Here is a 44,113-nt window from a genome sequence, read left to right as displayed (position 1 = left end):
AGCTTATCTATGTTTGGCATGGTTCCTAAAAAGTTATGAGCGTCTTCTTATTTTAATTCCCTTTGCTACTTTTGCAAGAGGTCTATTATCTATGCTTTACCAAGTCATGCTTAGCCGAAAAATTTATTATGCTTGGCTACCGTGAGTTGGCTCAAAGTCAGATAAATCTAAAATAGCATTTATCTGGTTTCAATAATGAAACCTAGTAATACCAGCCTACCTTTAGTAAATACGCTTCATACTGTATGGGCCATTGACACCAAACAGTTCGGTATAATTGTACTGTATTGTACGTAGATAACCTACCAAACATTTGCTTTAATCAACGTATCAAAAATACAGTGGTAGGTTTATGAAAAACACAACTCAAGGTTGGATGAATGGGTTTATCGGCGTCGTTATCTTTGCAGGCTCTTTACCAGCTACCCGCTTAGCAGTAATGGGTTTTGACCCTCTATTTTTGACTGGAACGCGTGCGACGTTAGCCGCGTTGCTCGCTATTACCGTCTTAGCAATATTCAAACAGCACCCACCAACCAAGGCTGACCTACCCGCTCTAAGTGTTGTCGCTCTAGGTGTGGTCATTGGCTTTCCTTTGTTAAGCGCGTTGGCTTTACAGCATGTCACCTCGGCACACGCCATTGTATTTTTAGGAATATTACCGCTATTCACTGCTATATTTGCCGTTTGGCGCGGTGATGAACGCCCACCCGCTTTATTTTGGTTATTTGCCTTGTTAGGTAGCACCTTTGTCGCTGGTTACGCGGCTATGAGCAGTAGTCATACGCCTTTGTTGGGAGGCTTACTAATGCTAGGCGCTGTCATCGCTTGTGCTCTAGGTTATGCAGAAGGCGCACGGTTATCACGCACTCTTGGCAGCTGGCAGGTGATTAGTTGGGCTTTGGTTTTATCATTACCAATGCTACTTCCCGTCACGTGGCTAACGTGGCCAAAGACATTCACAGACATCAACATTACCGCTTGGGCAGGATTATTCTATGTGTCTTTGTTCAGTATGTTTATCGGATTTTTGTTTTGGTATCGTGGATTGGCATTAGGAGGTATTGCTGCTGTTGGGCAATTACAGTTGCTACAGCCTTTTATGGGTCTTATGCTAGCGGCAGGATTACTACATGAGACCGTTAGTCTTGGCATGGTAATAAGTACATTGGGAGCATTAGCTTGTGTGCTTGGCGCGAAAAAATTTGCGGTGTAGATGACTTTTATTTATGAAAACCAATCGTTCACTGTTAAAAATCAGATAACATAGAGACCCCTATATGCTTAAGTTTGTATGCTCAATCACTTACTATTGCACCCACTTTTATAATGATATGTTTCAGCAACAAATAAGCTAAAAAACATATACTTAACAATAAGATACTCCTTATCAAAGCCTCTTTATTATTACTGATTAAGTTGGTATTATCGTTTTATCTTTTTATGAATGAGATAGAATCATATGATAAGCACTGACGATAAATTACTCTGCACACAAGGTAATGATTTTTATTTAGAAGGCGAAATCTATACCGTAGGTAGAATCGTTAACAATAAGTACTTTCAGTTGCTAACTGGTAGTAACGATGATCATTGGTATGCCACTTTAGATGAACAAGGAATTTATGTGAGCTTCGACTCTATGACTGCTCAAAGCACCAAGGCTTGGTTTGATAAAATAGCTTAGTAAAATCCTCATTTCCGTATCTGTATATTTTGCCTAAGAAAATTTGTATACGCCTGTCATACCTTTATAGCCATTTTTTTACTTCCTCAATGACTGTATGCACTCTATTAGAGAGCGCACGCTGTCGTCTTAGCGCAAGGTATAGCGTCTCGCTAACGGCAACCGGTAGATAGTGACTGTTAATAAGCTCAGGCTTTGGATAAGCAGCCACTGCGTGTGCAGGTAGCACGGTAAAGCCTATTCCTCTACTGACGGGCTCTAAGATTAAACCTATCTGATTAGAAAAGCCTTTTTTATCAAAGTCATTGATATGTTGGAATTGCTCATAATTAGCAGTTAGTAGCATGCCTGCATGATGGGCACCATCTGGATGATCAATAAATCCAAGCTCGATGAGCTGCTCCCAGCTTGGCTCTACCGTAGTCGCAGGTGTCACTAGTATCAATGCTTCTTGCGCCATGGGCTGGCAACTGACTGTCTCATCATCTGAGATATCCGTCATAAAACCAATATCGATCTCGTGATTGGCAAGCGCCCGCTCGATATCAGCATTGGGTGCAAAGCGATAATCAATCACCAATTTTGGATGCTGCTGCTGTAGCGTCAACAGCTTTGGATATAGCTTAAGTCCGACACTTCCCGGTGACATCAACCGCACCAGTCCTTCATAAGGTGGATCCTCACCTATTCGCTGCTCTAAATTTGATAAGCGCTGCAATATCTCGCCTGCCTCTTTATAAAGCTGCTCACCTGCATTGGTCAATGAGAACTGCTTTCCTTGACGAATCAACAAGTCCGTATCCAACTGCTCCTCTAACTTACGTATGTGCTGGCTCACACCAGACTGCGTCATATACAGACGTTCAGCCGTACGCGTAAAGTGCCCAACTTCCGCGAGCGTACAGAAAGTACGCAACCATGTGATATTAATCATTACATTTCATACTTATTTATATAATATTTGATAATTTTACATAATGACTGTGCGTTTGTATACTGGCCTCACGTTAAACAAGAGTACAGCAAACAGGAGCACAAGCTATGAACAACGTTTATCCAAGAAGCTTTTCGCACATCGGTCTGTCAGTCCCTGATTTGGACGCTGCCGTAAAATTCTATACTGAAGTGATGGGTTGGTACACCATCATGGAACCAACTGAGATTGTTGAAGATGACAGTCCGATTGGTGAAATGTGTACTGAAGTATTCGGTTCAGGTTGGGGCCGCTTCCGTATCGCTCACCTATCTACTGGTGACCGTATCGGTGTTGAGATTTTTGAATTTAAAAACCAAGAAGATCCTGAAAACAACTTTGAATACTGGAAAACAGGTATTTTTCACTTCTGTGTTCAAGATCCAAATGTTGAAGAGCTGGCTGAGCGTATGGTTGCAGCAGGTGGCAAAAAGCGTATGGAAAAACCACGCTACTACTACCCTGGCGAAAAACCTTACCGTATGATTTATATGGAAGATCCGTTCGGCAACATCGTCGAGATATACAGCCATAGCTACGAGCTTATCTATAGCGAAGGCGCATACTAAGTTCAGTATAAATTTGGCTCAGTATGGTTTTAGCTTAAATCTGACTGAAAAACCAATAGCGTACTCATGACCTGAGTGCGCTATTTTTATTTGCGTGCGTTGTCTATCAGTAATCTACTTGTGCTCAGTTGCCTTGTACTCACTTTAAACTATAGTCAAAATACCTCAAAAACACTACGATACTGCTGATATATCGATATTACTTTTCACTGAATATACTTTAACCGTGTAGCACTGAGGCAATCGTTTACGCAAAAGATGAATGCAGATGATGGCTTTCCACTTATTGAAAATATAAAAATACAGTGACATAAAAAATCCCAGCACAAGGCTGGGATTTTTAGCAAATATCTAGAGCGTGTTAATCATTAGAGTCTACGATTTTTGGTGGACCTGTAAGTAGGTCTTCATCACGGAATTCATTAGCAGAATTGTGCTCTGCTGACTCCTCAGTGGTGAACCATTGCTGATTGCGATACAGTATCAAACGATCTCGGCTCAATCCGCGTAGCAATGAATACATCATCACGACAATCACAATAGCAAAAGGAAAGCCCGAAACAATAGAGGCCGCTTGCAGTGCACTTAAACCACCTGCTGCCAATAATACAGCGGCGATAACGCCTTCAGCACCTGCCCAAAATAAACGTTGAATCTTTGGTGGATTGGTATCGCCACCTGAGGTCAGCATATCAATAACAAAACTGGCTGAATCTGATGAGGTCACAAACCACAGTACAATCATGACTACAATGAGTAGGTTGACCGCCTCTGTTAGTGGATAAGACTCCATTAACTTAAAGATAGCACTACCGGTATCTGCTTTAACGGCTTCGATAAGACCCGGACTGACAAGGTTAGGATCTGCCGCTGCCATCAGCTCCATATTCACCGCAGAACCACCAAAGGCGGTAAACCACAAGAATAGAATCGTGATAGGAATTAATAAAACCCCTAATATGAACTCACGGATGGTGCGACCTCGAGAGATACGGGCAACAAACACTCCAACAAATGGCGACCAACTAATCCACCATGCCCAATAAAAAATCGTCCATGAGGATTGCCAGTTTTCCTCTCCACTATAAGACTCTGTCCACAGACCTAATGGCACAATTTCATGCAAATAGTTGCCGATATTTTCTACAAAACTATTAAAGATGAATTGAGTAGGCCCAAAGATAATCACAAAACTGAGCAATATCACCGTGAAGAATATATTGGTATCACTGAGACGCTTAATGCCTTTATCTAGTCCCATGAACAAGGATAACCCTGCTAGCATAGTGATAAAGCCGATCAAAATAATCTGCACCGTAATATTGTTGGGCACACCAAACAGTGTCTCAAGACCAGAGTTAATCTGTAAAACACCAAGACCTAACGTGGTCACTACCCCAAACATCGTACCAAATACGGCAAGCGTATCGACCGTATGACCCCAACCGCCGTAGATTTTTTTACCCAATATTGGATACAAGGTGGAGCGGATAGCCAATGGCAACCCTACTCGATAATGAAAATAAGCCAAGGATAGCGCGACCATGCCATAGAGCGCCCATACATGTAGACCATAATGCAGGAACGAGATGTTCATCGCCTGCTTAGCAGCGGCGACTGTTTCCGCCTCTCCTAATGGTGGAGCCATGAAATGATACAGCGGCTCGGCTGTGCCCCAATAAAGCAGTCCAATACCGATACCTGCTGAAAACAGCATACCAATCCAAGAAACCAGATTGTACTCTGGTCTCTCATTCTGATGACCAAGCCTGATATCGCCATAGCGGCTAAATATCATATAAATACTCATGACCAACGTTAAATTGACCACCACAATAAAGAACCAGCCAAAGCGTAAAGAGACAAATGCTTTTGCTTGGTTAAATACCACTTCTGCTTGTTCGTTGAATAATGCCCCAAAGATAATGAAGGCAAGTATCAAAATCGCTGAAGTCAAAAATACAGGTTTACTTACCCGCGGAAAAGGGCCTAATCGGCCAACTTTTACATGATCCATAAGTATATCCCCAAAAAAAGTGCGTAACCATACCAAGGTATGAACGAATTATCAAATATAACGCTTTGTAAACACTGCCAAATGTATAGAAATGGTAGTAACACTTCGGTAATAATTTTCAACAATTCGAATTTATACTGAATAAATTTAAATATCTTTATCCAATAAAGAAGCCCCAATTTACGAATAAATTAGGGCTCCTATTAAAACAGCTTAAATGACTATTTTACTTATTAGTCACCTTTCACTATCTTGGGTGGCCCTTTTAGCAAATGCTCATCAACGAATTCGTTCGCTGAATTATGGTCTGCTGATTCATCCGTGATGAATTGCTGCTGCGCTCGATATAGAATCAAGCGATCGCGACTAAGACCACGTAACAATGCATACATCATGACGAATATCACTAAGGCAAATGGTAGTCCTGCTACGATAGCCGCCGCTTGTAAGGCAGACAGTCCACCAGCCGCCAGCAAGATAGCTGCGATAACGCCTTCTGTGGTTGCCCAAAACAAGCGCTGTATTTTTGGTGGATTGGTATCGCCACCAGCAGTCAACATGTCAATGACAAAACTGGCTGAGTCTGATGAGGTTACGAACCACAGCATAATCATCACTACAATCAGTAGCGTAATTGGTTTTGCCAATGGATAGTACTCAACCAATTTAAAGATCGCACTACCAGTATCTGCTTGTACCGCTTCAACCAATCCTGGACTGATACCAGACACAGCAGAGGCAAGCTCCATGTGAACAGCAACGCCACCAAAGGTCGTAAACCAGAAAAACAAAATCATCATAGGAATGAGTAGTACACCAAGTACAAACTCTCTAATCGTACGACCACGAGAGATACGGGCAATAAAGATACCAACAAATGGTGCCCAGCTAACCCACCATGCCCAATAAAATATCGTCCAACCACTCTGCCAATCCGTTCCACTATAAGACTCACCCCACGTACCTAAAGGAACAATCACTGTCAGATAGTTGCCGATGTTTTCAATAAAGCTATCAAAGATGAAAAGTGTCGGCCCTAAAATAACCATAAACGCTAATAAGACGATGGTGAAACCAATATTGATATCACTAAGTCGCTTAATACCTTTATCTAGACCCATCAAGACCGAAGCCGCTGCAAGCGCTGTAATGAAAGCGATCAAGCCAAACTGAACCGTAAGACTGTTAGGCGTACCAAACAGCTTTTCGAGTCCAGAATTGATCTGCATCACCCCAAGCCCAAGCGAGGTGACCACACCAAACATCGTACCAAACACGGCCAAGATATCGACAGTATGTCCCCATCGGCCATAGATTCTTTTGCCGAGCAAAGGATACAAGGTTGATCGAATCGATAATGGCAAGCCACGACGGAAATGGAAATAGGCTAAAGACAGCGCCACAATCGTATAAATGGCCCAAGCGTGTAACCCCCAATGCATAAATGAGATATTCATCGCTTGCTTTGCGGCTTCAACCGTTTCGGCCTCGCCCATTGGTGGTGCCATAAAGTGATACAACGGCTCCGCTGTACCCCAGTAGACTAGACCAATACCAATACCTGCAGAAAACAACATACCAATCCACGAAAACAGATTGTATTGTGGTCGCTCCGTTTGATTGCCTAGCCGAATATCACCATAGCGACTCATTGCTAAGTAAATACAGAGGGCAAGCGCTGTATTGACTAGGATAATAAATAGCCAACCGAATTTATCAGTAATAAAATTTTGTAAAAAACTAAAAAGCGCCCCTGCTGTTTCCGTAAACAAAGCGCCAAAAATAATAAATCCGACAATTAACAACGTCGATGTTATAAACACAGGTTTACTCACCCGTGGAAAAGGTCCTAATCTGCCTACTTTTACTTCTTCCATGTGCAAGTCTCAAAATTCAAGGAACATTACCTTAACAAAATAGGCCTTAACTATCAATCAATTACAAAATAAAACTTGATAAAACCTTTAATTTACTCTAAAAGACTTAACAATTTTTTTTAGAATAACTACATAAATATAAAATCAAAATTGGTTTTATTACGATATTACTTAGGCAGTAGTCTAAGTAATTGCCCCCCATTACCATCTTCCAATGCCCACACTTGCCCATCTACTGCCAGCACACTGCGGATACGTTCGCCCATATCGTAGCGATAGCGTTCAGCAGCGGTGTTGCCTTCATTGAAGCTGACTACGATAAGTGCTTTAGAAGATAAGCCACTAATCAGCGCATTGCCTTGCCAACTAGGAAAGTCATTATGACTACCCGCAGCGTATATGCTGATGGAAGATGGAGATATGACTGGCGTCCAAGTAACTTTGGGTGCAGCAAACTCAGGCTTTGTGTCATGATCAGGGATATCAATACCTGAGTAATTGCGTCCATTGGACACAACTGGCCAGCCATAATTATTACCTTTTTCGATGAGATTGAATTCATCGCCGCCTCTTGGCCCCATCTCATGTGCCCAAAGCTGTCCACTGTCATCAAATGTCATGCCAAGCACATTACGATGACCTATCGTCCAAAACTGCTTGGCAATGTCATTCGTATTGTCCAAAAATGGATTGTCTACTGGGATAGATCCGTTAGCATTTAGGCGTATAATTTTACCCAAGTTGACACTCATATCTTGTGCTGGGGTTTTTTCTTGACGCTCGCCTGAGCTGATATATAGATAGCGTCCATCAGGTGAAAACAGCAAGCGATGGCTATAGTGTCCTTGCCCTTTGACCTTAGGAAACTGCTGCCAAATGGGTGTGATGGTTTGCAACGTTGGCGTATCTGTCTCTAGTCCTGAGAGCGTTGCCTTGATGACTTTAGCACCAAATGTATTGCTGTCACCTCCCGTTCCTGCTTCCACATAGCTGAGATACACTGTATTAGACCTAGCAAAATCTGGCGCTACTATGATGTCTCCCAATCCACCTTGGCCACCATAAGCGACTTCGGGAACACCATCGACTCTCGTTTTGGCACCCGTCGCGGTATCTACAATGAACAGCTCGCCTGTTTTTTGGGTCACCAGTAGCTTCGGTGGTTGGTTATCTGCGCTGGGTAATGCAGCCATAGCCCAAGGCTCATCAAAGGTTGCAATCTCGGCAGTAGTAAAGTCAGGCTTGTCTACGCTGACTTGAGCATCACTAATTTTCACATCGGCTTTAGAGGTTTGCGTCTCTTTGGATTCTGCCGCATCGGGGCTGGTGTTTACCGACGAAGGATTGGAGCAAGCCGAGGTGCTGAACAATAGAGCCGCGATGATTAACGGCAATGTCAAAGGTTTGCCTAGACGTTCAATATGGGTTGTCATCATTTTTCCTCTTTATCCAATTTGCACTTATGTTATTAGGGTCTGTTGAACATTCAAACATGGAACTGGCAGTGGCTATTTTTTAGACAATACGCAGTGAAATTTTTGATGCCTAGTCGTTCTAGGTTAGACAATTTCGCCATGTATTGGCAAAAAATAGACCTGCCCTGAAAGGCTGATGCTAAAATCACCCCAAATGTTGTTGCAAACCTAGCTAAGGTCTCGACATTATCATCGGTTTACGCCTAGTTTGGGGCAATTTTAGCGATCAGCAGTCCTAATATTTGAATGTTCAACAGACCCTAGTCATTTATTTATAGCATAGTCCTGATATTTAAATAGTAAAAGAATAGTAGCGCAAAACGCGCGCCTAAACGTAAAAGCCCCTTATCTACGCTCGCAGATAAGGGGTTGATTTTAAGAGTATAGCTAGCTCATAAAAACTTCAATGCTAGATTGATTAGCTCATTCTTAGCTTATCAAAAGTCAGCTTGTCATCAGAGCCAACATCGACTTTGATAATATCGCCAGCGACAAAATCACCCGATAATAATTTCAATGACAATGGATTTTCAATCTCTTGCTGAATGGCACGTTTGAGCGGACGCGCACCATACACAGGATCATAACCCACGGCAACCAATTTATTCATCGCATCCGCTGATAGCTCGATATCCATCTCACGCTCATGCAAGCGTTGACGCAAACGATCCAGTTGAATAGTAGCAATACCTGCCATTTGCGACATACCAAGCGGATGAAAGACCACTATCTCATCGATACGGTTGACGAACTCTGGGCGGAAATGCTGACCAACAGAATCCATGACCTCCGCTTTGATATCCTCGTAGCTTTCACCAACCATTTCTTGGATTTTATGCGAACCCAAGTTGCTGGTCATGATAATCACGGTATTTTTGAAATCCACCACACGACCTTGTGAATCCGTCAAACGCCCATCGTCCAATACTTGTAATAATATATTGAATACATCAGGATGCGCTTTCTCAACTTCATCGAACAAAATTACACTATAAGGCTTACGGCGAACAGCTTCAGTCAACGCACCGCCTTCCTCATAACCCACATAGCCTGGAGGCGCACCAACCAATCGACTGACACTGTGTTTCTCCATGTATTCACTCATGTCGATACGCACTATCGAATCTTCACTGTCAAACAAGAAGTTCGCCAATGATTTGGTCAGCTCAGTCTTACCAACACCCGTAGGTCCAAGGAATAAGAACGAGCCAGAAGGACGATTCGGATCAGACAAGCCAGCTCGGCTACGGCGTACCGCATTTGCTACCGCTTCAACTGCTTCATCTTGACCGATGACGCGCTCATGGAGTTTTTCTTCCATTGCCAGCATTTTTTCACGCTCGCCTTGCATCATTTTATTGACTGGAATACCAGTCGCGGCCGCAACGACTTCCGCAATCTCGTTGTCTGTCACTTTATTACGTAGCAGTTTTACACCACTACCTTCGCCTGTTTGCTCTTTTTGTTCTGCCAAGTCAGACTCAGTGATACGGCGCTCTAGCTGCGGAATGGTTTCGTATTGCAGCTTGCTCATGGTCTCATAATCGCCTTCACGACTGGCTTTGTCATACGCAATACGGGCTTTATCCAGCTCGTCTTTTAGCTGCTGACTGCCTTTGACCAATGCTTTTTCTGCTTGCCAAATTTCATTCAGATCAGCGTACTCTTTTTCTAGCTCTTCAATTTGCGCATTGAGTGCTTTACGCTCTGCTTGCGCACCTGCATCTTCTTCGTTTTTGAGCACTTCACGCTGCATTTTTAGCTGAATCAAACGGCTATCAAGCTTACCTAACGATTCAGGCTTGCTGTCCATCTCCATCCGCAAGCGACTCGCGGCTTCGTCGATTAAGTCAATCGCCTTGTCTGGCAACTTACGATCAGTAATATAACGGTGACTCATCCGCGCAGCAGCAATAATGGCGCTGTCTTGAATATCGACCCCATGATGCAGCTCGTAACGTTCTTTAAGACCTCGCAAAATTGCAATGGTGTCTTCAACCGTTGGCTCATCGACCAACACTTTTTGGAAACGACGCTCAAGTGCCGCATCTTTTTCGATGTACTTGCGATACTCATCTAGTGTCGTCGCTCCGACACAGTGTAGCTCACCGCGTGCCAATGCAGGTTTTAGCATGTTGCCTGCGTCCATCGCCCCTTCAGACTTACCCGCACCAACCATCGTATGCAGCTCATCGATGAATAAGATGACGTTGCCTTCTTGCTTGGCCAAATCGCTCAATACGCTTTTGAGGCGTTCCTCAAATTCACCACGGAATTTTGCGCCAGCGATTAGCGCACCTAAGTCTAATGACAGCACTTCTTTGCGGCGTAAACCTTCTGGCACATCACCATTGATAATTTTTTGGGCTAAGCCTTCGACGATAGCCGTCTTACCCACACCCGGCTCACCGATAAGCACAGGGTTATTTTTAGTCCGACGTGACAGTACTTGAATGGTACGACGAATCTCTTCATCACGACCAATCACTGGGTCTAGCTTTCCAAGCTCCGCCTGCTCGGTCAAGTTGATGGTATATTTATTTAATGCATCACGTTGATCTTCCGCATTTTGATTATTCACGGTTTCATCACCACGTAATTGTTCAATCACGGCTTTTAATTTAGCCGCCGTCACGCCAGCACTCTCAAATATCTTTTTGGTTTCGCCCTGCTCAGCGAGCGCCAACATCACCCATTCAGTGGCGATGAAATCGTCGCCTTCTTTTTGCGCTTGCCGATCGGCCAAGTTCAAAATTTTGACCGAGTTTGGGTTTAGATTCACGTCACCTGTCGGCTCCGAAATGGTCGCTTGATTATCCAGTGCCTTTGCAATACCGTTCTTTAACGCTGGAATAGACGCACCTGCTTGTTGGCAGATAGACAAATTAGATTCATCTTGCAGCAATATGGCAAGCAGATGCACAGGATCGATACCTGTATGATCGCGACCTAAGGCTAGGCTTTGTGCTTCTTGAATGGCGGATTGCAGTTTTTGGGTAAATTTCTCAAATCTCATATTCACATCCTTTTATAATTAGTATTTTCAGTAGTCGCTCTAGACTCTAGTGCCCACTGTTATCTGTCATTTATATAAGGTATATATCTACTTATTTCAAGCCAATTATCAAATAAAACCTTACTATAAGCAATGATATTTAGCATTGCTTATTGATTAATATCATTTAAATGTATTTTTAAGAGGAATTAAAAGGTATGAAGGGGAAACAGTGCTATAAAAAAGCGAGCAGAAGGCGCATAAAAGTACGACAAAGAATAGAATAAGCGAGTCCGACACCCTATCTGATTTATGTAAAATTAGGACGTGTCATCGAAAACTCAATCGCTCTACTCTACGATTTCAATCGTGGTGCCTACTTTGACTGCAGCCATGATTTCATCCATCTCATCGTCGGTCACGGCGATACAACCATCCGTCCAGTCGCGTTTTTGATTGAGCCATGCTAAATGACCAAAGCCATTCATCTGACCATGAATCATAATATCACCGCCCGGATTGACATCAAGTGATTTGGCCTGCGCTTTATCAGCCACATTTGGATAACTAATATGAATGGAGCGATGGGCAATAGAGTTTTCATTTTTATAATCTAAAGTATAGTTGCCTATGGGTGTACGTTCATCGCCTTGTTGCTGCTTGTGACCTACTGGACTGTCGCCCAATGCAATATGATAAGTACGAATTACATCATCGCCACTCAATAATTGCAAACGGCGTTCAGATTTATCGACAAAGACTTTATCGATAATCACGTTATTAGCAATGGGTTGCTTTTTTTCTACAATATGCTTAACCGCAGCAATGGCACTAGTGCTAATAATAGCAGCAAGGCTAATTCCTATTGCAATCAGTAACCAATTTGCACGCTTGCTAGCATGTGGAAGAAAAAATGACATAAGCTTTAATCCTTATAACCAACGCTCAATAACAGTGAGTCATAATATATCAAAGCACCATGCCAATTTTTGTGAAAACTTCGTGAATCATATCGCAAAAATCTTATTTTTTATAAGAAACTAATATCATTAGACCATACGAATGGCACCATCGAGACGAATGACTTCACCATTTAGGTAGGCATTATCAATAATATGGGTGACCAGTTTGGCAAATTCATTAGGATCACCCAAACGTTTGGGATAAGGCACGCCAGACTCTAATTGCTCACGCGCCTTTCCGGGAATCGAATCCATCATGGGTGTGGCAAAAATACCGGGTGCAATAGTCATCACTCGAATGCCGTGACGTGCCAGCTCACGAGCCAGTGGCAACATCATACCGACGACGCCAGCTTTGGACGATGCATAACTCGCCTGCCCCATTTGCCCATCAAAGGCCGCAATAGACGCAGTATTAATAATAAGACCTTGATCTATATTCTTTTCTCTATTGCTTTTTTCTACGCTATTGGCATTAGCCACTCTTTTGGCAATACTAGACGCGACTAAGCGCGCTACGTTAAATGAACCGACCAGATTAATATTAACCCCGCGGCTAAAAGCCTCAAGATCTGCTGGATTGTTTTCGCGATCTAGTAGCTTTTGTACGACAGCGATACCTGCGCAATTGATCGAGCCGTGGAGACCGCCGAACGCTTCTTCAGCAACGGCAATAGCCGCTTGCACCTCCTCACCACTGGTGACATCACAACGTACAAAACGTGCGTTATCTCCCAGCTCGTTGACCAGTGCTTGCCCAGCTGATTCATTCAAGTCAGCAATGATAACGTTGCCACCTTGAGCGACTAACGCGCGAACCACTGCTTCACCCAATCCTGATGCACCACCTGTGACCAAAAAGCTGTTTTTTTGAATTTGCATGAATGTTCCTTAACTATTTATTATTTGATATTTTCATTGTCAGTCTATGTTAATCAGCTTATGTTAAATAGCTTCATCATAAAGAATCTCTATTTTAACGAAATACTATCTAGGGCGTGTCATCATTTAGATTGTGAGGCTTAAAATGAGGAAAATTGCAGCCAAACAAGGAAGAAATTGCCGTAAATATGAACATATTGACAAGATTTCTGACGATGTTTGGCTAAATTTAGCCATTTTAAGACCACTAAATGTATTCATGTGCTAATTGATGACGCGCCCTAATACTATATATTGCAAAACGCCCTTATCCGGCAGATAGACTGCGCAGCAAAAAGCGTTGAATCTTACCACTTGGGGTTTTTGGTAGTTCGCTCACGAACTCGACCTCACGCGGATAAGCATGAGTCGATAGACGCTTGCGTACCAAATCTTTAATTTGCTGAGCGATTTCTTCAGAGCCTTCGATGCCATCTTTTAACACCACATAAGACTTGATTGTATGTCCACGCACTTCATCTGGCACGCCAACTGCTGCTGATTCTGCAACCGCTTCATGCTCTAATACGGTATTTTCGACATCGGTAGGCCCTACACGATAACCTGCGGTAATAATGATGTCATCATCACGTCCTGAGAACCAATAACTACCGTCACTATGACGCTCAACCACATCGCCTGTTAAGTAATAATCATCTGCAAAGGCTTGCTTCTCATTCCAGCTGTACCCTTGGAAATAAAACGCGGGCGACTGACTGACCACAACGGCTAATTGCCCTTGCTCGCCATCGGGCAGTACATTCATATCATCATCTAATACGACGAGCGTATGCCCTGATAACGCCATACCCATAGAGCCAACTGGACATTCATGTGCCAGTGCATGATGGGCACAGCACGTCATGCCTGTCTCTGTTTGCCCATATTGGTCTTTCACTTGACACGTCAGATAGGTTTCCACCCAGCTTACGACTTCGGTGTTGAGTGTTTCCCCTGCTGAGTTGGCACAGCGTAGAGATAACTTGGCATTGGTATCCTTATGAGCGTCTTCAAACACGCCGCTGGATTTCATCATTCGGAAGGCGGTTGGTGAAGAGGCCAAATTGGTGATCTTGTGACGTACCATAAAGTCGCGTGTGTTGGTCGCGTCAAAGCCTGCTTCATTGAAATAGGTAGTGATACCCAATAGTAAAGGCCCTGTGATGGCATAGTACAAGCCATACGCCCAGCCTGGATCCGCCATGTTCCAATATTGGTCATCTTCACGTAGATCAATGGCATAACGCATATACAAGTAAAAGGCAGGTAATGCAGCCAATGGCACACTCACGCCTTTTGATTTGCCAACTGTACCTGAGGTAAACATCTGCAAAAATGGCGCATCGGTATCGAGCATCACGGGTTCGATCGTTTGCGACTGTGCTTCCATAGACTGGCTATAATGATCGTCACACCATGTCTGAGCATCCTCTATACTGCCGACCAATACCATTTTGGTCTGCTCAGCCAAATCTTCAAACTTGCTGCGGTTATCTAGATTGGTAAATACAACCTTGGTGTCGGCCTTGTCCATCCGATATTTGATCGAATCATAGCCAAAAGCGGTAAATAGTGGCTGGTATACAGCCCCGATGCGCCATGTTGCCAATACCACAGTGAGCAGCTCAGGCGTACGTGGTAGCATAGTCGCCACTTTATCACCCGCTTTTACGCCATACGACTGTAGTAAGTTAGCAATTTGGGCACTTGCTTTGTCAAGCTCACCAAAGCTCATGCGCGTTATATTGCCTGCAGTATCTTCGTGTACTAGCGCGGCATTGTCAGCGCGGCCATCACGTACATGACGACCACAGCAAGCCATATAGGCATTTAAACGATCGTCTACGTGCTCGCCAAAGATTTCTGACAGCAGTGTATTCATGTCGAAGTTATTATAATAATCGGTATAATTTTTTGGCGTAACTGAGGCGTCTGTATCAGCGATTGTAGCGGTTTGAGAGGCAGTGTTCATAAGCTAATCCTTTAGCAATAGCAGGTAACGGGTAAAATGGTGTTTATGATTGTAAAACGGCCACATCCTATAGACCGTTTAATAGGTTCGTATTTATCATGCTCTATTAGTAACGCATTTTTGTACTTATTTCAATACATAACGTATCATTTTTATTTTTAGATATGGAGTATTTAATCATTATTAATTTATTTTAGTGTGCTTAAAAATCCAATCAAGGCTTTCTCTTCACAGCTTTGATGCCGTTTGGTACGTCCACGGCGCGCTTGTTTGTAAGTCTCAAAAAACTGCCCTGCCAAAAAACGTTCAATGACAATGGGATGAATATACGAGGCACGACATACGGTCGGTGTATTACCCAGCTCTGCTGCCACGCTTTTTACCATATCAGTGACCAGCTGTTGACGCTCTGCGCTTTCTGGTGCACTGGCAAGTATGCTAGCGCCTGCTATCGTTTGTAGCTCGTCATGTAGATAGCTTGCCGCGAGCACACTTGCCATCCATGTGCGAAAATCCTTTGCACTATATAGCTTGCTTTCGCAGTCCATACCGCTAGTATGCATTCGCAAATAATCATTGATATCGGCACTGTCGACGACTTGCTTATGTCCATCGTCATCTAAGTATTTGAATATCTGATAACCCGGCAACTCAGAACATGCCTGCACGATATCAATTAAACGCTCGTCTTGCAGCTCAATATGATGCTCCTTTGCGCTTTTTCCGACAAAATCAAACGCCAATCCAGTGTCTGTTTCGCTCACGTGTTTGCTACGTAATGTGCTTAGCCCATAGCTTTTATTTTGCTTGGCATAGCGACTATTGCCAATACGAATCAAGGTGGTCTCAAGTAGCTTAACCACTGCGGCGAGCACATTGGTACGTGACAATGATTCTGCCTCTAAGTCTTTTTCGACCTGTGCTCGTAGATTGGGTAACGCTTCTGCGAAGCCGATCATCGCATCGAATTTGGCTTGATCACGAATGTTATTCCATGACGGATGATACAAATACTGCTTACGGGATTTTTCATCTCGTCCTGTCGATTGTAGATGGCCTTTTTCATCTTGGCAAATCCAAACCTCTGACCACATTGGCGGTATCACCAACGCATCAAAACGCTGGCGCAACGCTTTATCTTTGACCGTTTTGCCCGTTGCATCACGGTAAGTAAAACCACGACCCCAACGTCTACGCGCATAACCGGGTTCATCGTCACTCACATAGCGCAGATTAGCGCGGCTGGCAAGATACTCATAATCATGGCGCACATCTCTTATCATTGTCTGCTCGCCTGCCTTAGTCATAGAGTCGTACACCTTTGAAAAGTAATTGTTTTAGCATAATTAATTGCTTTTATTTTTGCTGTTTGTTTGGCACAGATAAAGTGTAATGCTGTGTAAAAAATGCACCATAAAAAGCTTATCAATTATGATTTTCTAAGTTATAATTAAACATATGTCCATCAATAAAACTAAGTAAAAACCTATGGAAAATCCTTCTATAAAAATCACGCCATTATCTAATGCAGATTACGACCCTTGGTTAGTGTTGTGGCAATGCTATCTAACATTTTATGAAACCCATTTGCCAATGAGCACAACTGATACAACATGGCGCAATTTGCTAGATAGTAATGTACCTATTTATGGATTTGGGGCATGGCAGGATGATACGCTGGTAGGTATTACCCATGTGGTGCTGCATCCCAATACTTGGAATAGTACCGAATGTTGCTACTTGGAGGACTTGTACGTTAATGAATCTGTTCGCGGGCAAGGCGTAGGACGCGCATTGATTGAACAGGTCTATGACTTTGCACGCCAGAAAAACTGCAACCGTGTCTATTGGACCACTCAAGAAGGCAACATTGCAGCACGTAAACTCTATGATGCAATCGCCACCCAAACGGATATGGTGCAATACCGTAAAAACTTATAATATTGATTAGGCCGTGTCTTCAACTCACTCGATAGTCACCTAAATGGGCTAAAAACGGCTAAATCTCTTTCAAAAAATACTTATAAAAAAACGCCAAGCATAAAATACTTGGCGTTGATTGTTCCGATAAGACTAAAACTTAGAGACTATTATTTACCATACACACATAAATAAGCGGTTTCGACGTCTACTTTTACTTGGAACTTCTGATTGGCTTCAACGGTAAATTGCTCGCCAGCATTAAAGGTTTGCCACTCGTCACTCTCTGGTAGCTTGACGGTTAGTGCACCGCTGACCACACTCATGGTCTCAAATTCGCTGGTGCCAAATTCATATTCACCAATAGACATGACGCCGACAGTCGCAGGCTTAGTCGCTGTCTGAAAAGCAATAGAAGTTACTTTATCATCAAAATAATTATTAACGCTTGGCATAATTTTCCTTAATTAAATATTAGTTACTATTTTAAAACGGCTGCTTACAATCCTGCTTTTAGACTCGCTTCAATAAACTGATCAAGGTCGCCGTCTAATACCGCACCGGTGTTAAAGGTTTCGACGCCAGTACGCAAATCTTTAATACGCGAGTCATCGAGCACGTAAGAGCGGATTTGACTGCCCCAACCGACGTCGGATTTGCCATCTTCGACCGCTTGCTGGGACTCCATACGCTTTTGCATCTCTAGCTCATAGAGCTTAGCACGTAGCATTTTCATCGCGGTGGCTTTGTTACCATGTTGACTACGCTCGTTCTGACAAGTCACTACCACGCCACTTGGCTCATGCGTAATACGCACCGCAGAGTCAGTCGTGTTCACGTGCTGACCACCTGCGCCCGATGAACGATAAGTATCGATACGCAAATCCGCTGGATTGATATCAATCTCGATATTATCATCGATTTCAGGCGAGACAAACACCGCAGCAAACGAGGTATGACGACCATTATTACTATCAAATGGTGACTTACGTACCAAACGGTGGACGCCAATTTCGGTACGCAACCAACCAAACGCATAGTCACCTTTAATCTCAATCGTTGCCGACTTAATACCAGCCACGCTACCTGATGATACTTCTATAACGTCAACCTTGAAGCCATGCGCTTCCGCCCAGCGTGTATACATACGCAGCAGCATCTCTGCCCAATCTTGTGCTTCGGTACCGCCACTGCCTGACTGGATATCTAGGTAGCAGTTATTCGGATCCATCTCACCACTGAACATCCGGCGGAACTCTAAATCAGCAACGCGTTTTTCAGCATTATCCAGCTCGCTTTGCACGTCAGCAAGCAACGACTCATCTTCTGCTTCTACCGCCAGCTCCAGCATAGCAGACGCATCTTCTAATGTGGTCTCAAGCGAAACGACGACATCGATGACTCCATCAAGATGACTTTTTTCTTTATTAATTTTGGTCGCACGCTCTGGATCGTTCCAAATATCGGGGTTTTCTAATTCTAAATTGACCTCTTCTAAGCGTTCTTGCTTACCATCGAAGTCAAAGATACCTCCGCAAATCCTGCCCACGCTCTGATAAATCTTTAATTTGTTCTTGATACGGATTGATTTCCATAAATATTCCTGTTTTTTTAAATAAGTGTCTAACGAATCTGCCGCTATTTTAAATGAGATTGATGCTAAACGCTTGGCTAATTATGACTGCCTCTACGTTAACGCGCTTTAGGTTGCCTAAATTGACCAGTCTTCCACTGCCCAGCGATGCGCTAACGCGTGTGCATGTAGGGCATCATCAGGTGACACACAAATCGCCACATCTGCCCATTCGAGCAACGGAATGTCGTTTTTGGAGTCTGAGTAGGCATAGGTTTTATCAAAGGTAACCCCAGCTAACTGCTGCTTATTCACCCATTTGTCTAGATGATATATCTTACCTTCTTTAAAATTGGGCTTGTCCGCTAACTTACCTGTATAGCGATTGTCTTTTATCTCGAGCGGTGTTGATAACACATTGGCGCCTTCAATACCGAAACGTTTGGCAATGGCAGAGACCACAAAATCATTGGTCGCAGAGATAATCACCACATCGTGCCCTTGCTCAACATGCTGACACAGTACTTCCATCGCTTTTGGGCGAATATGCGGCTCGATTTCGCGTTTGATATAGTCTTCACGCAGCTCATGCAACCGTGCCAATGGCAATGTGGTCAAAAACTGCGCGACAAATTCATTGTATTCTGTGGCATCTAGCGTACCTTCGATATACTGCTCATAAAATGCTTGATTAGCCGTGCGATATTGCGCCTCATCTACCAGCCCATTATTGACGATATACTCACCCCATAGATAGTCGCTGTCGACATCGAGTAGTGTGTGATCTAAATCAAATAGTGCCAGTTGTTTTTGTGGCTTTGGTTGGTTTTGTGCTGGATTTACCTGCATGGTGAGACCTTATCGTTGTTTGCTAAAAAATACCAAGAACTGAATAAAAAATATAAATAGTTTAGGACATGTCCTCATTTCAAAAATAATGATAAAAATGAGATAAATTGCCGTCAAACAAGGAAAGCAACACCGATAATATCGGGATATTAACCAGCTATTTAACGATGCTTGGCAAAATTTAGCCATTTTTAGCCCGTTTAGATACGATCAATTGAATTTAGGACACGCCCTAATAAGAGCGTCAATTAAATCACGGCTCAAATCGAACCAGAACCATCCTATCCCGTTAATCTGGCATCGCTATTTCAGTCAGACCTTCCTTATAAGTCTCACAGAGTTGAGCATAGTGGTATGCTGACATTTTTAGCATGGCGGCTTGTTCATCGGTCAGCGTCTTGACGACTTTTGCAGGCGCGCCCATCACCAGTGAATTGTCTGGAATAATCTGACCTTCAGTAATCAAGGCTTTGGCTCCAATGAGACAGTTTTTGCCGATTTTGGCATTATTAAGTATCACAGCACCAATGCCAATCAAACTGTTATCACCGATCTCGCAACCATGTAGCATGGCTAGGTGACCAACAGTGACATAATCGCCAATGTTGGCTGCGATACCTAAATCAGTATGAATAACGCTGTTTTCTTGCACATTGCTATAATCACCAATATGAATGTGACCAACGTCGCCGCGTATCACCGCACCAAACCACACACTGGCTTTATGCCCTAAATATACATCACCGATCACTTGTGCTGAGTCTGCCACCCAACCGTTGAATGGCACTGCAAACTTAGGGGTTTTGTCTAAATATTGATAAATCATAACGATTCCTTGTCATCTTCATTATAGTTATAAAAATTGGGTTTATCGCTGCGCTGTCCATTGTGGCAAAGCCCACTGCTAAAATCCAGCGCTATTAATGGACGCTTGATTTCGAATTTGATAAAAGAATAAATAACTCATGACTACTTAGGCTATTTTCTGATTTATTGTTATTGTCTATGTAATGACTATTAATCCAAGGAATCGGCTAGCCATAGCACCCTATTTTGTATATAATACGCAAAATCTGTGCCTAAGCGAGCGGACATGATGCAAGTTACCTATTCACTATCTAGTGGGTTTTGTAGTTTTCATCAATAATGTCTTCTCGCTTTTTTGTGGAAAAATTTTGTGTATCGCCCTTTTATTATCTTTATGTGGCAATAGTCAGATACCGTAAATAAAGGGATACGGAGCAATATTTCGACCAGCAAAACATGATGGCACTCACCAATAATAGCGGAGGCAACCCTTGAATTCATCGGCAGAAATACAAGCAATTTTGGCATTAGCAGACGGTACGATTTTTCGTGGTATCAGTATCGGCAGTCTCGGTCATCGTGTCGGTGAGGTGGTGTTTAATACAGCCATGACAGGGTATCAAGAAATCCTAACTGACCCAAGTTATGCGCGTCAGCTGGTCACCCTCACCTATCCGCACATTGGCAATACTGGTACTAATAGCGAGGACACAGAGTCTGGCAATGGTCACAAAGTATGGGCAGATGGACTTATTATCCGTGATGCCACGATGGTTACTTCAAATTTTCGTAACTCAGAGTCATTAAGCGACTATTTACAGAGTCATAATACCGTCGCTATCGCTGAAATTGATACGCGTCAATTGACTCGTCTGCTACGTGATAAAGGCGCTCAAAACGGTTGTATCATGACCGCCTCTAACGGCGAGACTGTCAGCACAGATGACGAGCAGCAAGCCATTAAACTGGCTCAAGCGTTTGCTGGTATCGAAGGCATGGACTTGGCAAAAGAATGCTGCACTAAAGAGAACTTCGAATGGACAGCGGGTTCATGGGATTTATCAGACACCCTACTTAACCGTGATGCTGTTGGCAGCCATGATAGTGGTACAGGTGGTTTCTTTAAGCAATTAAACACGCACGTTGAGCACAAATTCAATGTGGTCGCTTATGACTTTGGCACCAAAACCAACATCCTACGTATGCTGGTTGATCGCGGCTGCCATGTGACCGTTGTACCAGCACAAACGCCTATCGCAGACGTGCTAGCGATGAATCCAGACGGTATCTTCTTATCAAACGGTCCTGGTGACCCTGCTGCTTGTGATTATGCCATCGATGCGGTGCGCCACATTATTGAACAAACTGACGTGCCAACCTTTGGTATCTGCTTAGGTCATCAGCTGGTTGGACTTGCCAGCGGTGCAAACACCATCAAGATGAAAACAGGTCATCATGGCGCTAACCATCCAGTACAAGACTTGGCAACTGGCACGGTTATGATTACCAGTCAAAACCATGGTTTCGCGGTTGATGAAGACACGCTACCAGACAACGTTAAATCTACCCATCGTTCATTATTTGATGGTACCAACCAAGGTATTGAGCTGACCAACAAGCCAGTGTTTAGTTTCCAAGGTCACCCAGAAGCCAGCCCTGGTCCGCATGACTGCGCGCCATTGTTTGATAAGTTTGCTGAGATGATGGAAAAGGCGAAATCGTGAGCAAGTCTGTCAAAAGTAGTTTGTTGATTGGAGTATTAGCAATTGGTTTGGCGGCATGCACTACCACCAAACCAACTGTTGACCATATCAACTTACAAGATCAGCAGAAATTAGCGGTGTCTAATGCTAAAGTAACAAACAAGCAAGAACTGAGCTTTGAAAACAAAAAAGAGTTATTAGCAGAAAAAATTAGGCTTGCTGATTTTTCTATTAGAGCAATAAGCGATCCTAAGTTTGTTAATGCTCTATTATCTGATGATATTAGCCTAAAAGAAGAAAAACAGTGCGTTTTCAATAATATCGATAGAGAAGCTTTCTATGATCTCTCTAGTAGTATGATTGAAGAGTTAGTAGCTAAGAACCCTGAACATATTGATTTATATTTAGGCAAACTAGATTTACTCATCTCTATCGCTGATACTTTCTATAGTTCTCCAAATGCTATTGAGTTTGATGAGAAGGATTTATCGGCTTCTCCTGCACTGAGTCTTCTCCCAAAGAAAGAGGCTTCAGTGTTCAAAGAAATGATTGTAGATGAACGCTATAAAGACTTATTAGTTTCAGTAGGTCAGCCAGTCAAAGAAGATGGTTCTATTTTTGATTCCGCCTCTATGAAATTTTTTCTTTTAGGAGTTTTTGTAGGAGACTCTGAAAATAAGTGCAAGCTTGCACGCTGAATATTTTTAGAGAAAGCATCTTTGAAGATATTATGATTTTGGGTTAAAAAACACAGCACCGTAAAAACTAGGCTTATTACTAAATACTTTGTAAATCTAAACCGCCAAAATAGGACTTAAAAATATTATGCCAAAACGTACCGACATAAAAAGCATTCTTATCATTGGCGCAGGCCCTATCGTCATCGGCCAAGCATGTGAGTTTGACTACTCAGGCGCGCAGGCGTGTAAAGCACTAAAAGAAGAAGGTTACCGCGTCATCTTGGTCAACTCAAACCCTGCGACCATCATGACTGACCCTACCATGGCGGATGCCACCTATATCGAGCCGATCACGTGGCAAACGGTTGAGCAAATCATCGCCAAAGAACGTCCTGATGCTATTTTGCCAACCATGGGCGGACAGACTGCCTTAAACTGTGCATTGGAGCTTGATAAGCATGGCGTATTGACCAAGTACAACTGCGAGTTGATTGGCGCGACCAAAGACTCAATCGAGATGGCAGAAGATCGCAACTTATTTGATAAAGCCATGAAGCGTATTGGTCTTGAGTGTCCACGCGCTGAAACTGCCGAAACCATGGAAGAAGCGTTTGCGACCCAAGAAAAAATGGGCTATCCCTGTATCATTCGTCCGTCATTCACTATGGGCGGCTCAGGTGGTGGTATCGCGTATAACCGCGATGAGTTCATCGAGATTTGCGAGCGCGGCTTTGACTTATCACCAAACCATCAGCTACTTATCGATGAGTCACTAATCGGTTGGAAAGAGTACGAGATGGAAGTGGTTCGTGACAAAAATGACAACTGCATCATCATCTGTGCGATTGAGAACTTTGACCCAATGGGTGTGCATACAGGCGACTCTATCACGGTTGCACCAGCACAAACATTGACAGACAAAGAATACCAAATCATGCGTAATGCATCATTAGCCGTACTGCGTGAGATTGGTGTGGAAACAGGCGGCTCAAACGTCCAGTTCGGTATCAACCCTGATACGGGTCGCATGGTCGTCATCGAGATGAACCCACGCGTATCACGTTCATCAGCATTGGCATCAAAAGCCACTGGTTTCCCGATTGCCAAAATCGCGGCTAAATTGGCCGTTGGTTATACGTTAGATGAATTGCAAAACGACATTACTGGTGGCAAAACGCCAGCGAGCTTTGAGCCTGCGCTTGATTATGTCGTTACCAAAATCCCACGTTTTAACTTCGAGAAATTTCCACAAGCCGATAGCGTGTTATCAACGCAGATGAAGTCGGTTGGTGAAGTCATGGCGATTGGTCGTAACTTTCAAGAGTCGATGCAAAAAGCATTACGCGGTATGGAAACTGGCAATGATGGTTTTGATGAGCAAATTGACTTTGCCGCTATCAAAGACGGTAGCCTTAGTACTGACAAAGCTCGTAGCGAGATTCATAATCGCTTAACCATTCCAACGCCTGAACGCATTTATTATATTGCGGATGCTTTCCGTATCGGTATGAGCGTCGATGAGGTCTTTAACTTAACCAAAATCGACCCATGGTTCTTGGTACAAATCGAAGACATCGTGAAAACCGAAGCGCAAGTTAAAGCGTTAGGTTTTGGCGGCTTAAATGAGAAAAATCTACGTAGCTTTAAACGTAAAGGTTTGTCAGATTTGCGTCTGGCCAAATTGCTGGGTATCTCACAAAAGCAGCTACGCAAAAAGCGTTGGGATTTAAACGTCTATCCAGTCTATAAGCGCGTCGATACCTGCGCGGCAGAGTTTGCCACCAGCACCGCTTATATGTACTCAACGTATGACAGCGAATGTGAAGCCAATCCAACCAATAACAAAAAAATCATGGTCATCGGTGGTGGTCCAAACCGTATCGGTCAAGGTATCGAGTTTGACTATTGCTGTGTGCACGCAGCCCTTGCCATGCGCGAAGACGGCTACGAGACCATCATGGTTAACTGTAACCCTGAAACGGTTTCAACCGATTATGACACCTCTGACCGTCTCTACTTTGAGCCAATCACTTTAGAAGACGTGCTTGAAATCGTCCGTATCGAAAATCCTGATGGTGTTATCGTACAGTTTGGTGGTCAAACACCTTTGAAACTTGCTCGTGCTCTTGAAGCTGCTGGCGTCAAAATCATTGGTACGAGTCCTGATGCGATTGACCGTGCAGAAGACCGCGAACGCTTCCAGCACATGATTCAGCAACTGAATCTTATTCAACCAACCAATGCCTTAGCGACTAGCTTAGAAGATGGTTTGGTCAAGGCAAAAGACGTTGGCTATCCATTAGTTGTACGCCCATCATATGTACTTGGTGGTCGCGCGATGGAAATCGTCTACAACGAAGATGAGCTCAGACATTATTTGCGTACCGCGGTACAAGCCTCTAACGAAGCGCCAGTATTGCTCGATCGCTTCTTGGATGATGCCATCGAGGTCGATGTTGACTGTGTGAGCGATGGTACCGACGTCGTGATTGGCGGTATCATGCAGCATATCGAACAAGCGGGTGTTCACTCTGGTGACTCAGCCTGTTCATTGCCGCCTTACTCGTTATCTAAAGAGTTATGCGATGTCATGCGCGCGCAAACAGTTGCCATGGCAAAAGAGCTTGGCGTCATCGGTCTGATGAACGTACAGTTTGCGGTAAAAGGTGAAACGGTTTATATCTTAGAAGTAAACCCACGTGCTGCCCGTACCGTACCGTTTGTCTCTAAATGTATCGGTACGTCGTTAGCACAGATTGCTGCTCGCTGTATGGCTGGCACCTCATTAAAAGACCAAGGATTTACCACTGAGATTGTTCCGGCATTCTTTGCGGTCAAAGAAGCGGTATTCCCGTTTGCTAAATTCCCTGGTGTTGATCCAATCTTGAGCCCTGAGATGAAATCAACCGGTGAAGTCATGGGTGTGGGCAAAACCTTTGGGGAAGCATTCTACAAAGCGGTCATCGGTAGTAATGAGCGTTTGCCAGGCTTGCCGACTGAAGGCGAAACCAAAACCGTCTTTATCTCGGTGCGTGATAGCGACAAAGCGCAAATCGCCCCTATCGCTCGTCAGCTCGCAGGCTTTGGTTTTAACATCGTCTCAACCACGGGTACGCAAAAGATATTGAGCGATGCTGGTATTGAGTGCAAGCAAATTAACAAAGTCACTGAAGGCCGCCCGCATATCGTTGACGCCTTGAAAAATGGCAAGATCGACCTTATCATCAACACGACTGAAGGTAAGCAGGCACAAGAGGATTCGTTCTCTATTCGCCGTAGCGCGCTACAAGGCAAAGTATTCTATGTCACCACCTTGGGTGCGGCAGATGCGGTTTGTAAATCTTATACGATTGACTTGCCATTTGAAGTTTACAAACTGCAAGATTTGCATGAGCAAGCAAAGACTATTGACGTGGCTGAATAATTTCAGTAGATTAAGCATAACCGTTAGGCTTACTCAATCGCTTATTCGAGACTGATTAATCGTTTTAACATGACAACAGTGCTTAAAGACGATACCTTTGACATGGTAGAACCAAAAAGCAACATGATAGACCCAAAAGCATAGTGGCTAAACTGCGACTATGCTTTTTATTACGTAAGCTTAAGTGCGTATGGTATTGAAATTAATGACTTATAATTGACAGATAATGTATTTGTCAAACACGCTCAACATCACCCTTTTATATTTTATACCCATTGCAATGATCCCAACACCATCTCACTATTCACTAGGAGTAGGAGGTGGTGTGGTGTTATTGGTTTAAGGAAAAAACATGCAACGTTATCCCATGACTCCGCAAGGACACGCGGCTTTAGAAGCCGAATTGAAACAGTTAAAAAGCATCGACCGTCCACGCATCACAGCATCGATTGCTGAAGCACGCGAACACGGCGATCTCAAAGAAAATGCTGAATATCACGCCGCTCGCGAGCAGCAAGGATTCTGTGAAGCCCGCATTCGTGATATCGAAGCCAAGCTTGGCGGTGCTCAAGTCATCGACCCAGCGACTTTAACGAAAGAAGGTCGTGTGGTGTTCGGTGTGACCGTGGTGATTGAAAACATGGACACCGAAGAAGAAAAACAATACAAAATCGTTGGTGATGATGAAGCCGACTTTAAAGCGGGCAAGATTTCGGTCAACTCACCGATTGCTCGTGGTCTGATCGGTAAGTTTGAAGGCGATGAAGTGCGTATCGAAACGCCTAAAGGTGTGGTCGAGTACGAATTGATGAAAGTTATCTACGACTAATAGCAGTCGTGATAATAAAAGTCTATCGCTACTTTTATTAACCGTCACTTTTAGACAGCAGCCCTTTTTATAACGACTGAGATAACCACTGAAATAATTATTAAAATAATCACCAACTGAATAGATCCATCGACTCGCCAAAAACGATACGACTCATACAATGCCGGTTACACAATGCCACTTTTCTAGTCTATTCGTTTTAGCGCATAATTGTTTAAGTTTGCAGTGTGGTGCATTTTTGCTGCACTTTTTCTAAAAATAATGATGGATTGATAGTTAATATTGACTATCGTCAGTACTGATACCCTCGTTATTTGGCATACTTTATGGTGTCATTTAACGGGGGTTTTTTATTTAGATGTGATTTATTGTTGTCTTGTAGTTGATTCAATTTAAAAGTAGTACAAGGCAACCGAGTGTAGAGGTATATTTAATGCTTCGAGCGAGGTTAACGCAGTAATACTTTTATAGTGAAGTGACTATACTTACTGTTATTTTTGAGGAGTCTATTATGACCATGAAATTTTGTACACCAACAGCAATAACCCCTACTGTATCGGCACTATTAGCAGGCATAGTACTTGCTGCATCTTCAGCGCATGCCGCACCTGAATTGACTATTAACGCATCTGCTAGCGGTAGCACCACTGTGGTCGAGCAATACTCTGATGGCAAAACAGCCACTATCACTGCGACACCGAACGGTATCACGATGCAGGATGGCATGCCTTATGCGGTGACTCAAGTAACGACTGTACCACGCTATGTGGTTCGCCAAGGTGTTAGTAATGGTATAAGCAATACAATTGTTACTCAGGGCAGCACAACCGTCACTAGCGTACCTGTGACCAATCGAGCGACCAATACCGTCTCCAATGTCGACGTTATCACTACGCCCATCAGTACCGTGACCCAAGTATTACCTGTCGCAACTGCTACTCAATTGCCTGTTCTTAATGCACCAGCGACGACAGTCATCACCAATCAACCGGTAAGCAATCGAATAACAACGACTACTTTAGATACTTTACAGCTGACACCAACGTTTAGTACACCAGATGTCGTTAATGCACAAACCAAAGTCATGAAGATATTAAAGAATAAAGACGGTCGTGAAATGGCTGTGCCTGCCAATCATATCGCCCCCGGTGACGTCATCGAATACCACACTACTTACACCAACACCACCGCGCAGCCAGTCAATGACATCAATGCGATGGTATCATTACCAAATGGCGTGCAGCTGGTGTCATTAAACAGCCCACTACCAACGCTTGCGACAACGGGTGGCGACAGCTATCAAACCATTCAACAAGTGGGCAATACTGTCGTTATCAAAGAAAACTACTCTGGACTTAAATGGAACTTAGTCAACCTTGGTTCTAATGCAGCCCAAACTGTCGTTATACGTGCGAAGGTTCAGTAAATACAGTAATAGAACTTAATAAATTCTAAATTTTATAAAAGGTCTTGTGGACTAGTCATCTAGTCTACAAGACCTTTTTTTGTGCCAGCGGCTTGCTCATGGATATGGTAAAACACTATTTTAAGCTTAAGATGTAACTGCTTGATGCAGTGGCAGAAATAGCTGAGCTTTTAGAAAATATCATTTTTCTTTATATAGAATAGGGCGATTGATTAGATTATTAAGTTTTGTCATAAACAAAATAAAACCAAAACCGAAGATTGAAGTAGTAAGCACTCCTATCATGTTTTGATCGAAAATCAAACTTTTGGTGTCTTTATAAGTTATCTGGAGATCCTCCTCTGCTCCCTCAATGTCTAAACTTACTAATTGCGGTAACTTATTCGATGCGCCTAAAAAATTGGGCTGATGGTACCAACCAACTCTTGCGTACTTACCAAGCCTAGGTTCAAGGTATGTAGGACCCATACATGACCCAGAGTTAATAAACCCAAATACATTATAGCTACAGCCATAAAGCGTTACTTTCTTGGGATTTTCGATAGATTGTAAGGCTATACTAAATCCCGTATCAGTGACGAGACCCTCAGTATATTGCAGCTCCGACTCTTGCGGAAAACCTCTACCTTGCCATTCCAAAAAATTGAGTACAATGAAGAAAGATACAAACGAGACATTTAGAAACGTATCAAACTTTTGAGATGCTGATTTTTCTTTAAATTTTTTAAGCATAGGATTTTCTTTAAAATATTATTTTTACGAGTTTATAGACTCAAGGTTAGAATGGCTACTGAAAAAGTGGCTTATGGATGAAGCTACAAAGCTTAGCTTCTGAATAAATGCGAAGCCAATGTTTACCATCTTATATATTCACAGTACGACACTATCTGTCGCATTGTTTGCCAAATTCTCTAATAATTACAGTGACTTGCAAACCAATTTGTTAAAATAACAACCTATAAATGAATTGGTAAATATCGCTTATGGCAACCATCAATTATGAACGACTACAGGGCAAACTAAACATCTTAGCGGACGCTGCTAAGTATGACGTTTCTTGTTCCTCCTCTGCTGGTACACGTAAAAACCAAGGCGGTGGCCTCGGTGACGCCTCAGCAACTGGTATTTGCCATAGCTATACCGAAGATGGGCGCTGCATTAGTTTACTCAAAATTCTGCTGACCAATCATTGCATTTACGACTGCGCTTATTGCACCTCGCGCAAAAGTAATGACACCCCACGCGCTGCTTTTAGCGTTGAAGAAGTCGTCGATTTGACCATGCAGTTTTATCGCCGTAATTATATCGAAGGGTTGTTTCTCAGCTCAGGTATCTTTAAAAGTGGCGATTATACGATGGAGCGCTTGGTCGAGGTCGCCAAGATATTACGTACTCGTGAGCGTTTTAATGGCTATATCCATCTAAAGACTATTCCGGGCGCGTCAAAAGAGCTGCTGTTAGAAGCAGGGCTTTATGCCGATCGCTTAAGCGTTAATATCGAAATTCCGACCAAATCGGGCTTAGCTTTACTCGCTCCAGAGAAGTCGCATGATGAATTAAAAGCACCGATGGAGACGGTCAAAGAAGAAATTATTACCATCCGCGAGAGCCGTAAAACGCATAAAAAAGCACCGAAATTTGTACCAGCAGGTCAAACCAGTCAAATGATCGTTGGTGCCAGTAATGAAACCGATTTGCAGGTGATTCAGCTATCGAGTCATTTTTATAAGCAATATGATCTCAAGCGTGTTTACTATTCCGGCTATGTGCCGATGTTATCTGACAGTCGCTTGCCAGCGATTGGAACGCCAGTACCGATGGTGCGAGAGAATCGTCTCTATCAAGCCGATTGGCTGATGCGTTTTTATGGTTTTGGCGCGCACGAAATTGTCGAACCAGACTCACCATTTTTGGATTTAGATTGTGACCCAAAATTGGCTTGGGCAATCCGCCATCGTGAGCATTTTCCGGTTAATATTCAAACCGCGACTTATGAGATGATTGTGCGCATCCCAGGTATTGGTACTAAGACGGCTAAAAAAATAGTGAAAGCACGCAAGTTTAATCAGTTAACGCTTTATCATTTAAAAAAGATGGGCGCAGCGGTCAACCGCGCCAAATACTTTATTGCCACTACTGGTAAAAATGAACACCTCGCCCACTTAACCCGCGATAATTTCCGTCAATATGTACTGGCACAAACTCAAACTAAGTATAAAGATCAACGCAGTGGTCAGTTGGCGCTGTTTTAATGAGTACGGTTTTGATTGCCACTATTCTAAATAGGAACATAAATGTCAAAACTGATGCAAAGTCATGACTATATTGTCGGTCACTTAACGCCAAGTATTGTACTTTATGAGCCAAGTTTTGAGGGTTGGCTCAGTGCCGTTTTTTATGTCTATGCCAATCGGTTACAAGAAGATAAATCCCTACAGTTAATTGCTCAAGATTCTTATGTGCCCTCATTGATCTCTGAAGCGAGCAGTGTTGCTACAGATGAAGACCATGCTGAACGCGTATTAACCAAGCTACATAAGCTATTGGGGCGTTCAGGTATGCGAAATATTCTGTGGGGATTTTTATCAGAAAAAGACAATATCGGTACGACATTGTTTCAGGTTATTAAATACGCTATTGACTATCCTAGCCGCCATATTATGGAAGACCTCGGTAACCTGAGTGTTTTGGAGTTAGTACAAACCGTCAAATCTGTCGGTCGTGAGAAGCATCGCATGGAAGCGTTTGTGCGTTTTGAGCATACGACCGATGATATTTATTTTGCCCGCGTTGAGCCTGACTTTAATGTGTTGCCCTTAATCGGAGAGCATTTTCGTCAGCGTTATCAAGACCAACACTGGGCTATTTACGATCTGACTCGTAACTATGGCATCTATTATGATAAAAGTAATAGTACGCCCAAACGCCCCGCTACCCTGCAAACGATCACTGACCTTGATGACGCGGTACTACGCAATCCTGCCAGCATCCATAGTCCTGATGAGCAGCGTTATCAAAGATTTTGGCAAGGTTACTTTACCAACGTCAATATCAAAGAGCGCAAAAACCCTAAGTTGCATAAACAGTATCTACCGCAGCGCTATTGGAAATACCTAAGCGAAAAGCAAGTACTGCCCAATGCTGAGCACTTGCAAAAACGACGCTAACGGCTCTTATAGGCTTTTAATCCCAGCATTTATACTTATATATTTTAAAAACCAGCTGTCTGTCATCATCTTTTTATCTTGATGGTTGAGTTTTTAGCGCTTTTAACTGACAATAGCAAATTGATATTACTAACCGGTGACCCACGCTATTATGAAAGTTATGCGCTTACTGTCGTCTTTGAAGCATGATGAATCCGAGCGCGGCATTTTTCATCTTGGGCGTGCATTGGTCAAAAATGAGCACACGTCTATCATTGTCTCAAGTGCTGATGAAGACAATGATTTGGTTAGGCGTCTCAAACGTGATGGCAATATATACCATCAGTTACACATGAATAAAAAATCTTGGCTGTCGTTGCTGCAAGTCTCATCGCTTCGACATCTGATTGAAAAGTACGAACCTGATGTGATTCATGTACATTCGCGTACACCGGCATGGATATTACATTTGGCACTGCGCCGCGCACGAGTCAGGCGTTTGCCAAAGTTGGTATCGACCATGTATGGTTTTTATCCTATTAATAAATACTCACAAGCGTTGCTCGATGTCGACACGATTATTACGGTGTCTGATAGTGTCACCAACTATCTAAAAAAGGGACTGCGCCGCGAAGATGTCGATCCTACGATTATTAAGCGCATCTACCGCGGTATCGACACCCGTCGCTATCCTTATCGGCACAATCCATCTGTCTATTGGCTACGGCACACTTTCGCTGAATATCCTGAGCTTGAGCATAAAAAGTGGCTGGTGTTTCCGACAGTGATTGGTAACGAGTACGGTCAAGAATGGCTCATCGATATATTGGGCAATCTGCAGGAACAGTTTCCTAATATTCATGCCATCATTATGGACGATGATTTTAGAGATGGTGATGTCGCGCATGAAGATTTTCGCCAACGTAGCAATACGTTGGAGCTGGCTGAGCGCATTACCTATGTGGGTAGTAAGCGTAATGATATGCGGGAATGGCTATCGGCGGCCAACATCGTCATGGCGCTTGCAAATGAGCCTGAATCTATTGGTATTAATGCCCTACAAGCCATCCACTTAGGCACGCCCGTTATTGGCTGGGATCAGGCAGCATTTAGTGAAATTCTACAGCCGCTCTACCCGCAAGGCTTGGTAAAAAAATACAATGCCAATGCCCTATGCAAAGCCGTTAGGAACCAGCTAGAAAGTGTAACGCGTCCAGAGATGACCAACAAATTTACCATGCGCGAGATGATCGAAGAAACGCTGGCGGTATATCAAGGTCTGTATGATGATTCACTTGCAGAAGAACAAGCGAAAGCCGATGCTATCGCAGTACGACGAATCAAAAAAAGTCTCAAAAAACCTGCTAAGCCTATTCTTAGTGTCGCCGTCAAAAACGTCGAACCCATCAATAAAAATGCAACAGTCAAACTGAGTAAAGAAGCGTCTAAAATAGTGGATACAGCAGAGATAGCCGAAGACCATCAAGAGCCATAGACGCCATGTATCATTCAATACGTGTAAAAATGGATATGCACTTTTTGACAGTACATTTTAATTAAAAAAAGGCCACTTCAAAAATAGAAGTAGCCTTATCAAAACCAATCTGCTCTGAACCAAGCTCAACATTATCGTCAGTTTACGCCTGATTTGATAAAATGTTTGGTGCAATTTTAGCAATCAGCAGCCCTAATAGTTGAATGTTCAACACGCCCTAGTCAAAGAAGTCTAAAGCGGGTACAAGGCAGCCGACTGCAGATTGTACAATTAGTACATCTAAGGAGGGTAACGCCGTAGCCGTTTAGCCGTTCTCTGACTATAGCATGGGTTTAATACGTCGTTGGTGTATGTGCGCTGACAATGCGAGTCACGCTATCGGTGGGATTGATAAAGGTATGCGGCTGAGTGGTATCAATCACGTAGCTGTCGCCCTGATTTAACAAATAAGTGCTTTCTTCGATACGGATAATAATCTTACCTTCGATAACCGTACCAATCTCCTCCCCTTCGTGAGCAATTTTTTCTTCGGTTGAGCTGTTGGGTTGATAGGTCTCAATCAAAAATCCTAGGTTTCTTGTCGTACTGCAGTTATATACTTGTTTTAACGACACTCTGCTATTGGGTTCATTAAGCTCTAATAAATCCTTTGGCGTCACAATGACTCTAGCCCTAGGCTCCTTCCACTCGTCGCTAAAAAATGTGGTCAGATCAGAACCTAGTACTGTCAAGATAGCCTTTAGAGTATTGACCGCTGGACTGACCTTATTGCGCTCGATAGAGCTGATAGATGTGTTCGTCAATCCAGACATTTTGGCCAATTTACGTTGCGAGTAACCTTTCGCTAGACGCAGCTGGTTAATCTTTTTGCCAATGTCTTCCTTCAATGACTCATCTGCTTCAGAAGATGACGCCGTGTCAGAATCCATCAGTTCATCATCGATATCATCTATCTCGATATCAACTATATCTTTGTCATCGATACTATTAACATCGTTCTCAATATTATCAATATCAGTGACGGCAGTTTCTGCCTTACTTTTAGTCGTGCTATTCAGTTTGTGGTTCTCTGGCATGGTGAATAAATTCCGTGAATAGAAATTTGGACAAGTTATCTTGCACATAATTTAACTCAGGATGCCATTGTACACCAATCATAAATGGATGTTGCAATAAGCTGATCGCTTCAACCAAGCCATCAGGCGCTGACGCCTCAACCAATAAACGCGCGCCTACTTTATTGATTGCTTGTTTGTGTAATGAATTGACGTGCCATTTTTTACCAAATGCAGCCAGTCTCCCCTCAGGATGAATGATGACATCATGTACTGGCTGATATTGCACCTCAAGCGGTTGGGTGTTGTCTTCTAAATGTGGCTCATAAAACCCATCGACTTCACGCCAGTCAGGATGTAGCGTGCCATTAAAATGAACATTCATCTCTTGCAAACCTCGGCAAACTGCCAACAGAGGCATGTTTCTTTCATCTGCATAAGCCAACAATTTGAAACTCAGCTCATCACGGCCTAAGTCTTGTTTTGCCTCGACGTGCGTCGCGCCATAACGAGTTGGCGCGACATTGCTATAACTGCCCGTCAATAAAATCCCGTCTACCATTGCGAGCAACGCATCAAAGTTTTCGCTATCGGCAGCCGTATTTGGTAGCAGTATGGGATTGCCACCGTAGAAGTTTACTGCATCGATGTATTTTTGATATACCGCCTGTGCTGGCTGTCCATCAACCATCTTATGACAGGACACAATAGCAATAATAGGTCTGGAATTTTTCATATTATCTTCCTTAGTTATAATGAATAGACTTAATCCATCCATATTATTTATATCCCTTATTTAGCTAAAATTTAACATAATGACTCACAAAATGTAAACTATAAACTTCATTAATATCGATATTAGTATTAAAAAGGCCTTTTTGGGTTATTTTAAGATAATTTTAAATAAAAATTGACAACTATAGTTTTCATCCATATATTGGAAGTCATTACCGATATTACCAAACAGAGATTAACTTTTAGTTTTAATAATACTATTAAAAAAATTATCTCTAAGTGGCTAATACCATTGATAAAAAATGTCGGCTTTGGTGAAAACGTATCATATTCAGTTGACCATTTATCAAACGCTTATTTATTAAGTATTCGTTATAAATGTCACTAACAGCGCATTCAGACCTAATAGCAAAGATGTAGCAGCAACAAACCCAGCAATTCTAAAAATTCATAGGAAGAATAGACATGATGACAACCAATGGAATGGTCAAATCTGCACACAACACAGAATACGTCTATGTTGCAGCAGGTGATATCAATGGCTTGCTTCGTGGTAAGCGCATCCCTTTTGATCAAATGGAAAAAGCAGAAAACGGGGCAATCCGATTACCTCTGTCAATCTTGGGTGTCGACATATGGGGCGCGGATGTTATCGAGTCTTCCCAATGTAATGGCGATATCGATGCCATTGCCCGTCCAACTGGCCGTGCTGCCTATCCCCTTCTCAATACCAGTGCACCATCATCGCTGCTACCTATTTGGCTGTATACCGAGGATAATGAGCCTTATTACGGTGATGCCCGCCATGTTTTGGACTATATCAGCAAAAAATTCAAAGCATTGGGACTGACGCCAGTGATGGCAACCGAGCTAGAGTTTTATTTGGTTGACTATACCGAGGGAGAGACACCTAAGCCCCCCATTCGCCCCAAAAGTGGATTAAGACTGAATAAAACCTCTATTTTAAGTATCAATGACTTACTGCAATTTGATGAATTCTTAGATGAAGTCTATGAGCAATGTAATAAACTCGATATTCCTGCTGATGCAGCACTGGCCGAAAATGGTTGTGGTCAATTTGAAATCAATTTATTACATGTGGACGACCCATTAAAAGCCGCTGACGATGCGATTTTATTTAAACAAGTGGTCAAAGCCGTGGCAGCTCGTCACAAGCTCACCGCGACATTCATGGCGAAACCTTTTGGTCTACAATCTGGTAATGGCTTTCATGTGCATTGCAGCTTATTAGACAAAGATGGCAACAACGTCTTCGATGATGGATCAGAGGAAGGCTCAGATATGTTGCGTCACGCGGTCGCTGGTCTGCTAAAGACCATGTCAGATTGCACTCTATTATTTGCCCCACATGTGAATTCTTATCGCCGCTTTACCCCGGGTACGCTAGCGCCAAACAATGTGTCGTGGGGTTATGAAAACCGCACCGCAGCCGTGCGTATCCCTGGCGGTGACTCAAAAGCGCGCCGTATCGAGCACCGTGTCTCTGGGGCAGATGCCAATCCTTATTTGGTCTGTAGCGCGGTACTGGCAGGCATGCTGTATGGCATCGAAAACAAGCTGGAAGCGCCTGAACCCATTAATAGCATTACTTACGACGCAGCAGAACTTAAGACCTTGCCACTAGACTGGCTCTCAGCCATCCGTCAGTTTGAAAGCAGTGATATCATTGATTCGCTGTTCCCAAGCGAGATGATTGAGCTGTTGATCGCGGTCAAAAAGCAAGAAGCCAAACGCTTTGCTCAGCAAGTGACCAACCTTGAATACCTCACCTATTTACAGGATGTTTGATATGTCAAATAGCAGCTCGAATAGCAACCCAAGTAGCAACCCAAATAGCAAAATGGCAACGAACCAAAACCCACCTTCTAATAACACACGCAACATCCCGCATTATTCAGACAAAGGACAATATCCTGATAGCTATTATGCGGCCAGTCGTAATCCAAAGCCCGATAGACCGACGCTAAAAAATGATATTCAAGTAGAAATCTGTGTGGTGGGTGGCGGCTACAGTGGCCTATCCACTGCCCTGCATCTCATTGAAACCGACCACGAAGTCGTCGTCCTTGAAGGTGCGCAAATTGGTTGGGGCGCATCAGGTCGCAATGGCGGGCAGATCGTCAATGGTCTAAATGCTAGCCTGCAAAAGATCAAAAAATCTTACGGTAAAGAAAACGCAGATTTCGTCGGTCAGCTCGTGACCCGTGGTGGCAAAATCATTCGTCGTTTCATCAGCGATTACGATATCAGCTGCGACCTGAAAGAAAAGAATATCTTTGCAGCATTGAATAACGGTCAGCTAAAAGACTTGCAAGAGACGCATGCTCTGTGGGAAAGCCATGGTATGCATGACCGAGAAATGCTAGACAAAAATGGTATCCAAGAGCATATAAAATCAGATGCTTATGTAGGCGGCGTAATCGACCATTCGGGTGGACACTTTCATCCACTAAACCTTGCATTGGGTGAAGCGGCAGCTATCGAACAAAATGGCGGCACGATTTATGAGAACACCTTAGTGGTGGATATTGAGTATGCGGACGATGTGATCAAAGTCATCACCGAGTTTGGCACCGTCACTTGTAAGCAAGCGGTGCTATGCGGCAATGCCTATCTCAATAAAGTCATCCCTAAACTGACTGACCGTGTCATGCCTGTATCGACTCAGATTATCGCCACCGAGCCGCTGGGTGATTTAGCTGATCAGCTCCTCCCAACCGATGTTTGTGTCGAAGATGTTCGATATATTCTTGATTACTATCGCCTCTCAGCAGATAAGCGCATGTTATTTGGCGGTGGTACAGTCTACGGTGGTCAAGACCCCGCCGACATCACAGCTAAAATCAGACCAAACATGACTAAGATTTTCCCAGAGTTACGTGATGTCAAAATCGACTATGCGTGGAGTGGGAACTTTGCGTTGTCTTTTTCCCGCGTACCACAAATGGGCAAACTACATGAGCGAGTATATTTCGCCCATGGTTATAGTGGTCATGGCGTGACAGGCTCGCATCTATTTGGACAAATATTAGCCGATGCCATCAATGGTAAAACCAAAGAGTTTGATGCTTTTGCACAAATTCCTTGGATTCCGTTCCCAGGTGGTCGAGCGCTGCGAGTCCCTTACTCGGTCATGGGCTCATGGTGGTATGCGCTAAAAGATACCACTGGCATGTAAACGCATGAAAGCCTTGAATGATAAACATTGAACAAAGTGTTTTTATTTTTAAAGCTGTCGTTACAGTGATCTATCATAGCAACGGATTGCTGTGATGGGGCGCGATAGAAAGTTGATTCCCTACTGTCTATCGCGCGTCAACCATAGAATAGAGCTTGTTTAAAAAAACAATGAGGTTTTACAGGGAGCGTAAATATGAACATGAAGCTCAATGATGCTGTCGAAGGACAGTATCATAATAAGCGAGTATTTCTCACCGTCATAGTAGCCGTCGTTATCTATCTGGCTTTTGCTTGGCTATCTACCAGCCGTGCCCCAGACCAATCTTGGGGTGCCTTATCTTTACTACCAACACTATTGGTATTAGTCACTGCTATTGTCTCTAGGCGACCATTTGAATCCATGATCGCAGGCTGTGTCGCTGGCCTTGTGATGCTTAACCCCTTTGACTTGGTTTCCCCCTTTGCAGACAACATGTCGATGGTGCTGGGTAATGAGACCATTATTTGGATTGTTCTCGTCTGTGGTCTGATGGGTGGTCTTATTCAACTGCTGGAGATTAGTGGGTGTCTAGATGGCTTTAGTGAATGGCTACAAAAAATTATTAAGTCGCGCCGTCAGTCATTATTGGCTACCTTTGCTTTGGGCGTCGTGGTTTTTATCGATGACTATTTGAATTGCTTAGCAGTATCTACCTCCGTCAAAAAACTCACTGACGTCTACAACGTTTCTCGTGAGAAGCTTGCTTATATCGTCGATTCAACCGCCGCACCGATGTGTATTATCGTGCCTATTTCTACTTGGGCAGTCTACTTTGCAGGTCTTTTAGAAGAAAACGGCGTGGCTGGCGATGGTGAAGGTATCGGGCTTTATATCAGCGCGATTCCTTATATGGCATATGCTTGGTTTGCACTTTTGATTGTATTCTTGGTGGCGTATGGCATTTTGGGTGACTGGGGTCCGATGAAAAAAGCCGAGGCACGTGCCAAAGCCGGTAATCCTGTTCCGGAAGCCTTTGTCGAAGAGCAACTGATCTCAAACGTCCAAGCCAAACGTAAGCTATCGTTCAAAGCCAATATCGCAAACTTTGCTTTCCCAATGATCTTACTGATTGTCTCTACGGTCTACTTCGAAGTCGATCTATTACGCGGTGCATTACTGACCTGTTTTGTGACCGTCGTTGTCTATTGGATGCAAGGCATTTTAAGTTTTGAGACGCAAGTTGAAGCCATCTTTAAAGGCTTTAAAGTCATGCTCTATCCACTCTCAACCGTCATCGGTGGTTTTTTCTTAAAAGCCATCAATGATGAGCTTGGTATGACCTCATATGTGATTGAGGCTATCACGCCTTATATGACCATTATTATTTTCCCTGCCGTCATCTTTGCCGTCATGGCTTTCTTAACTTTTGCCACGTCATCAAGCTGGGGTTTGTATGTCCTTGCTATGCCCATTGTCTTTCCAATATCGCTCGCTCTAGGCGTTAGCACCCCCCTTATGATTGGCGCATTGTTATCTGCTTCTTCATTTGGTAGTCATGCTTGTTTCTTTAGTGATTCATCACTACTTGCCGCGCAAGGTGCTGGCTGCTCCCCCATGCAGCACGCTTTTACCCAGTTCCCCTATGCCATGCTCGGTGCGGGCTTATCCGTCGTCACCTTCTTAGGCTTGGGTTATATGATGGCTTAAGCCAAACTTAACGCTATTATTTTAATCATTGATTAGCGGGTAATGAGAGATGGTTCGTTAATCAGTCAAAACAAGCCTTTTATATGGTACTCACTAATAAATACGATAAGGATTTAGATCATGCGAAATGTTACCGTTGCTACGACTCAAATGGCATGTGGTTGGGATATACAACAAAATATTGCCACTGCAACTGATTTGGTCACTAAAGCTGCTAAAGCGGGTGCCAATATCATCTTGCTACAAGAGTTATTTGAGACGCCCTACTTCTGCCAAGTTCATGATTTTGATTATTTTAAGCTTGCGACTTCAGTTGCGGATAATGCGGCCATCAATCACTTCAAACAGTTGGCTAAAGAGCTGCAAGTGGTACTACCGATTAGCTTCTATGAAAAATCAGGCAATACCTTTTTTAATAGCGTGACCGTGATCGATGCCGATGGCGAGATACTTGGCACTTATCGTAAAACGCATATACCAGATGGCATTCCTTATGCCGAAAAATTCTACTTCACCCCCGGCGACACAGGATTTAAGGTTTGGCAAACCAAGTATGCCAAAATTGGTGTCGGTATTTGCTGGGACCAATGGTTCCCTGAATGCGCTCGTAGCATGGCATTGATGGGTGCAGAAATACTGTTTTATCCGACTGCGATTGGTGATGAGCCAACATTGGACATCGACTCAAAAGGACATTGGCAGCGCTGTATGCAAGGTCATGCTGCCGCTAACCTTATGCCAGTGGTAGCAGCCAATCGTATTGGCACTGAGACGATTACTCAAAACGGAAACGATAACGGAAACGATAGCGTCATGGCATTCTACGGTAGCTCATTTATTACCGACGGTCGTGGCGAGATTATACAAGAAGCATCTAAAGATAAAGAAGAGATACTTAGTACGACTTTTGACTTAGATCAACTGGCTATCAAACGTCAGCAATGGGGCGTTTTTCGTGATCGTCGTCCATCGATGTATGGCACGTTGTTGACTCATGGATAAGGTTTGTTAACAAGCAAGCTCACTCGCGCTATCGTCAAATAAGGTGCTCTATATGTCATTATTACCGAACCGATTAATCACTGGCTCAACACCACAACAAGACGGCTTTTACATGCCAGCAGAATTTGAGCCGATAGAAAAAACATGGATGGTATGGCCTTACCGTGCTGATAACTGGCGACAACAAGCCGCTCCTGCTCAGAAATCTTATGCTGATGTTGCACTGGCAATTAACAGATTTTGTGAAGTTGGCATACTGGTCAATCCTGATGATTATCAATCATGCCGCGATAGTCTACCTGCTGATATCGACGTCATATCCATGCCCAGCAATGATGCTTGGGCGCGTGATACTGTCCCGACATTTTTAATCAATGAAGCAGGTGAGCTACGCGCTTGTGATTGGACATTCAATGCATGGGGCGGCGACTATGATGGACTATACTCGCCGTGGGATGACGATGATAAGCTGGCTGAACGCTTATGTGACCATCTAGATATCAAACGCTATCGAACGGATGACTTTGTCATGGAAGGCGGCGCATTTCACGTCGATGGTGAAGGCACCGTTCTGACTACGCGCATGTGTCTGCTAAGCCCAGGGCGTAACCCGCACCTAACCGAAGCTCAAATTGAAGCCAAGCTAAAAGCTTATCTTAATATACAAAAAGTGCTGTGGATTGATGATGGTATTGATCCTGATGAGACTACAGGTCACATTGACGATATCGCTTGCTTTGCGCGCCCTGGTGAAGTGGTTTGCTTGTTTACTGACGACCCTAAGCATCCGTTTTATGAGGCAACGCAAAAGGCCTATGAGCAGCTCTCAAATATGACTGATGCAAAAGGCAGACAACTAAAAGTCCATAAGCTGTGCTGTACCAAAAACTCTGTCACCTTGCCTGAACATTATGATATTGAACAATCTGATGATGCCAAGGCGCGTCATACTGGTGATATTTGTATCGCTTCATATGCCAACTTTTTAATTTGTAATGACGCTGTCATCGTACCGCAATATGATGATATAAATGATGCACTCGCCATCGAGCAGCTTGAAAAAGTCTTTCCTCAACATCAGGTAGTGGGAGTACGAACGAAAGAGATTGTTTTTGGTGGCGGCAATATTCATTGCATTACGCAGCAGCAACCAAAACCATTAATTAAAAGTAGCAACTAAAAGCATTAACTAAAAGCACCCGCATAAAAATATAGACCCAAATGGATTTTGAACCCAATAATATTTTAAAAAAGGACATAACTATGAGCGATTATCAAGTTAATAACCCAGCCACTGGTGAAGTAGAAGCCACTTACCCTACCGCCACTGAACAAGATATCCAAAACGCTATTGAACAAGCAAATAATGCTTATCAAGACTGGCAAAAGACCTCGCTTGGCGAACGTAGTGCACTATTGAATAAAATAGCTGACATCTATATTGAGCGCCAAGATGAGCTAGCACGTATCGTTGCCAACGAAATGGGCAAGCCTCTCGCACAAGCAAAGGGTGAGCTCCAACTGGTTGCTCAAATTTATCGCTATTATGCAGATAACGGTGAGCAACTATTAGCACCAAATACGATTGATGTTGCAGACGGTTCAGCTTCAGTAGAAAAGCTCCCAGTTGGCGTTTTACTTGGCATCATGCCATGGAACTACCCGCATTATCAGGTAGCTCGTTTTGTGGCACCAAACGTGATGGCAGGTAACACCATTATCTTAAAACATGCGCCGCAGTGCCCTAACACCGCAGAAGTTATCGTTGATATTCTAAAAGACGCCGGCCTACCTAGTGGCGTGTATAACAATGTCTTCGCTACCAACGATCAAGCAGCGACTATTATTGAAGACACCAGAGTGCAAGGCGTCTCGTTGACAGGTTCTGAACGTGCAGGACAAGCAGTTGCAAAAGTAGCTGGTGGCGCCCTCAAAAAGGTCGTTTTAGAGCTTGGTGGCTCCGATGCCTTTATCGTTGCGGCGGATGCTGACATCGAGCAGGCCGTACAAGGTGCAATCGTAGGTCGTTTTGGTAACACTGGACAGGCTTGTAATGCTGCCAAGCGCTTAATCATCGTCGAAAGCGTGTACGACCAGTTTGTTAAAGGCTTTACAGATGCCGTACGTGGCATGACTCTAGCTGATCCACAAAATGAAGATACTTTCATTGGCCCGATGTCTTCGAAGGCGGCAGCAAATAATTTGCAAGAGCAGTTAGACAGTGCTGTCAAAGCCGGGGCAACGGTATTAGTCGAGGGTGGCATCATTAAAGACAAGCCAGGTGCTTGGTTTGCCCCTGCGGTATTGGCAGATGTTGATGACTCAATGGATGTCTATCGTCAGGAGCTATTCGGTCCTGTCGCCGTTATCTACAAAGCGAATGACATTGCGCATGCTATCAAAATTGCCAATGATGTACCATTTGGTCTAGGTGCTTCAATTCAAACTCAAGACGCAGCATTGGCAGCAGAGATTGCTGAGCAATTAGATGTCGGTATGGTGACTATCAACGCGCCTTCTGGTAGTGAGGCCAATACCCCATTCGGCGGCGTTAAACGCTCTGGATTTGGTCGCGAGCTTGGTACCCTTGGTATCACTGAATTTTTAAACTATAAGTTGATTCGTGACAAATCGTAATCGATAGCGTTTTTCGGTGTAATGGACAAAATTCATGCTAGAAATTAGAAGGTAGTCGCTAATGGACATAATTCATGCTATTTGAGTGTCTTTGACTCTAAAAAGTCTTTAATAAACCGTAACTTACGATACTCATTTAGCCCATGATGACTGTGTAATTGTCGCTTGAGCTCACTGAATAACCCTTCGAGAGAATTAGTAGTATTTGGTAGGTCTAAATGCCCATATTCTTGATAAGTAAATAACCAATCGCTATTGGTTCTTAAACTACGATAAGCACTTCTAAGACGCTTGTGGGTGTACCACGTTCTGCCGGTATCCTCATTGGTACTACGCTCATTAAGATAGGCTTCATGAGTCAAATACCAGTGATCTAAGCGCTTTACAAACGCATCTTTATCAAGCTGTTTTATTTCTAAAGTAAGTCGTCTAAGCTCGATACTGGCACTATTCTTAGGGCGACGAGTTAAATAGCGGGTCACTATTTGCACTTGAT

Annotated in this window: 34 protein-coding genes and 1 pseudogene; 18 read left to right on the top strand and 17 right to left on the bottom strand. The window is 43.4% G+C overall.

Annotation, left to right across the window (positions count from 1 at the left end; genetic code table 11):
- Positions 1–352: 352 nt before the first annotated feature.
- Both RH96_RS06385 and RH96_RS06380 read left to right on the top strand, forming a co-directional pair.
- On the top strand, positions 353–1,216 hold the full coding sequence (locus tag RH96_RS06385; RefSeq protein ID WP_010198733.1) for a DMT family transporter: 864 nt from the start codon (positions 353–355) through the stop codon (positions 1,214–1,216).
- 246 nt (positions 1,217–1,462) lie between these two features.
- The gene (locus RH96_RS06380) at positions 1,463–1,687 is read left to right on the top strand and encodes a hypothetical protein (protein WP_010198729.1); all 225 of its coding nucleotides are present in this window, start codon (positions 1,463–1,465) and stop codon (positions 1,685–1,687) included.
- 64 nt (positions 1,688–1,751) lie between these two features.
- Here the strand turns inward: RH96_RS06380 and RH96_RS06375 are convergent, their stop codons facing one another.
- A complete protein-coding gene (locus tag RH96_RS06375; RefSeq protein WP_010198725.1) occupies positions 1,752–2,621 on the bottom strand; it encodes a LysR family transcriptional regulator in 870 nt (289 codons plus the stop codon).
- 107 nt (positions 2,622–2,728) lie between these two features.
- On the opposite strand from RH96_RS06375, the gene RH96_RS06370 reads away from it, so the two are divergent.
- Complete coding sequence (locus RH96_RS06370) at positions 2,729–3,229, top strand: lactoylglutathione lyase family protein (protein ID WP_010198723.1); 501 nt, start codon at positions 2,729–2,731, stop codon at positions 3,227–3,229.
- Positions 3,230–3,590: 361 nt separating this feature from the next.
- On the opposite strand, the gene RH96_RS06365 is transcribed toward RH96_RS06370, so the two are convergent.
- The 8 genes from RH96_RS06365 to RH96_RS06330 all read right to left on the bottom strand — a co-directional run bounded on the left by RH96_RS06365 (position 3,591) and on the right by RH96_RS06330 (position 16,755).
- Positions 3,591–5,246 carry a BCCT family transporter gene (locus RH96_RS06365; protein WP_010198721.1) on the bottom strand — a complete coding sequence of 552 codons (1,656 nt, stop codon included), beginning with the start codon at positions 5,244–5,246 and terminating at the stop codon, positions 3,591–3,593.
- A gap of 233 nt (positions 5,247–5,479) precedes the next feature.
- Positions 5,480–7,123, bottom strand: a complete 1,644-nt coding sequence (locus tag RH96_RS06360) for a BCCT family transporter (protein WP_026037171.1) — start codon at positions 7,121–7,123, stop codon at positions 5,480–5,482.
- A 167-nt stretch (positions 7,124–7,290) separates the two neighbouring features.
- Positions 7,291–8,556, bottom strand: coding sequence for a PQQ-dependent sugar dehydrogenase (locus tag RH96_RS06355; RefSeq protein WP_010198719.1), 1,266 nt, complete (start codon positions 8,554–8,556; stop codon positions 7,291–7,293).
- A 460-nt stretch (positions 8,557–9,016) separates the two neighbouring features.
- Positions 9,017–11,614, bottom strand: a complete 2,598-nt coding sequence (gene clpB, locus RH96_RS06350) for an ATP-dependent chaperone ClpB (RefSeq protein ID WP_010198715.1) — start codon at positions 11,612–11,614, stop codon at positions 9,017–9,019.
- A gap of 329 nt (positions 11,615–11,943) precedes the next feature.
- Positions 11,944–12,513, bottom strand: a complete 570-nt coding sequence (locus tag RH96_RS06345) for a L,D-transpeptidase family protein (protein WP_010198712.1) — start codon at positions 12,511–12,513, stop codon at positions 11,944–11,946.
- 129 nt (positions 12,514–12,642) lie between these two features.
- Entirely contained in the window at positions 12,643–13,437 is a 795-nt protein-coding gene (locus RH96_RS06340) for an SDR family NAD(P)-dependent oxidoreductase (RefSeq protein WP_010198709.1), read from the bottom strand.
- A 307-nt stretch (positions 13,438–13,744) separates the two neighbouring features.
- Positions 13,745–15,448, bottom strand: a complete 1,704-nt coding sequence (locus tag RH96_RS06335) for an AMP-binding protein (protein WP_010198701.1) — start codon at positions 15,446–15,448, stop codon at positions 13,745–13,747.
- Between the two features lie 188 nt (positions 15,449–15,636).
- A complete protein-coding gene (locus RH96_RS06330) occupies positions 15,637–16,755 on the bottom strand; it encodes a DNA topoisomerase IB (RefSeq protein ID WP_010198699.1) in 1,119 nt (372 codons plus the stop codon).
- A 181-nt stretch (positions 16,756–16,936) separates the two neighbouring features.
- Between RH96_RS06330 and RH96_RS06325 the strand changes: the two genes are divergently transcribed.
- Positions 16,937–17,389: a GNAT family N-acetyltransferase gene (locus RH96_RS06325; protein ID WP_010198697.1), complete on the top strand. Its 453-nt coding sequence runs from the start codon at positions 16,937–16,939 to the stop codon at positions 17,387–17,389.
- Between the two features lie 149 nt (positions 17,390–17,538).
- Here the strand turns inward: RH96_RS06325 and RH96_RS06320 are convergent, their stop codons facing one another.
- From RH96_RS06320 to RH96_RS06305, 4 genes are all read right to left on the bottom strand, one after another.
- The gene (locus tag RH96_RS06320) at positions 17,539–17,823 is read right to left on the bottom strand and encodes a pyrimidine/purine nucleoside phosphorylase (protein WP_010198694.1); all 285 of its coding nucleotides are present in this window, start codon (positions 17,821–17,823) and stop codon (positions 17,539–17,541) included.
- 44 nt (positions 17,824–17,867) lie between these two features.
- Positions 17,868–18,963 (bottom strand): peptide chain release factor 2 gene (gene prfB, locus RH96_RS06315; protein WP_141629700.1). Its coding sequence is split into 2 segments (ribosomal slippage): positions 17,868–18,890 and positions 18,892–18,963, totalling 1,095 coding nucleotides; the frame shifts between segments, so codons are not numbered across the junction.
- A gap of 116 nt (positions 18,964–19,079) precedes the next feature.
- A complete protein-coding gene (locus RH96_RS06310) occupies positions 19,080–19,790 on the bottom strand; it encodes an HAD family hydrolase (protein WP_010198688.1) in 711 nt (236 codons plus the stop codon).
- A 289-nt stretch (positions 19,791–20,079) separates the two neighbouring features.
- Positions 20,080–20,616, bottom strand: a complete 537-nt coding sequence (locus RH96_RS06305; protein WP_010198685.1) for a gamma carbonic anhydrase family protein — start codon at positions 20,614–20,616, stop codon at positions 20,080–20,082.
- Positions 20,617–21,088: 472 nt separating this feature from the next.
- On the opposite strand from RH96_RS06305, the gene carA reads away from it, so the two are divergent.
- The 5 genes from carA to RH96_RS06280 all read left to right on the top strand — a co-directional run bounded on the left by carA (position 21,089) and on the right by RH96_RS06280 (position 28,659).
- The gene (gene carA / locus RH96_RS06300) at positions 21,089–22,321 is read left to right on the top strand and encodes a glutamine-hydrolyzing carbamoyl-phosphate synthase small subunit (RefSeq protein ID WP_010198682.1); all 1,233 of its coding nucleotides are present in this window, start codon (positions 21,089–21,091) and stop codon (positions 22,319–22,321) included.
- A complete protein-coding gene (locus RH96_RS06295) occupies positions 22,318–22,998 on the top strand; it encodes a hypothetical protein (RefSeq protein WP_010198679.1) in 681 nt (226 codons plus the stop codon). The genes carA and RH96_RS06295 overlap by 4 nt, the downstream gene beginning before the upstream one ends.
- Before the next feature lie 127 nt (positions 22,999–23,125).
- A complete protein-coding gene (gene carB, locus RH96_RS06290; protein WP_010198677.1) occupies positions 23,126–26,404 on the top strand; it encodes a carbamoyl-phosphate synthase large subunit in 3,279 nt (1,092 codons plus the stop codon).
- A gap of 352 nt (positions 26,405–26,756) precedes the next feature.
- The gene (greA, locus tag RH96_RS06285; protein WP_010198674.1) at positions 26,757–27,233 is read left to right on the top strand and encodes a transcription elongation factor GreA; all 477 of its coding nucleotides are present in this window, start codon (positions 26,757–26,759) and stop codon (positions 27,231–27,233) included.
- Between the two features lie 511 nt (positions 27,234–27,744).
- The gene (locus tag RH96_RS06280) at positions 27,745–28,659 is read left to right on the top strand and encodes a hypothetical protein (RefSeq protein WP_010198673.1); all 915 of its coding nucleotides are present in this window, start codon (positions 27,745–27,747) and stop codon (positions 28,657–28,659) included.
- Positions 28,660–28,839: 180 nt separating this feature from the next.
- On the opposite strand, the gene RH96_RS06275 is transcribed toward RH96_RS06280, so the two are convergent.
- Entirely contained in the window at positions 28,840–29,391 is a 552-nt protein-coding gene (locus RH96_RS06275; protein ID WP_010198672.1) for a hypothetical protein, read from the bottom strand.
- A gap of 251 nt (positions 29,392–29,642) precedes the next feature.
- Between RH96_RS06275 and RH96_RS06270 the strand changes: the two genes are divergently transcribed.
- From RH96_RS06270 to RH96_RS06260, 3 genes are all read left to right on the top strand, one after another.
- Positions 29,643–30,911 carry a putative DNA modification/repair radical SAM protein gene (locus RH96_RS06270; RefSeq protein ID WP_010198671.1) on the top strand — a complete coding sequence of 423 codons (1,269 nt, stop codon included), beginning with the start codon at positions 29,643–29,645 and terminating at the stop codon, positions 30,909–30,911.
- A 42-nt stretch (positions 30,912–30,953) separates the two neighbouring features.
- On the top strand, positions 30,954–31,826 hold the full coding sequence (locus RH96_RS06265; RefSeq protein WP_010198670.1) for a TIGR03915 family putative DNA repair protein: 873 nt from the start codon (positions 30,954–30,956) through the stop codon (positions 31,824–31,826).
- Positions 31,827–31,977: 151 nt separating this feature from the next.
- Complete coding sequence (locus RH96_RS06260; RefSeq protein ID WP_051000719.1) at positions 31,978–33,300, top strand: glycosyltransferase; 1,323 nt, start codon at positions 31,978–31,980, stop codon at positions 33,298–33,300.
- Positions 33,301–33,632: 332 nt separating this feature from the next.
- Here RH96_RS06260 and RH96_RS06255 read toward each other — a convergent pair whose 3' ends face one another.
- Positions 33,633–34,376 (bottom strand): cupin domain-containing protein, encoded by a 744-nt coding sequence (locus tag RH96_RS06255; RefSeq protein ID WP_010198667.1) that lies wholly within the window; start codon positions 34,374–34,376, stop codon positions 33,633–33,635.
- On the bottom strand, positions 34,351–35,091 hold the full coding sequence (locus RH96_RS06250; protein WP_010198665.1) for a gamma-glutamyl-gamma-aminobutyrate hydrolase: 741 nt from the start codon (positions 35,089–35,091) through the stop codon (positions 34,351–34,353). The genes RH96_RS06255 and RH96_RS06250 overlap by 26 nt, the downstream gene beginning before the upstream one ends.
- Before the next feature lie 464 nt (positions 35,092–35,555).
- Between RH96_RS06250 and RH96_RS06245 the strand changes: the two genes are divergently transcribed.
- The 6 genes from RH96_RS06245 to RH96_RS06220 all read left to right on the top strand — a co-directional run bounded on the left by RH96_RS06245 (position 35,556) and on the right by RH96_RS06220 (position 43,617).
- A complete protein-coding gene (locus RH96_RS06245; protein ID WP_010198663.1) occupies positions 35,556–36,899 on the top strand; it encodes a glutamine synthetase family protein in 1,344 nt (447 codons plus the stop codon).
- A 1-nt stretch (position 36,900) separates the two neighbouring features.
- Positions 36,901–38,289 (top strand): NAD(P)/FAD-dependent oxidoreductase, encoded by a 1,389-nt coding sequence (locus RH96_RS06240; protein ID WP_010198661.1) that lies wholly within the window; start codon positions 36,901–36,903, stop codon positions 38,287–38,289.
- A gap of 195 nt (positions 38,290–38,484) precedes the next feature.
- Positions 38,485–39,978 carry a Na+/H+ antiporter NhaC family protein gene (locus RH96_RS06235; RefSeq protein WP_010198659.1) on the top strand — a complete coding sequence of 498 codons (1,494 nt, stop codon included), beginning with the start codon at positions 38,485–38,487 and terminating at the stop codon, positions 39,976–39,978.
- A 117-nt stretch (positions 39,979–40,095) separates the two neighbouring features.
- A complete protein-coding gene (gene aguB, locus RH96_RS06230; protein ID WP_202801453.1) occupies positions 40,096–40,980 on the top strand; it encodes an N-carbamoylputrescine amidase in 885 nt (294 codons plus the stop codon).
- Positions 40,981–41,032: 52 nt separating this feature from the next.
- The gene (aguA, locus tag RH96_RS06225) at positions 41,033–42,160 is read left to right on the top strand and encodes an agmatine deiminase (RefSeq protein WP_010198656.1); all 1,128 of its coding nucleotides are present in this window, start codon (positions 41,033–41,035) and stop codon (positions 42,158–42,160) included.
- Positions 42,161–42,243: 83 nt separating this feature from the next.
- Positions 42,244–43,617 (top strand): NAD-dependent succinate-semialdehyde dehydrogenase, encoded by a 1,374-nt coding sequence (locus RH96_RS06220; RefSeq protein WP_010198655.1) that lies wholly within the window; start codon positions 42,244–42,246, stop codon positions 43,615–43,617.
- A 77-nt stretch (positions 43,618–43,694) separates the two neighbouring features.
- On the opposite strand, the pseudogene RH96_RS06215 reads toward RH96_RS06220, so the two are convergent.
- Positions 43,695–44,113 (bottom strand): annotated as a pseudogene (locus RH96_RS06215) (hypothetical protein); the annotation flags it as partial.

The organism is Psychrobacter sp. PAMC 21119, assembly GCF_000247495.1.
Classification (GTDB): Bacteria; Pseudomonadota; Gammaproteobacteria; order Pseudomonadales; family Moraxellaceae; genus Psychrobacter; species Psychrobacter glaciei.
This window is presented reverse-complemented; position numbering and strand designations above follow the sequence as displayed.

Coding starts and splice junctions, on each gene's coding strand:
- RH96_RS06385 (WP_010198733.1), top strand. CDS start 353: ATGAAAAACACAACTCAAGGTTGGATGAATGGGTTTATCGGCGTCGTT.
- RH96_RS06380 (WP_010198729.1), top strand. CDS start 1,463: ATGATAAGCACTGACGATAAATTACTCTGCACACAAGGTAATGATTTT.
- RH96_RS06375 (WP_010198725.1), bottom strand. CDS start 2,621: ATGATTAATATCACATGGTTGCGTACTTTCTGTACGCTCGCGGAAGTT.
- RH96_RS06370 (WP_010198723.1), top strand. CDS start 2,729: ATGAACAACGTTTATCCAAGAAGCTTTTCGCACATCGGTCTGTCAGTC.
- RH96_RS06365 (WP_010198721.1), bottom strand. CDS start 5,246: ATGGATCATGTAAAAGTTGGCCGATTAGGCCCTTTTCCGCGGGTAAGT.
- RH96_RS06360 (WP_026037171.1), bottom strand. CDS start 7,123: ATGGAAGAAGTAAAAGTAGGCAGATTAGGACCTTTTCCACGGGTGAGT.
- RH96_RS06355 (WP_010198719.1), bottom strand. CDS start 8,556: ATGACAACCCATATTGAACGTCTAGGCAAACCTTTGACATTGCCGTTA.
- clpB (WP_010198715.1), bottom strand. CDS start 11,614: ATGAGATTTGAGAAATTTACCCAAAAACTGCAATCCGCCATTCAAGAA.
- RH96_RS06345 (WP_010198712.1), bottom strand. CDS start 12,513: ATGTCATTTTTTCTTCCACATGCTAGCAAGCGTGCAAATTGGTTACTG.
- RH96_RS06340 (WP_010198709.1), bottom strand. CDS start 13,437: ATGCAAATTCAAAAAAACAGCTTTTTGGTCACAGGTGGTGCATCAGGA.
- RH96_RS06335 (WP_010198701.1), bottom strand. CDS start 15,448: ATGAACACTGCCTCTCAAACCGCTACAATCGCTGATACAGACGCCTCA.
- RH96_RS06330 (WP_010198699.1), bottom strand. CDS start 16,755: ATGACTAAGGCAGGCGAGCAGACAATGATAAGAGATGTGCGCCATGAT.
- RH96_RS06325 (WP_010198697.1), top strand. CDS start 16,937: ATGGAAAATCCTTCTATAAAAATCACGCCATTATCTAATGCAGATTAC.
- RH96_RS06320 (WP_010198694.1), bottom strand. CDS start 17,823: ATGCCAAGCGTTAATAATTATTTTGATGATAAAGTAACTTCTATTGCT.
- RH96_RS06310 (WP_010198688.1), bottom strand. CDS start 19,790: ATGCAGGTAAATCCAGCACAAAACCAACCAAAGCCACAAAAACAACTG.
- RH96_RS06305 (WP_010198685.1), bottom strand. CDS start 20,616: ATGATTTATCAATATTTAGACAAAACCCCTAAGTTTGCAGTGCCATTC.
- carB (WP_010198677.1), top strand. CDS start 23,126: ATGCCAAAACGTACCGACATAAAAAGCATTCTTATCATTGGCGCAGGC.
- greA (WP_010198674.1), top strand. CDS start 26,757: ATGCAACGTTATCCCATGACTCCGCAAGGACACGCGGCTTTAGAAGCC.
- RH96_RS06280 (WP_010198673.1), top strand. CDS start 27,745: ATGACCATGAAATTTTGTACACCAACAGCAATAACCCCTACTGTATCG.
- RH96_RS06275 (WP_010198672.1), bottom strand. CDS start 29,391: ATGCTTAAAAAATTTAAAGAAAAATCAGCATCTCAAAAGTTTGATACG.
- RH96_RS06270 (WP_010198671.1), top strand. CDS start 29,643: ATGGCAACCATCAATTATGAACGACTACAGGGCAAACTAAACATCTTA.
- RH96_RS06265 (WP_010198670.1), top strand. CDS start 30,954: ATGTCAAAACTGATGCAAAGTCATGACTATATTGTCGGTCACTTAACG.
- RH96_RS06260 (WP_051000719.1), top strand. CDS start 31,978: ATGAAAGTTATGCGCTTACTGTCGTCTTTGAAGCATGATGAATCCGAG.
- RH96_RS06255 (WP_010198667.1), bottom strand. CDS start 34,376: ATGCCAGAGAACCACAAACTGAATAGCACGACTAAAAGTAAGGCAGAA.
- RH96_RS06250 (WP_010198665.1), bottom strand. CDS start 35,091: ATGAAAAATTCCAGACCTATTATTGCTATTGTGTCCTGTCATAAGATG.
- RH96_RS06245 (WP_010198663.1), top strand. CDS start 35,556: ATGATGACAACCAATGGAATGGTCAAATCTGCACACAACACAGAATAC.
- RH96_RS06240 (WP_010198661.1), top strand. CDS start 36,901: ATGTCAAATAGCAGCTCGAATAGCAACCCAAGTAGCAACCCAAATAGC.
- RH96_RS06235 (WP_010198659.1), top strand. CDS start 38,485: ATGAACATGAAGCTCAATGATGCTGTCGAAGGACAGTATCATAATAAG.
- aguA (WP_010198656.1), top strand. CDS start 41,033: ATGTCATTATTACCGAACCGATTAATCACTGGCTCAACACCACAACAA.
- RH96_RS06220 (WP_010198655.1), top strand. CDS start 42,244: ATGAGCGATTATCAAGTTAATAACCCAGCCACTGGTGAAGTAGAAGCC.